The organism is Curtobacterium pusillum (genome assembly GCF_007680845.1).
Lineage (GTDB): Bacteria > Actinomycetota > Actinomycetes > Actinomycetales > Microbacteriaceae > Curtobacterium > Curtobacterium pusillum_B.
This window is the reverse complement of the sequence record NZ_VEIY01000006.1, coordinates 57,076-114,746: the sequence shown is the minus strand read 5'-3', so window position 1 is coordinate 114,746 and position 57,671 is coordinate 57,076. Positions and strand designations below refer to the sequence as shown.

Genomic DNA, 57,671 nt, shown 5'->3' with positions numbered 1-57,671 from the left:
CGCTCGACGGACTGGAGGCGCGGTGCCGGCTGGCACCGCGCCTCCAGTCCGTCAGCGGGTCACCGCTCCTGCCCCAGGGGTGGGATCGGGCGCAGCTCGCCCCAGGCGAACGCGCTCTCCGCGATGAAGTCCTGCAGGTCGTCCGCGATCTTGAACAGCAGCTCCCGTTCCCCCTCGCCGAGCCAGAGCCACGAGTCGCCGTCGTCGCCGGCGATCGACCACCCGAGGACCATCCCCTCGTGGACGACGTCGTCCTCGGGGACCCGTCGGAGCCGTTCGCGCCCGTCGACGTGCACCCAGAACTCGGCGGCACGGAACTCCCGCGGGGTCAGCATCGCCGCGGCCACGGGCCGGAAGGCGGCCAGCAGCTCGGCGACGGTCGTCACGACGGTCATGACGCGTACCAACGGTCGAGGTACCCCGCCGCGGCGAGCATCGCGCGCTCCACCTGCTCGTGCCGCTGCGGCACTGCTCCTTCGTCCGACACGTGACCATCGTGACCGGGCGACGCCCGCCGGACAAGGCCCGCACTGTGGGGGCGTGACTCCCGCGCGGAGGGGTGTCGGCGCCCGCCGATAGGGTGGTCCGCATGACACGCCTGCGCCTCGCATCCGTCAACGTGAACGGCATCCGTGCCGCGTTCCGGAAGGGGATGGGCGACTGGCTCGCCACCCGCGACGTCGACGTGCTCGCCCTGCAGGAAGTCCGTGCGTCGAGCGACGACCTCGCCGACCTGCTGGGCGACGACTGGGACATCGTGCACGACCCGGCGACCGCGAAGGGCCGGGCCGGCGTGGCCATCGCCTCCCGGCACACGGCGCAGATCCACCGCGTCGAGCTCGGCGCGGAAGACTTCGACTCCGCCGGCCGGTGGCTCGAGGCCGACTACGAGATCGGCGGCACCACCGTGACCGTCGTGTCGACGTACGTGCACTCGGGCGAGGTCGACACCCCGAAGCAGGACGAGAAGTGGAAGTTCCTCGACGCGATGACCGAGCGACTCCCGGCGCTCCGCGCGCACAACTCGCTCGCCGTGGTCGTCGGTGACCTCAACGTCGGGCACGACCAGCGGGACATCAAGAACTGGAAGGGCAACGTCAAGCGCGCCGGCTTCCTGCCGCGCGAGCGTGCCTACTTCTCGCGGTTCTTCGGCGCCGACGGCGAGCAGGTCGACGGTGCCGACGGCTCCACGGGCCCCGGTCTCGGCTGGGTCGACGTCGGTCGCGCGCAGGCCGGCGACGTCGACGGCCCGTACACGTGGTGGTCGTGGCGCGGCCAGGCGTTCGACAACGACTCGGGCTGGCGCATCGACTACCAGGTGGCGACGCCCGAGCTCGCGGCCAAGGTGACGACGTACACCGTCGACCGCGCCGCCGCGTACGACCAGCGATGGTCCGACCACGCCCCCGTGGTCGTCGACTACGAACTCTGATCGCTCCACTCCCCTCCAGCAACAGGACAGCACCATGACCGCGACGCGCATCTTCTCGGGTATCCAGCCCTCGGCCGGATCCCTCCACCTCGGCAACTACATCGGCGCGCTCATGCAGTGGCGCGACCTGCTCGACGACCACGACGCGATCTACTGCGTCGTCGACATGCACGCCATCACCTCCCCGCAGGACCCGGCCGAGCTCCGCGCGAACACCCGGGCGACGGCTGCGCAGTACATCGCCTCGGGCATCGACCCGACCCGGTCCACGCTGTTCGTGCAGTCGCACGTGCCCGCGCACGCCGAACTCGCGTGGGTGCTCAACACGCTCACGGGCTTCGGCGAGGCGAGCCGGATGACCCAGTTCAAGGACAAGTCGGCTCGTCAGGGAGCGGACGCCGCGTCGGTCGGGCTCTTCACCTACCCGATCCTGATGGCCGCCGACATCCTGCTGTACGACACCAAGGTCGTCCCGGTCGGCGACGACCAGCGGCAGCACGTCGAGCTCACCCGTGACCTCGCCGGACGCTTCAACTCGCGGTTCGGCGAGACGTTCGTGGTCCCCGAGGCACGCATCCTCACCGACACCGCGCGCATCTACGACCTGCAGGACCCGACGAGCAAGATGAGCAAGTCCGCGGCGTCGGACAACGGTCTCATCCGCCTGCTCGACGACCCGAAGCGCACCGCGAAGAAGATCCGTTCGGCCGTCACCGACACCGAGCGCGAGATCCGGGCGGACCGTCAGGCGAAGCCGGGCGTGACGAACCTGCTGTCGATCCTCTCCGCGTTCACCGGGACGCCGGTCGCCGCGCTCGAGGAGTCCTTCGTCGGCAAGGGCTACGGCGACCTGAAGGGCGAGGTCGCGGACGCCGTGGTCGCGGAACTCGAGCCGGTCCGCGCCCGGACGCTGGAGCTCCTCGACGACCCGGCCGAACTCGACCGGCTCCTGGCGGTCGGTGCCGACCGTGCCGAGTCGATCGCGGCGGAGACCCTGGCCCGGGTCTACGACGCCATCGGCTTCGTGCCCCGCACCCGCCGCTGACGATGCTGCCCGTCGCACTGTCGTCCGCCCGGGTGCACCTCGACGTCCCGAGCCGGGCGGACACGGCGGCGATCACCGCCGCCTGCCAGGACCCGGACATCGTGCGCTGGACGACGATCCCGACGCCGTACACCGAACGCGACGCCGCCACCTTCGTCGACGCACTGGTCGGTCCGGGGTGGGCGTCCGACCGCGAGTACACGTGGGCGATCCGCCGAGCCGGGTCGACGTGGCTCGAAGGGATCATCGGGTACCGCACCGCCCGGCGTGACCTCGGGTTCTGGCTGGCGCCGTCCGCCCGCGGCGCGGGCGTCATGCACGACGCCGTCGGTCTGGTGCTGGACTGGGCGTTCTCCCAGGGCGCTCCCGACGTGTACTGGGAGTGCTACGTCGGCAACCGTGCCTCGGCGGCCGTCGCACGCGCAGCCGGGTTCTCCTACACCGGGACGGGCCCGGCGCTCATCCCCGGGCGCGACGGCGCCCCGACCGCGGCGTGGCAGGGGCTCCGACGCGCGGACGGGACCCCGGCCTCGGACCTCCCCTGGCCCGCGGACTCGTTCGCTGACGGGGGACAGCTCGATGACGCGTCACCCTCGGGTCGCCGGTAGTCTCGATCCGTGACCAGCACCGCCGCGCAGCCCGCCTCCCCGGCTGAGGTCCGCGCGATGCGACGCGGGCTCGAGCTCGCTGCGCTCGGCCCCGCCGTGGGCGACCACGCCCGTGTCGGCGCGGTGATCCTCTCCCCCGACGGCGACGTCCTCGCCGAAGGGTGGCACAAGGGCGCCGGCACCCCCCACGCCGAAGTCGACGCCCTGTCGAAGGTCGACCCGGCCCGACTGCTCGGCGCGACCGCCGTGGTCACCCTCGAACCTTGCAACCACACCGGACGCACCGGGCCCTGCGCGCTCGCCCTGCTCGACGCCGGCATCGGACGCGTCGTCTACGCGATCGACGACCCGGGCGCGCACGCGCACGGCGGTGCCGAACGGCTCCGTGCCGCGGGCGTCGAAGTCGTCGCGGGCGTGCTCGCGGACGAGGCCGAGGCGTTCCTCGAACGGTGGCTCCTCTCCGTCCGGCTCGGCCGCCCGTGGGTCACGGTGAAGTGGGCGTCCAGCCTCGACGGACGCGCCGCCGCCGCGGACGGCACCAGCCAGTGGATCACCGGCGCCGCCGCACGCCAGCACGTCCACGAGCAGCGGGCCGCACACGACGCCATCCTCGTGGGCACCGGCACCGTGCTCGCCGACGACCCGAGCCTGACCGCCCGCGGTGACGCCGGCGAGCTCCTCGCCGACCAGCCGCTGCCGGTGGTGCTCGGCGACCGTCCGGTGCCGGCCGGCGCCGCCGTCCGCCGGCACCCGCGCGGGGTGGTGACGCTGCCCGGGCACGACCTCGCCGCGTCACTCGCCGCGCTCCGCGGGCACGGTGTGCACTCCGTCTTCGTCGAGGGCGGTCCGACCGTCGCCTCGGCGCTCATCGCCGCCGGTCTCGTCGACGAGTACCTCGTGTACCTCGCCCCCGTGCTGCTCGGCGGGCCCCGTGTTGCCCTCGGTGACGTCGGTGTGGGAAGCATCGGCGAGCGTCGGAGGTTGGACGTACTATCGACCACCAGCCTGGGCCCCGACCTGCTGGTCCGGGCACGCCCCCACCGCGCCTCCGTGCCGGCGGACGCCGTGCCCGGGAACGCGGGGTCCCAGAACGACCGGAGCACCACATGACCGATGCACTCACCTCCCCCACCCCCGGGAGCCCGGTCCAGTTCGAGGTGTCCACCAACGTCCCGACGACCCACGGCACGTTCGAGATGCGCGCCTACCGCGACCTCGTCACGAGCGCCGAGCACGTCGCGATCATCGCCACCGGACCCGACGGCGCCAGACCCCGTGACGGTGCGCTCGTCCGCGTGCACTCGGAGTGCCTCACCGGTGAGGCCTTCGGCTCGCTGAAGTGCGAGTGCGGCCCGCAGCTCGACGCCGCACTCGACACGATCGCCGCCGAAGGTGGGGTCGTCGTCTACCTGCGCGGGCACGAGGGCCGTGGCATCGGCCTCATCAACAAGCTCAAGGCGTACCGACTGCAGGAAGACGGTCTCGACACGCTCGACGCGAACCTCGCGCTCGGCCTGCCCGCCGACTCCCGTGCGTACGGCGGCGCGGCCGGCATCCTGGCCGACCTCGGCATCACGAGCGTCCGGCTCCTCTCGAACAACCCGGAGAAGCGCCGCCAGCTCGAAGAGCACGGCATCGCGGTGGAGAGCCTCGTCCCGCTCGTCGTCGGCGTCTCCGCGCAGAACGCCGGGTACCTCGACACGAAGCGCGACCGGATGGGCCACCAGCTCCCCGCCCACCTCGAAGCCGGCACCCCCCGCGCCTGACCGTCCTTCTGGGCGGATTCGCAGGTTCCCGACATCTGTCGTACGATGGTGGCTTCCGTCACAAGCGGTCCACCACCAACCGAACGCACCCGATCGGTGCCCGCGCCACCCTCGCGCGAACCGATCGGTGTCCGCCGTCCGGGACACCGCTGCGCTCCTCCCGTGAGCGTCCCCCTCGAAGGTCTCCTCCTCCCGCATGTCCGCCGCACCGGCACCCGCACCCCGAACGACCGCAGGCAACCCGCGCTCCCGCGTGGTGATCGCCAGCCTCGTCGGCACCTCCATCGAGTTCTACGACTTCTACGTCTACGCGACCGCCGCGGTCCTCGTCTTCCCGACGCTCTTCTTCCCCAACGAGGACCCGACCGCGTCGCAGCTGTCCTCGTTCGTCACCTTCGCGCTCGCGTTCTTCGCGCGGCCCGTCGGGTCGATCATCTTCGGCCACTTCGGTGACCGCATCGGTCGCAAGGCCACCCTCGTCGCCTCGCTGCTCGTGATGGGGACCGCCACGTTCCTCATCGGCTGCCTGCCGACGTTCGACTCGATCGGCATCTGGGCCCCCGTGCTCCTCGCCGTGATGCGCTTCGCCCAGGGCGTCGGCCTCGGCGGCGAGTGGTCCGGCGCGGCACTCCTCGCGACCGAGAACGCCCCGAAGGGCAAGCGCGGCGTGTTCGGCTCGATGCCGCAGCTCGGCGCCCCGATCGGCTTCCTCCTCGCCAACGGCCTGTTCATCGCGATCAACGCCGCGATGCCCGCCGGTGCCGACGGCACCCCGAACCCCGAGTTCCAGGCGTGGGGCTGGCGCCTGCCGTTCCTGCTCTCCGCGGTCCTCGTGATCGTCGGCCTCTACGTGCGCTTCAAGCTCGTCGAGTCCCCCGTGTTCCGTGAGGTCCAGGAGTCCGGCACGGTCGCCAAGGTCCCGCTCGGCCGCGTGTTCCGCACCTCGTGGAAGGCCGTCATCGTCGGCACCTTCGGCATGGTCGCCACGTACGTGCTCTTCTACTTCATGACGACGTTCACGCTCTCCTACGGCACCACCGGCGCCGAGGCGGGCCCGCTCGTCCCGAAGATCGGCCTCGGCTACACGCGCGGCGAGTTCCTCACGCTGCTCATGATCGGCGTCGTCTTCTTCGGCATCTTCACCCCGGTCGCCGGGTTCCTCGCCGACAAGTTCGGTCGGCGTCGCACGCTCATCCCGACGACGATCGGCATCGCGCTGTTCGGCCTCACGTTCCAGTTCTGGTTCGCCGCGTCGACCGGTCCGATCACCGTCGTGACCTTCCTCATCGTCGGACTCTCGCTGATGGGGCTCACGTTCGGCCCGATGGGCGCCCTCCTGCCGGAGCTCTTCCCGACCAACGTCCGCTACACCGGCTCGGCGATCGCGTACAACGTCGCGTCGATCCTCGGCGCCTCGCTCGCGCCGACGATCGCGTTGGCCCTGTGGAAGCCGGACGGGAACATCTTCCTCGTCGGCCTCTACCTGACCGGAGCAGCCGTGGTCACGCTCGTCGCGCTGTTCTTCGTGCGGGAGACGAAGAGCGCCGCGCTCGACGCGGCGGACACCGGTGCGCGTGCGCCGGAACGCGTCTGACGCGACCCCCTTGCGGACGGGAGGCGCGGTGCCGGCTGGCACCGCGCCTCCCGTCCGTCCCTGGTCACCACCACCACACGCACCGCCGCGTGCGCATGTTCCGACGCCGCACCGGTCGATCGACGCGTGCATCGTCGAACCATGCGCGCGCACCGATTGCGGGCGCATGTTCCGACACCGCACCGGTCGTTCGACGCGTGCATCGTCGAAGCCCGCGTGTTCATGTCCGCGCCGCCCCAACACCCTGTCCGTCAACTCAGGTTGACAGCGATCGGCGCGTCAATGTAGGTTGACACCCATGGACCGACCGACCATCACGAGCCTCGCCGCCGGCGCCGCGGGGGACGACCCGTTCTCCGCCCTCGCCAGCGTGCGCGAACTCCGACGTGAGCTCGACCGGACCGAAGAACTCGCTGCCCGCCGTGCCCGGAACGCCGGCGCCTCGTGGCAGGAGATCGCGACGCTCCTCGGCGTCAGCCGCCAGGCAGTGCACAAGAAGTACGGCAGAAACTAGGACCACGATGAGCTCCCCCTTCGCGCGACCCAAGAAGACCGACGGCCCCCGCGCCAGCTTCGGCCGGCTGCTGAGCTACCTGTTCGAGAACAAGCCCGCGATGGTCGTCATCATCGTGCTGAGCATCCTCGGCGCCGGCGCCTCGCTCGCCCAGCCGCTGCTCGTGAACCAGGTCGTCACGGCGGTGCAGCACGGCAACACCCTGAGCATGCTCGTGTGGGCGCTCGTGGCACTCGTGCTCGTGTCCGGCGTCCTCAACGGCGTCCAGCACTTCCTGCTCCAGCGTGCGGGCGAGGGCGTGGTGCTCTCGACCCGCCGCAAGCTCATCGCGCGCATCCTCAACCTGCCGATCTCCGAGTTCGACACCCGCCGCACGGGTGACCTCGTGTCCCGCGTCGGCAGCGACACCACGTTGCTCCGCGCGGTCCTCACGCAGGGCCTCATCGAGTCGATCGGCGGCGCGCTGACGTTCATCGGCGCGGTCATCGCGATGGCGATCATCGACCCGTTGCTCCTCGGCATCACCGTGGTCATCGTCCTCATCGCGATCGTCGTGGTCGGCGGCCTGAGCCGTCGCATCCGCATCGCGTCGAAGAAGGCGCAGGAGAAGGTCGGCGACCTCACCGCCGCGGTCGAGCGCGGCATCGGCGCCGTCCGCACGATCCGCGCCGCCGGGGCCACCGAGCGCGAGGTCGCAGAGGTCGACTCCCACGCGACCGAGGCCTACCAGCGCGGCCTCGACATCGCCAAGATGTCGGCGTTCGTCGTGCCGGTCGCGAGCATCGTCATGCAGGTCGCGTTCATCGCCGTGCTCGGCGTCGGCGGCGCACAGGTCGCGGCGGGGACGATCACGATCGCCACGCTCATCACGTTCATCCTGCTGCTCTTCATGATGATCATGCCGCTCGGCCAGGCGATGGGCGCCGTGGTCGCGGTCGCGCAAGCCCTCGGTGCGCTCGGTCGGATCGAGGAGATCCTGCACCTCCCGACCGAGGCGCAGGACGACGCCGCGGTCCGCACCGCTGCCGCGATCGAGACCGACGACGCCATCACCTTCGAACACGTGTCGTTCCGGTACCGCGGCACGGCCGACGCGTCCGGTCCCGACGGCGCGGCCGCTTCCGTCCCGGCGGACCGGACAGGAGGCGCGGCTGGCGTCGACGAGACCGCCGACCCCGAGCAGACGGTGCTGCACGACGTGACGTTCCGGGTCCCGCGCGGGTCGCGTGTCGCCCTCGTCGGCCCCTCGGGCGCCGGGAAGTCCACCACCCTCGCGCTCATCGAGCGGTTCTACGACCCGACCGACGGCGTGATCCGGCTCGGCGGCGTCGACGTCCGCGGGCTGGACCGCGACGAGCTCCGCGCCCAGATCGGCTACGTCGAACAGGACGCCCCGGTGCTCGCCGGCACCATCCACGCGAACCTGCTGCTCGGGTCGCCGGACGCCACCGAGGACGACTGCGTCCGCGTGCTCGAGGCGGTCAACCTCGGCGAGGTCCTGCACCGCGACCCCCGCGGCCTCGACGCCCAGGTCGGGGAGGACGGCGTCATGCTGTCCGGCGGTGAGCGGCAGCGGCTCGCGATCGCCCGAGCGCTCCTCGCGGCTCCCCCGATCCTGCTGCTCGACGAGTCGACGTCGTCCCTCGACGGGGTCAACGAGCAGAAGATGCGGCTCGCGATCGACGCCGTCGCCGAGGACCGCACCCTGCTCGTGATCGCGCACCGGCTGTCGACCGTGGTCGACTCGGACGTCATCGTCGTGCTCGAGCACGGGCGGGTCGTCGGGGTCGGCACGCACTCGGAGCTCGTCGAGTCGACGCCGCTCTACCGCGACCTCGCGAAGCACCAGCTCCTGGTCTGACCCGCGCGCGCGGGGTTAGAGGATCGCTCCGTCGGGGTTCGCGAGACCCTCGTCCATGTCGCTGTGGTCGATGTGCCCACCGGCGGCCCGGATCTCCTCGAGCGCCTGCGCGCTGCGCTCCTCGTCGACGCCCACGACCAGGTCGTCGTAGACCGCGACGTCGTACCCGGCCGCTCGGGCGTCCAGGGCGGAGGCGAGCACGCAGTGCTCCGTCGCGATGCCCACGATGTCGACCGTCACGACGCGGCGTTCGGCGAGGACCTCCGGCAGGGCGACGCCGTCCTCGGTGTGCGCCTGGAACGCCGAGTAGTCCGGGCGTCCCTGGCCCTTGAGGACGTGCACGTCGATCGGTTCGGTGTCGAGCTTCGGGTGGTACTCCGCGCCGGCGGTCCCCGCGACGCAGTGCACGGGCCAGGTCGTCACGAAGTCCGGGCCGTCCGGGCCAGCGAAGTGGCCGCCGTTGTCGTCGTCGCCGTGGTGCCAGTCGCGGGAGCCGACGATGAGGTCGTACTCCCCCGCGTGGCGGCCGAGGAAGGCGGTGATGCGGCGAGCGAGGGCGTCGCCGCCGGTCACTCCGAGGGCACCACCCTCGGTGAAGTCGTTCTGGACGTCGACGACGAGGAGGGCCCTGGACATGGACCCATCCAACACCCGCCGGCTCAGGAGCCGGTGAGCTTGCTCCCGCACGAGTAGGTGGCCGCGGTGACCGCGTCGAGCGCCGGCAGCGCCGCGGCCCGGGACGACCCGATGGCGTAGAACGCGAAGGTCAACCGCGTGCCGTCGGCGGCGTCGATGTACCCGCCGAGCGTGTTCGCGCTGTCGATCCACCCCGTCTTGGCGTGCACCTTGCCCCGGGCGACCGCGTTCGCCCCGGTGAACCGGCTGGCGAGCGTCCCTGACTGCCCGGACACCGGCAGCGCGTTCGCGAGCGTCCCGAGCCCCTTCGCGCCGGCGGCTACCTGCACCATGAGGTGGGCGACGAAGTTCGGGGAGACGGCGTTCGCCGCGCTCTCCCCCGAGCCGTCCTTGATCACGATGCCGGACGGGTCGACGCCGTAGGACTTCAGGGCGGACTGGTACACCGACGTCAGCGAGGCCGCGGAGCCGTTCGACTCCGACTCCTTCGAGGAGATGCGCGCCAGCATCTCGGCGAGCGTGTTGTCCGAGTTCGGGATCATCTGACCGATGAGCGTCGACACCGGCTGCGAGGACACCGTGGCGATCGTGTCCGTGCTCGTCGTGGCGCGCTTCACCACCTGGGCGTTCGCAGCGCCGACGACCCCGGCGTTGGCCAACGCCGTCCGGAACAGGGCACCGGCACGCCCGACCGGGTCCGTCGACCGGGGCGAGGTCGCCGCGCCGGGGTTCGCCCGGTCGCCGTCGACCATGAGCGCCGTGACGTTCGGCTGGTAGCCGATCGTCCGCTCGCTGACGGGCCAGGTCGGGTCCCAGGCGTCCGCGTCGTTCCAGTAGGTGTCGTCCGTGACGATCGTCGTGACCGGGGTGTCGCCGAGCTTCGCCTTGACCTGCTGGGCGAGCTGGCCCAGGGTGGGCGCGCCCGGGTACACGGTGGCACCGCCGGCGGAGAGCGTGGGGTCGCCGTGGCCGACGAGCGCGATCGCGCCGCCGGACTCCTTCGTCACGGTCGTGGGGATGCGGTGGTCCCCACCGAGGACGGCGAGTGCGGTGGCCGTGGTCAGCGTCTTCATCACGCTGCCGGTCTGGGCGGCCTTGTCACCGTTGCGCGAGAACAGGACCTCGCCGGTCTTCGCGTTCATCACGTACCCCTCGAACGCGCCGAGGCCGCTCGCGGATGCCGCGGTCGTGATCGTGCACGTGCGGAGGGCCGACGGTCCGGCCGGCTTCTCCGGGACGCTGCGGCCCGTCGCGGTCGGCGTCGGCGTGGGCGCGGCCGGGGTGGCGCTGGGCGCGTTCGACGACGACGCCGACGCGGTGGCCACGGCAGCTGACGTCCGGGGCGAGGGCATCGTCGCAGCGGCGACGGCCACAGCGCCCCCGGAGCCGAGGACGAGCACCGTCGCGAGGCCCCCGGCGATCCACGGCACCGGACGGCGGGCGGCGGAGGCACGGGCGGCGGCGAGCGCGTGGCGGAGGCGATCCGGGACGGAGCGCGGTGCGGGCTGCTGGTCGGACATCGCGAACGATCCTACGGAACTGCGGGAGGAGCCTCCAGACCCAGGCCCGATCCCGTGGGCGGATCTCAGCCGCGATCCGCCGCGTACCGGACGCCGACCTGGCGACGGGCTTCGTCCATGAGCGCCATGATCGCGATCGTCTCCTCGGGGTCCATCAGCCCGCCCTCGTGCGTGCCGGAGGTCACCATCGACTCGAAGGCCCGGGCTTCGTGGCCGTACCCGGTGAGTTCCTCGCGTCCGTCGAACTCCTCGACCACGACGCCGTCCCGGTCCCGGAGTCGCCACGTGGTCGGCGTGAACCACGTGGAGTCGAGGTCGATCCGCCCGTCCTCGCCGATCACGGAGGCGGTGTTCGGGCTCCGGAGGTCGAGCCCGAAGTGCAGCATCGACTGCGCGCCGCCCTCGTGCGTCAGGACCAGGCCCATCTGGGTGTCGACCCCTTGCTCGCTCAGGGTGCCGGCGGCCACGACCGACGTCGGGATCCCGAGCACGTCGACCGCGAAGGAGATCGGGTAGATGCCGAGGTCGAGCATCGCGCCGCCGCCGAGCGCGGGGTCGTTCAGCCGGTGTCGCGGGTCGTCCGGCAGCGCCTGGTGGTGCGTCGCCTCGACCAGGCGCACCCGACCGATGCGTCCCTCGGCGACGACCTCGCGCACCATCGCCATCTGGGGCAGGAAGCGGGTCCACATCGCCTCCATCACGGCGACGTCCGCACGACGCGCGGCGTCGACCACGCGACGCGCCTCGTCGGCCGTGATCGTGAAGGCCTTCTCCACCAGCACGTGCTTGCCCGCCGCGATCGCGAGGAGCGCGTCCTCGGCGTGCCGGGAGTGCGGCGTCGCGACGTAGACGGCGTCGACCTCGTCGTCGGCGACGAGGTCCGCGTAGGAGCCGTGCGCGCGTGGGATGCCGAACTCCGCCGCGAAGGACCGGGCGCTCTCGAGCGTGCGGCTGCCGACCGCGACGAACTCGACCCCCGCGGCGGTGCAGTCCCCCACGAAGGAGCGTGCGATGCCGCCCGTGCCGATGACTCCCCAGCGAACCGTCATGGGTCCTGTCTACCAGCGGCGGCGGCCACCACGCCGTTGTCCACCCACAGCGGTTCGGTATGGACTCCACTGCCGATTGCCAGCTAGCGTGCTGCCACGCCCCTCGAACGGGGGCGTCTCCTCCCCCGAGAAGGTCTTCATGCGCCGATCCGTCCTGTCCGTCGTCGCCACCAGCGCGGCGATCGTCCTCACCTCCACCCTCGTCGGCGTCACCCCGGCGAACGCGCACGGGTGGGGGTCACCAGGACACTCACCCGGCCATTCCACCGATGCCGGTCTGACGCCCCGGACGCACTTCACGATGGCGGCCGCCGGCTCCTCCGGCGCGACCCAGGGCGGCGAGGGCATCCCGAACATCGACTCCGTCAAGAAGACCATCGCGACGTACTACGGCGATCCGGGCACCGGGCTGGCGAACCGCACCGACTCCCCGTACATCCGCGAGATGCGCTCCATCGTGGCCCGGCAGAGCGCGGGACTGCAGCGCATCCACGACGCCGCCGTCCGCCGCGGTGAGAAGCCGGCGATCGTGCTCGACGCCGACGACACCACCCTGTGGACCTACGACATGGAGGTCGCGGACATGCACTTCGTGTTCGACCCGACCCGCCAGGACGAGTGGGTCCAGGACGAGCGCTTCCCCGCCACCCCCTCCATGGTCGGGTTCGTCAACCGGGCGTCGGCCATGGGCTTCACCGTCTTCGGGCTGACCGGCCGCAACGACGACCAGAAGGCCGCGACCGTCCAAAACCTGTCGAAAGTCGGCTACACCGCCTTCACCCAGGACCGCTTCTTCACCAAGTGGACCGGCAAGGGCGCATCGCAGCAGCCGTCGTACATCACCTGCGCCACCGCGAGCTGCACTACCGTCGAGTACAAGGCCCTCACGCGCAAGCACATCGAGCAGGACCTCGGCTACGACATCACGCTCAACATCGGCGACCAGTGGAGCGACCTCCAGGGCGGGTACGCCGACCGCTCGGTCAAGCTCCCGAACCCGACCTACTACCTGCCCTCGGCGGACCTGCCCGGCGTGTCCGAGCCGCGCCTGACCCCCCGCACGCAGTTCACCATGGCGGCCGACGGATCCTCGGGCGCGACGCAGAGCGGCGAGGGCATCCCCAACATCGACTCCGTCAAGAAGACGATCGCCACCTACTACGGCGACCCCGGCACCGGGCTGGCGAACCGCACCGACTCGCCGTACATCCGCGAGATGCGCTCCATCGTCGCGCGGCAGGCACCCGTCGTCGCGGCCCAGTGCGCCGTCGGACGCAAGCTGCACCGCAACCCGGCGATCGTGCTCGACGCGGACGACACCACGCTCTGGACGTACGACATGGAGGTCGCGGCGATGCACTTCGTCTTCGACCCCGCCCTGCAGGACGAATGGGTGCGGGACGAACGCTTCCCGGCCACCCCGTCCATGACGTCCCTCGTGTCGATCGCCCAGCGGTCCGGCTGCACGATCATCGGTCTGACCGGTCGCAACGACGACCAGAAGGCGGCGACCATCGAGAACCTCGACCGCGTCGGCTACCCGCAGTTCACCGCCACGAAGAACGGCACGCAGACGTACTACACGAAGTGGACCGGCGTCGGCGCGTCCCAGCAGCCGTCCTACATCCAGTGCGCCACGGCGAAGTGCACCACCATCGAGTACAAGTCGCAGACCCGTGCGCACATCGAGTCGCGAGCCGGTGGCCGGTACGACGTCGTCGCGAACTTCGGTGACCAGTACAGCGACCTCATCGGGGGCTCGGCGGACCGCAGCGTGAAGCTGCCGAACCCGACGTACTACCTTCCCTGAGGCGCAGTCCCAGGAACGCAGAAATCCCCGGTCAGATCCGTCTGACCGGGGATTTCTCGTGGAGCCGCCTGTCGGAATCGAACCGACGACCTATTCATTACGAGTGAATCGCTCTACCGACTGAGCTAAGGCGGCGGACGCTCCGTTCCCGGAGCGGCACGGGTCACGACTATACAGGTTCAGACGAGCGAACGCGAAACGAGGGCCTCGAGGTCGGCGAACGACCGCTCCAGTTCGTCGACCAGGTGCGTCTCGGTGTCGCCGTCGGACCACTCCCACCACGCGTGGCGCAGGGTCGCCAGGGCGACGAGCGACGCCAACCGCGCACGACGTCGCAACGCCCCTTCGTCCAGGTCCGTTCCAGCGTGCTCGAGCCGTGCCACCACGGCGCGTTCGATCTCCGCCTGGAACTCCTTCATCGACGCCATCCGACGGCTGAACAGCTCCGGCGCGCCACGGAGCACCTGCTGCCGCTCCTCGATGAGGCCCCGCTCCTCGATGAGCTCCCGCGTCGAGTGCACCAGCAGGGACCCGAGGTCCGCCAGCAGCTCCCCCGTCGGGCCGCCCGACACGAAGTCCGCCAGGGTCTCACCGTCGGGCAGCGTGGGGTCGTCGCCGAGGAGGGCGCCCTCCTTGTTCGGGAAGTAGTTGAAGAAGGTGCGCGGGGAGATGTCGGCGCGGCGGGAGATCTCGTCGACCGTCACCGCCGGGAGGCCGTCCTCGATCGCGATGCGGAGCGCGGCCTGCTGGATCGCGAGTCGGGTGGCGCGGCGCTTCCGCTCGCGCAGGCCGGGTTCTGCGTCGGACATGCGGTGATTGTCCCACGCGCGTCCGTGGGCGCGGTGCGGCTGCGTCCGTGGGCGCGGTGCGGCTGCGGCCGGGAGGCGCGGTGCGGCAGCGGCCGGGAGGCGCGGTGCGGCAGCGGCCGGGAGGCGCGGTGCGGGCTGGCACCGCGCCTCCCGTCCGGCGGCCGGTCGCCGCCACGGCGTGGGTCGCTGCGGTCGCCCGTCGGCACGTCGCCGGGTCCGTGCGTCCGCGTCTGCGCGCGTCGACGAGTCCGCGCGTCTGCGCCCCAGCGGGCGGCGCGCCTTTGCGCGTCTGCGCGTCAGCGCGCGGCGCGGGCGATCGTGACGAGGAGCGCTTCGAGCGCGAGCAGCGCCGCCACGTTCGCGGCGATCCGCTGCCGAGCCAGGGCGATCGCGTCGAGCACCTCGAGCGCCGCGGCCGGCGACACCGACTGCAACGCGCGGTCGAGGTGTTCGCGCATCGCGAGGTTCACCGGCTCGGCCGGAGCCCCGAGTCCGAGCAGGAGCAGGTCGCGGTAGAGCGACGAGACGTCGACGAGGATGCGGTCCAGCCCGTCGCGGAGACTCCGGGTCGCCCGCCGTTTCTGGTCCTCTTCCAACCCGCGGAGCTGCGACCGCAGTGCCGGCGGGATGGTTCCACCCGGCTCGATGCCGAGCGACCGCAACGCCGCGTCGCGCTCTTCGCCGTCGCGTTGCTCGGTGATCGCCTTGGCGTCTTCGTCGGCGACGGCGAGGAGGTCCGCGGCGGCCATCACCGCGTCCCCCACCGTCCGGACGCCAAGCACCGTCGTGAGGGTCCGTCGGCGGCGCGCCCGGGCGTCCTCGCTCGTCGCGAGGCGCTGCGCCATCCCGATGTGGCTCTGTGCCTGGCGGGCCGCGTCGGTCGCGAGGGCCCGGTCGACCCCGGTGCGCGCGACGATGAGGTCGGCGACGGACTCGATCCCGGGGACCCGGAGCCGGACCGACCGGACGCGGGAGCGGATCGTCGGGAGGAGATCGGCTTCACTCGGGGCGCAGAGGATCCACACCGTGCGCTCGGGGGGTTCCTCGAGCGCTTTGAGCAGGAGGTTCGACGTCCGTTCCGTCATGCGGTCGGCGTCCTCGATGATGACGACGCGGTAGCGGCCCACGGACGGCGAGTAGTACGACGAGGTCACGAGCTGACGGATCTCGTCGATCGTGATGATGACCCGCTGGGTGGTGAGCACCGAGACGTCGGGGTGGGTCTTCGCCGTGATCTGGCGCAGGGCGTGGTCGTCGTCCGGGCCGGTGCCGACGAGCGCCGCGGCGAACGCGGCGGCGACGTTCGACCGCCCGGAGCCGGGCGGTCCGGTGATCAGCCAGGAGTGCGTCATGCCGCCGGTGCCGTCGGGCGACTCGGCCGCGTTCCGCAGGGACGCGACCGCTTCTTCCTGCCCTGTCAGGCCGTCCCACACGCTCACGAGATCATCCTGCCAGCCGCCACCGTCATCCCTCGTCGATCCCGACGAGGGGACCGATCGCCGACCGGATCGCCTGCTGGACGACGTCGGCGGGCTCGGCGGCGTCGACGACGAGGAAGCGCTCGGGATCGGCGGTCGCCATGTCCAGGAACGCACGCCGCACGGTCTCGTGGAACGCCGCGGCCTCCGACTCGAGCCGGTCGAACGTGTCGCCCCGGGCCGCCGCGACCCGCGCCCGGCCGACCGTCACGTCGAGGTCGAGCAGGATCGTGCGGTCGGGCTCGAGGCCGTCCGCCGCCCACTCCGAGACCGACCGGACGTGCTCCGCGCCGAGCCCGCGCGCGACGCCCTGGTACGCGACCGAGGAGTCGATGTAGCGGTCCTGCAGCACGACGTCGCCGCGGGCGATTGCCGGCCGCACGAGCGTCTCGATGTGGTGGGCGCGGTCGGCGGCGTACAGCAGTGCCTCGGCCCGCGGCGCGATGTGCCCGCGCTCGTGCAGGACGATCTCGCGGATGCGGACGCCGAGGTCGGTGCCGCCGGGCTCGCGGGTGCGGACGACCGTGCGGCCGTGCTCCTCGAGCCAGGCGGTGAGGAGCTCGGCCTGCGTCGTCTTGCCCGCGCCGTCGCCGCCCTCGAGCGTGATGAACCGGCCGGTCACTTCTTCTTGGCCGCCGGCTTCCGCGCCGGGGTCTTCTTCTTCACCGGACCCTTGGCACGCTTGTCCGCGATGAGCTGGACGGCGCGGGCGTGGTCGACCGCTTCGACGTCCTCGCCGCGCGGGATCGTCGCGTTGGTCTCACCGTCGGTGACGTAGGGACCGAACCGGCCGTCCTTCATCTTGATCGGCTTGCCGGACACGGGGTCCGCGTCGAACTCCTTGAGCGCGGCGCTCGCGGAGCTGCGTCCGCCGTACTTCGGCTGCGCGAAGAGCTCGAGGGCGCCGGCGAGGTCGATGTCGAAGATCGCGTCCTCGCCGGGGAGGGTCCGGGTGTCCGTGCCCTTCTTGAGGTACGGGCCGTAGCGACCGTTCTGCGCGGTGATCTCGTCACCGGACTCGGGGTCCTTGCCGACGACGCGGGGCAGGTCCAGCAGCTTGAGGGCCGTCTCGAGGTCGACCGTCTGCGGGTCCATCGACTTGAAGAGCGACGCGGTGCGCTCCTTCGGCGCGGCGGCCTTCTTCGTCGTCTTCTTGGCCGGCGCCTTCTTGGCGGCGGTCTTCGTACCGGCCGCCTTCGCGCCGGCCGCGGCGGGTGCGGTCGACTCTTCCTCGGTGGGAGCGGCAGCGGTGTCGAGGACCTCGCCCGTGGCGGGGTCGACGGCGGGCTCCGGTTCGGGGGTGCGCTCGGTCACGTACGGGCCGAACCGGCCGTCCTTCGCGAGGACCTCCTTCCCGGTCTCCGGGTTGATGCCGACGACACGGTCACCGATCACCGGCGCGTCGATGAGCTCACGTGCCTTCTCGGCCGTCAGCTCGTCGGGCGCGAGGTCCTCGGGGACGTTCACCCGCCGCGGCTTCTCGGGGTCGTCGCTCGGCGTCTCGATGTAGGGGCCGTACCGACCGATCCGGAGGGTCAGGCCGGGCGCGAGCTCGACCGAGTTAATCTCACGGGCGTCGATCTCACCGAGGTTGTCGATGACCGTCCGGAGGCCGCGCTGGTCGCCGCCGCCGAAGTAGAACTCCTTGAGCCAGTCGACCCGGTCAGCGTCGCCGTTCGCGATGCGGTCGAGGTCGGCTTCCATGTCGGCGGTGAACTGGTACTGGACCAGGTCGCCGAAGTACTCCTCGAGCAGGCGGACCACGCTGAAGGCGATCCAGTTCGGCACGAGCTGGGTCCCGCGGAGCGAGACGTAGCCACGGTCGATGATCGTCGGGCTGATCGTCGGGAACGTCGAGGGGCGTCCGATGTCGAGGTCCTCGAGGGTCTTGATGAGGCTCGCTTCGGTGTACCGCGGCGGCGGGGTCGTGTCGTGCCCCTTCGCGACGACGTCGTCCACGCCCAGGTGCTCGCCTTCCTTGACGTCCGGCAGCGCCACGTCGGTGCCCGAGCGGTCCGAGCTGTCGTGACGGTCTTCGTCGCGGCCTTCTTCGTAGGCGTTGAGGAAGCCACGGAAGGTGATGACGGTGCCCGACGCGGTGAACTCCGCGTCGGTCCCGTTCGCCGTCGCGGCGATGCCCTCGACCGGCTCCGAGGACGTGATGCCCAGGACGATCGAGGCCGTCGAGCCCTTCGCGTCCGCCATCTGCGACGCGATGGTGCGCTTCCAGATGAGGTCGTAGAGCCGCCACTCGACACCGGTCAGGGTGCCCTGGAGCTGGGCGGGGGTCCGGAACGTGTCGCCGGCGGGCCGGATCGCCTCGTGCGCTTCCTGCGCGTTCTTGCTCTTGCTCGCGTAGAGGCGGGGCTTGTCCGGGACGGTGGCGGCACCGTAGAGGTCCGCCGCCTGCTTCCGGGCGGCGTCGAGCGCCTGCTTCGACAGGTTGACCGAGTCGGTACGGATGTAGGTGATGTACCCGTTCTCGTACAGCGTCTGCGCGGCGCGGGCCGTCTGACGCGGCGAGAGCCGGAGCTTGCGGGCTGCCTCCTGCTGCATCGTCGACGTCGTGAACGGCGCGGCCGGGCGGCGGGTGTACGGCTTCGACTCGACGCTGCGGACCGTGGCGTCGCCGGCGCGTTCGAGGACGGTCGTGAGTGCTGCGGCGGCGGCTTCGTCGAGACGGACCGCGTCGCCCTTCAGCGCCCCGCGGTCGTCGAAGTCGCGGCCCGAGGCCACACGGGTGCCCTGCACGCGAGCGAGTCGAGCGGTGAAGGCGGCGTCGCCTTCCTTCTCGAACCGCGCGCTGAGGTCCCAGTAGTTGGCCGAGACGAAGGCGAGCCGTTCGCGCTCCCGGTCCACGACGAGCCGGGTGGCCGCCGACTGCACGCGGCCCGCGGACAGGCCGGGGCCGACCTTGCGCCAGAGGACCGGCGAGACCTCGTACCCGTAGAGGCGGTCGAGGATGCGGCGGGTCTCCTGCGCGTCGACGAGCGCGGTGTCGAGCTCACGCGTGGCTTCCTGGGCGCGCTGGATCGCCTCCTTCGTGATCTCGTGGAACACCATCCGCTTGACGGGCACCTTCGGCTTCAGGACCTGGAGCAGGTGCCACGCGATGGCTTCGCCTTCGCGGTCTTCATCGGTTGCGAGGTAGAGCTCGTCGGCTTCCTTCAGCGCCCGCTTGAGTTCGGCGACCGTCTTCTTCTTCGCGTCGGAGACGACGTAGTACGGCTCGAACCCGTTGTCGACGTCCACCGAGAACTTCCCGAGGGAGCCCTTCTTGAGCTCGGCGGGCAGGTTCTTGGGCTCGACGAGGTCGCGGATGTGTCCGACGGACGCCTGGACCTCGTATCCGTCGCCGAGGTATTGCGCGATCGTCTTGGCCTTCGCGGGGCTCTCGACGATGACGAGCTTCTTCGTGCCTGGCACGTGTCTCCTTGATCGATGGTGCACGTCGGCCCTGGACGACGAACGCGTCCGGGTCGACCGGGGCACCGATGACCGGGGGCCGACAGGCACACCATACACATAGTGATCGGGCGGGTCGTCCGCCGGACCGGCGACCGCGTCTGCGCCGACGGCGAACGGTCCGCCGTCGACGACGACCCGGACGCGGGCGGTCGCGTCGACGGTCCCGCAGCTGCCGAGCGACGCGCGGTTCGCCGCGGCGACGCGAGCCGCGATGGTGCACGGGTCCCCCGGGACCAGGCCCACGACGGCAGCGGCAGCGGCGAGTGCGGCGGCGTCCGAGGCGGCTCCCGCCCGCAGGGTCGCCACGCGCAGCCCCGCGGCCGCGAGCGCCGACGTGACGAGGAGGAGGGCCACGCCGGCCAGCGCTGCGACGAGGACCGTGGCCGAGCCGCGCTCGGAGACCGACGCGGTGCTCACCATCCACCGTCCACAGCGCACCCGGTCGCCCGCAGCGGCACGGCCGAGAACGGACCGGTGCCGGCGCGCGAGACCTCGACGCAGACGATCGCATCGACACGCCGGACTGCCACGGCCGCGCCGGGAGCGAGCCGCTCGGCAGCGGAGCGACCACCGTCGTCGTCGCCCCGACCGAACGCTCGCGCCGCCGTGGTCGCCGCCAGCTGCAGGCGTCCGAGCCCGTCGACGACGAACACCGCCGCGACGAGGGTCGTCAGCACGAGGGCCACGACGGGGAGCACGACCGCGAACTCGACGCTCACGGTGCCGCGCTCCCCGTCCACTGCGAGCTCCCGTCGATCACAGCGAGAGGGCACCGCGGACGAGTTCCGTCAGGATGCTCTGGACCTCGCCGGAACGCATCACGGCGACGAGGACCCCGGCAAAGGCGACCGCGGCGAGGATCACGACGGCGTACTCGGCCGTGGCGGAACCCCGGTCGTCGTCGAGCCGCCGCAGGCCCCGCCGCCCGGAGCGCGGGACATGAAGGGTGCGGGTGTCGGGGTGGAGGTGGGTGTCGGGGTGGGTGTCGGTCATCTCGGTGGTCCTTCCTGGTGGGGTGGCTCCAGCGTCGCGGCCCGGCTGCTCGTCGGGCGGGCCGTCGGGCCCATCTGTGGAGGACTCACCGGACACCGACCACGGTGGAGGACAGGACCCCGAGGACGACGGGAACGACGCCCACGAGCACGAACGCGGGCAGCACGCAGACGCCGAGCGGCAGGACCAGCCGGACCGCGAGCCGCTCCGCCGCCGCGAGTCCGGCCGCGGCCGCATCGTCGCGGACGTCCTCGGCGGCGGCTCGGAGCAGCGCGGCCGCAGGGACACCGGCGCGCTGGGCGAGTGTGAGGACGTCGCGGAGCTGCTCGTGCTCGGCGGGCGCCTGCTCGAGGTCGTCGAAGGCCGCGCGCACCGCTGCTCCCCCGTCGGCCCACGACCCACCGCCGGACACCGCGACCGCCCAGGCGTCGAGCAGCACCCCCGGGACCCGGCCGTCCGGCGACGCCGCGCGGATGAGACGCGCCGACCACGCCCGTGCCGTGCCCACGAGCACGACCGCCACGACGGAACACGTCCAGCCCACGGGCGACGACACGAGCACCTGGACGGCACCGACGCCCCACGTCGACCCGAGCGCGAGGCCGAGGACCGGGAGCGCCAGCACGACCCGTGCACTGGCCGTCGGCCCGGCGAGCGCCACGCGGACGGCGCGGTCCGACGCCGAGGTCCGTCGCAGTGCGGCGGCGAGCGCCCTGAGCGTCCCGGCGGACGGCGCTCCGGTGCGTTCGGCGACGCGGAGGACCGCGACGACGTCCCGCCATGCGGGTGCGTCGTCCTGCGGGAGACCGCCGACCAGGGCCCACGCCCGCGCGGGCGGCACGCCGGCGGCGACGAGCGTCGCGACCCGGTCGAGCGTCCGCGCCGCCGCCGTCCCGACGACGGGCCGCCGCCCACCCGGCCGCCCCGTCACCGCGGCCGGTCCACCGGGCGCACGTCGAGCCTCCCGTCCGCCGCCACCCGGAACGTCCCCACCGCACTGAGCCGACGTCCCCGCCCCCGCCGCTCGACGTGCAGCACCAGGTCGAACGCGCTGACCGCCTGCCGTGCCAGCGCTTCCGGCGTGAGGCCGGCGAGCGCACCCAGCGCCTCGAGCCGGGCACCCACGTCCGCGATGCCGTTCGCGTGCACGGTGCCGGCGCCGCCGTCGTGCCCGGTGTTGAGCGCGGAGAGGAGTTCGCGGACCTCGGCCCCGCGACACTCTCCGACGACGATCCGGTCCGGGCGCATGCGCAGGGCTTCGCGCACGAGACGGTCGAGGCCCAGCGCCCCCGTCCCCTCGGCGTTCGCCTGCCGCGCCTCGAGCGCGACGACGTGCGGGTGGTCGATCCGGAGCTCGGCGACGTCCTCGACGGTCACGATCCGTTCGTCGTGCCCGGCGGCACCGAGCAGGGCGGCGAGCATCGTCGTCTTCCCGCTCCCGGTCGCACCGGTGACGAGGACGTTGCGTCGCTCGGCGACTGCCCGGTCGACCACGGATCGCGGGACCCGCGAGAACGTGCCGCGCGCTTCGAGCGACGCGAGGGTCGGGACGCCGGGCGACGGCAGTCGGATCGACACCGCGGTGCCGCCGACCGACACCGGCGCGAGCACGACGTGCACGCGGATGCCGTCCCCGTGCCGGACGTCCGCGCACGGAGTTGTCTCGTCCACGTGCCGCCCACCGCGGGCCACGAGTTCGGTCGCGATCTCGCGCACGCGTCGTTCGGGCAGGTCAGGTGCGGCGCGTTCGAGCCCGAGCCCGCGGTCGACCCAGGTCCCGCGGTCCCCCACCACGAGGACGTCGGTGACGGCGGCGTCGGCCACGAGCGCGGCGAGCTCCTCGAACTCGGCGGCGGCGACGTGGCGTGATCGCGGTGGACTCGAAGCCCCGGGGAGGAACGGGGCGTGGGCACGGTGCCGGTGCATGCGTCGAGACAGTACGGAGCACACGGCGTGTCCACGGGGGTGCGGAGCGCTTCTGTGGACCGATCGAGGACGGTGCATCAACGGGACGGTTTGTCCCCCGAACCACAAACCCGTACCCCGCTCGGTGTCCGAGCCATTCCACCGCGAGACCAGCCACGGGAACCGGCGCGCAGGAGTTGGCGAACGCAACACGGCTCGGGGCGACCACCGCGCGCTTCCATGCATGAGCATGGACAGGTCTGTCCACTGTTCGGCGTCGTCATGCGGATCGACGGACCGTGCCGGACGACCGGAGCGCCGCTCGCCGCGGGGACGCGTCCGGAAAACAGAAGAGGCGGCACCGGTTGGGGGGAACAGGTGCCGCCTTGACATCGGTGGATTGGGGGGAATCCGAACCGTTGCCGCCGGAAACGAGTCCAGCGGGAACTACTGTACCCCACGATCGCCCTCCCGGGGCAACACCCGCGCGACTTTCGGCGCGGCGTGCACGACGACGTGGGCGTGCCGACCGCGACGACACAGGACCGCGCCGTGCCCAGCCCGAGGGGTAGTCTCCGACTGCACCCCAGCCGCAACGACGCGAGAGGACATCGATGTCCGTTCCGACCCAGACCGATCCCCGTCACGACGGAGCCCACGACGACGGGACCACGTTCCCGCCACCGCCGGAGTTCGTCGCGGACGCGGTCGCCCGCGAAGACCTCCACGAGGCCGCGTCGGCGGACCGTGAGGCGTTCTGGGCGGAGCAGTCCCGGTCCCTGCTCGACTGGCGGACGCCCTTCACCCGGACGCTCGACTGGTCCGGTGCCCCGTTCGCGAAGTGGTTCGACGACGGCACCCTCAACGTGGCGGAGAACTGCCTCGACCGGCACGTCCGGGCCGGCAACGGCGACCGGGTCGCGATCCACTTCGAAGGCGCGCCCGGCGACACCCGCCGGATCACCTACGCCGAGCTCACCGCCGAGGTGCAGCGTGCCGCGAACATGCTCACCGACCTCGGCGTCGGACCGGGCGACCGCGTGGTCGTGTACCTACCGCTCATCCCGGAAGCGGTCGTCACGATGCTCGCCGTCGCCCGCATCGGCGCGATCCACTCGGTGGTGTTCGGCGGGTTCAGCGCCGAGAGCCTCCGCGCCCGCATCGAGGACGCCGGCGCGAAGCTCGTCGTCACGGCAGACGGGGGCTGGCGACGCGGTGCGGTGTCGGCCCTCAAGCCGGCCGTCGACGAAGCGCTCGAGGGCGAGGGCACCGACACCGTCGAGCACGTCCTCGTCGTCAAGCGCGGCGGCAACGAGATCGCCTGGAACGCCCGCGACCTCTGGTGGCACGACGAGCTCGCCAAGGCTGCACCCGAACACACGGCCGAGGCGTTCCCCGCCGAGACGCCCCTGTTCATCCTCTACACCTCGGGTACGACCGGAAAGCCGAAGGGCATCGTCCACACCTCGGGCGGCTACCTCACACAGGCGGCGTACACGCACAAGAACGTGTTCGACATGCACCCCGAGAAGGACGTCTACTGGTGCACCGCCGACATCGGCTGGATCACCGGGCACTCCTACGTCGTCTACGGCCCGCTCGCCAACGGCGTCACCCAGGTCCTCTACGAGGGCACGCCGGACGAGCCGAAGCCCGGCCGCTGGTGGGACCTCGTCGACGCGTACGGCGTCACCGTCCTCTACACCGCACCGACCGCGGTCCGCGCCGCGATGAAGGCCGGCCGCGAGATCCCGGAGGCGCGGAGCCTCGAGACGCTCCGCCTGCTCGGCAGCGTCGGCGAACCGATCAACCCCGAGGCCTGGCAGTGGTACCGGCAGGTCATCGGCCACGACCGGACGCCGATCGTCGACACGTGGTGGCAGACCGAGACCGGCGCGATCATGATCTCCGCCCTGCCCGGTGTCACGAAACTCAAGCCCGGCGCCGCCCAGATCCCGCTGCCCGGCATCACGGCCGAGATCGTCGACGACGACGGCAACCGCGCCGACCCCGGCGAGAGCGGCTACCTCACCATCACCGAGCCGTGGCCGTCGATGGCACGCGGCATCTGGAACGACCCCGACCGCTTCGTCGAGACGTACTGGTCCCGGTTCCCGGGCCGCTACTTCGCCGGCGACGGTGCGCGCCTCGACGGGCAGGGCGACATCTGGATCCAGGGTCGCGTCGACGACGTCATGAACGTCTCCGGACACCGGCTGTCGACCGCGGAGATCGAGTCCGCGCTCGTCGGGCACGAGGGCGTCGCCGAAGCGGCGGTCGTCGGCGCGGCGGACGAGACGACCGGTCAGGCCGTGGTCGCGTTCGTGATCATGACCGCCGAGGCCGCGGCGGACGTCGACCGCGACACCGCGGCGACGGAGCTCCGGAACTGGGTCGGCAAGCGCATCGGCGCGATCGCCAAGCCCCGACAGGTCGTCATCGTGCCCGAACTGCCGAAGACGCGCTCCGGCAAGATCATGCGGCGCCTGCTCCGCGACGCGGCCGAGGGCCGCCGCATCGGTGACACGACGACACTGGCCGACCCGACGATCATGGCGACCATCTCGGATCTCATGTAGCGGGAACGACGCGAGCCGCGGCTCCAGTCCGGAACTGACTGGAGGCGCGGCTCGCGTGACGTTCGCTGCTGACGGTCCGTCAGTCGCTGAGTTCCACCACCAGCTCGACCTCGACGGGCGCGTCCAGCGGGAGCACCGCGACGCCCACCGCGCTCCGCGCGTGGACGCCGGCGTCCCCGAACACGTCGCCGACCAGCGTCGACGCGCCGTTCGCGACGCCCGGCTGCCCCGTGAACGACGGGTCCGAGGCGACGAAGACCGTGACCTTGACGACCCGCGCGACGCGGTCGAGCGAGCCGGCGACGGACTGCACGGCCGCGAGGGCGTTGAGGGCAGCGGTCCGCGCCTCGGCGGTCGCGGTCTCGGCGTCCACTGCCGCTCCGACCTTGCCCGTCACCGGCAGTGCGCCGTCCACGAACGGCAGCTGCCCCGCGGTGTAGACGTACTTCCCGGTGACGACGGCCGGCACGTAGGCCGCGACCGGCGCGGCGACCGACGGGATCGTCAGTCCGAGCCCGGCGAGCCGGTCCGCGACACTCACGCGTCGGCCTTCGGGCGCTTGAGGTAGGCGACCAGACCGCCCTCGGGGCCGGTGACGACCTGGACCAGCTCCCAGCCCTCGTCCCCGAAGTTGTTGAGGATCGCGGTGGTGTTGTGGATGAGCAGTGGAGCGGTGAAGTATTCCCAGCGAGTCATGGAGATCCTTGCCAGCCTTTCAGTCGGCGGTGTCGTTTAGGCTGCATCCTATGTCTGCCCAGAAGCCGTCTGCCTCGCGGACCAAGCCCGTCTCTGCAGTCGGCGCCTTCGTCGGATTCGTCGGGTTCAGCGTGCTCGCTGGCCTGCTCGTCACGATCGGGGTGACGCCGGCGATCGCGGTGGCCGGTGTCACGACGACGTCGACGATCGGCGTGTTCGAGTCCCTGCCGGAGTACATCGAGATCGGTGACCTCCCGCAGCGCAACGAGCTGTACGCGTACAAGGGCGGCAAGAGCGTGCACTTCGCGACGGTCTACGACCAGAACCGGCAGGAGCTGCAGTTCGACCAGATCAGCGACCAGCTGAAGAACGCGGCCATCGACGGCGAGGACAAGCGCTTCTACGAGCACGGCGGCGTCGACATGACCTCGCTCGTCCGCGCGGGTGTCGGTTCACTCGCCGGCGGGCTCGGCGAGTCCGGCGGTGGGTCGACGCTGACGATGCAGCTCGTCCGCAACATCAAGATGAACCAGGCGCTCGAGCTCCCCACGCAGGAAGAGCGGCTGAAGGCGTACAACGACGCGGTCGAGCAGACCATCCCCCGCAAGCTGGAGGAGATGAAGCTCGCGATCGGCCTCGCGAAGAAGTACACCCACAAGGAGATCCTCACCGGGTACCTCAACATCGCGTACTTCGGTGACCAGACCTACGGCGTCCAGGCCGCCGCGCAGCACTACTACAACAAGAGCGCGACCGACCTGACCCCGGCGGAGGCCGCGTCGATCCTCGCGATCGTGCAGTCGCCGAACACGCGCAACCTGTCGAACCCGAAGTACTACGAGGCGAACGTCGCGCGTCGCAACGTCATCCTCAAGTCGATGTACGCGCAGAAGCACCTCTCGAAGGCCGACTACGACAAGGCCGTCGCGTCGAACCCGAAGGACTACGTCCACCTCACCGAACCCGCGCAGGGCTGCAAGGCCTCGGTCGGCGACGGCTCGCAGTTCTTCTGCGACTACGCCGTGCAGGTCGTCAAGGAGATGTCCCAGCTCGGTGCCACGGCGAAGGAACGCGCCACCGCGTGGCGCAACGGCGGGTACAAGATCCAGACCACGCTCGACATCGACGCCAACGCCCAGCAGAAGCAGGTGCTCAACACCTACGACAACAAGGCCGAGACCAGCTTCAAGCTCGGCGCGGCGCTCGACTCGGTGGAGGTCGGCACCGGTCGCATCCTGACGATGGCGCAGAACAAGGACTACGACCAGTCGCTGCAGTCCCCGCCGACGTCGACCTCGATCAACTACAGCGTCGACAAGAAGTACGGCGGCGGCATCGGCTTCCAGGTCGGTTCGACGTACAAGCTCTTCACCCTGCTCGACTGGCTGAAGGCCGGGCACGGCCTCAACGAGACGGTCAACGGCACGCCGCACAACACCGCGGTGTGGCAGCACTGTGGCGAGCCCACGTACACGAACTGGGCTCCGAAGAACGACTCCGCGGGCGAGAACGGCAACTACACCGTCGCTCGAGCCACGGCATTGTCCGTGAACGCCGCGTTCGCCTCGATGGCCGCGAAGCTCGACCTGTGCGACATCAAGCAGACCGCCGAGGACCTCGGTGTGCACTCGGGTGACGACAAGACGGAGCTGAACTCCTACCCGTCGTCGGTCCTCGGGACGAACAACATCGCGCCGCTGACGATGGCGACCGCGTACGCCGGTGTCGCCAACAACGGCACCTTCTGCGAGCCCATCGCGATCGACAACGTGACCAACGCCGAGGGCAAGAGCCTCGGCGGCCAGCCGAAGACCTGCAAGCAGGTCCTCGAGCCAGCGGTCGCGCAGGCCGCGATCTACGCCATGAAGGGCACGATCTCCGGCGGCACCGCGGTCGGTGCGCAGACCGCGGACGGCACGCAGCTGTTCGGCAAGACGGGCACCACCGACGACGCCGACCAGATCTGGCTCGTCGGTTCGAGCACGCGCGTCGCCACCGCTTACTGGCAGGGCAACACGGACGGCGGCAAGAACAACCTCCGGCACTACAGCAACGGCGTGAACGGCACCTACGCGGGCGCTCGTGCCGGCGTCTGGCGGCAAGCGCAGACCCCGATGAACGCGCTCTACCCGGCCGGTCCGTTCACCGACCCGTCCTCCGCAGCGCTCCGTGGCAACAGCAAGGCGGTCCCGGACGTCACCGGGAAGAGCGCCGCGGACGCCAAGGCCGCCCTCGCCGCGGCCGGCTTCACGTACGTGGACGGCGGCGCGCAGCCCGGGGCCGCGAAGGCCGGCACCGTCTCGTCGACCTCGCCCGCGGCGAACTCGCTGCTGTCGAGCGGTTCGAGCGTCACCGTGTACACCTCGGACGGCTCGCAGATCACGATGCCCGCGATCGCCGGGGCCCCGCTCGACACGGCCCGGTCGAAGCTCAACCAGCTGGGCTTCACGAACGTGACCATCTCGGACTCCTACGTGAAGGGCGGCGGTGACAAGGAGTGCCGCGTCGCCGCGGTCGACCCGGGTGTGCACACGGCTGCGAGCAAGGACTCCGCCGTGACGCTCACGCTGTACGGCGACAAGAACGGCAAGGCACCCAAGGACTGCAAGTGACGCGCAGTCGCGCCGCGCTCGGGGTCGTCGCCGCGAGCGCGGCCGTCGGCGTGGCGACCGCGGCGTGGGGCACGCTCGTCGAGCGTCGGCGCTTCGGGATCCGGTGGGAGACCGTGCCGGTCCTGGCGCCGGGGTCGCGGGACGTCACCGTCCTGCACCTCTCGGACATCCACATGGCCCCGTGGCAGGCGGACAAGCAGCAGTGGCTGCGGGACCTGAGCCTGGTCGAGCCGGACTTCGTCGTGAACACCGGCGACAACCTCGGACACGCCACGGCGAACGCCGCCGTCGAGTACGCCCTCGAACCGTTCCGCGGCGTACCCGGTGCCTTCGCGTACGGGTCGAACGACTTCACCGGCCCATCCCCGCGCAACCCGTTGAAGTACTTCTCGGGGCCGAGCCGGATGCACTCCGACCGGCGCCCCGTCGAACTCGACATCGACCGGCAGACGGCGTTCTTCGAGTCCCTCGGGTGGCTCGACGTGAACGACCACGCGCACGCGATCGAGCTCCGCGGGTCCCGCTTCGAGCTGTTCGGGACGTCCGACGCCCACCGTGGCTGGGACCGTCTCGACCTCCTGCCGACGAACGTCGACGAGATGCGGGGCGAGGTCCCGTGGTCCGAGGACGAGGACGGCCCCTCTCCCGTCGCCATCGGCATCACCCACGCCCCGTACCGTCGCGTGCTCGACGCCTTCGTCACCCAGGGCGCCGACATCGTCTTCGCCGGGCACACGCACGGCGGCCAGGTCCAGGTCCCCGGCGTCGGGGCGCTCGTCACGAACTCCGACCTCCCGCGCCGGTACGCGAGCGGTCTGCACAAGTGGCAGCACCGTGGTCACTGGTCGTGGCTCGAGGTCTCGGCCGGCCTCGGGACGTCGATCTACGCGCCGGTCCGGTTCGCCTGCCGCCCCGAAGCCGTCGTCGTCACGCTGACCGCCCGGACGCCCTGACCGGAGCGGTGCGACGCGCCCGGGAGTTCGCCGGATGGTCACGAGCATCCCGGATCATCGGATAGACTTCTGGGGTTGCTCCGGAACGGAGTGACCACACCGCGGGGTGTGGCGCAGCTTGGTAGCGCGCCTCGTTCGGGACGAGGAGGTCGCAGGTTCAAATCCTGTCACCCCGACACTGTGTTGAGACAGTACGAAGCAGGCCCTGGTTCTCCGGAACCAGGGCCTGTTGCTTTCCCGGGCACGCGGACTGTGTCGCAGGGCACACGTCCACCCGACCGCTCCCGGCTCCCGCGCCGGCCGGATACGCTCGCACCGTCATGGAGAACGCCGACCCCCTCGCCACCGTCCTCGCGCAGATCGGCGTGCGGTTCCCCGAACTCGCCGACGACCCGGTGATGGCCAGGAGCCTGTACGAGAACGTCACGTCGATGATCGCCGAGGCGCACGAGCGGTACGCCGCGGGCGCCGAGTCGAGCGTCGTGAGCGACGCCTACCTCGACCCGGCGCACCTCGCGACCGGCGCGCTGCACGCCGAACACGCACAGCACCCGGCCGGAGCCATGCTCGCCGCCGAGGTCCTGTTCGACGCCTACCTTCCGGTCTTCGCCGACGACGTGGGCGCCACGACCCGGGGCGACCTGCTCCGCGCGACCCGAGCGCTGCACGCCGGCATCTGGAGCCGTTTCCCCGCGGGAGCGATCGCGTACACGGAAGCGCTCCGGCAGCGCGTCACGACGGCGCACATGGACTCCCGGACGCAGATCGCACGGGACCTCCACGACCGCGTGGCGCACGGCATCCTCGCCGGCCTGCAGCGCATCGACCTCACGCTGCTGACCGATCCCCCGGCACCCGCCCGGACGGCACAGCTCGAGGACGCCGCACGACTCCTCCGGGGCGCCCTCGGCGAGGTGCAGGACCTCGCCGTGTCCCTGCACGCGCGGGTCGGCGACGACCACCTCGACGCCGCGCTCGTCCGACACGCGAAGGACCTGTTCCCGGCCGAGAGCACGATCCGGATCACCTCCGCCGGGACGCCCCGAGCGCTCACGAACTGGAAGGCCGAGGAAGCCCTGACGATCGTGCTCGAAGCGCTGACGAACTGGCGGAAGCACGCGTCCGGTTCGTCGGCCGCCGTCCGGTTCGACTGGGGTGACGACGCGGTCACGGTGACCGTCTCCGACGACGGACCGGGCTTCGACACCGGCTCCGCGGTCGACGGGCGGCTCGGTCAGCTCACCATGCGGGAGCGCGCGGGCCTCATCGGCGCGGAGCTCGCCGTCGAGAGCGCTCCGGGTGCGGGGACCACGGTGCGCCTCACCATCCCGGTGGGGGCTCCGTGAGCGGGATCACCCACGTCGCGATCGTCGACGACCACCGGCTCTTCCGCGAGGGGCTCGCGACCATCCTCGCGTCGGTCCCGACCATCCGGGTCATCGCGCACGGCGAACGGCCGTCGGAGGTCCTCGACTCCCCGGAGTCCGCCGCGATCGACGTCCTCCTGCTCGACGTCGAGCTGGACGGGCCGCCGGCACGCACGACCATCGCGACCGTCCGACGCACCCGACCGGGCATCGCCGTCGTCGTGCTGACCATGCACCGGGACGCCGTCCTCCGCCGTGCCCTGCTCGACGCGGGCGCCGTCGACTTCGTCACGAAGGACACGCCGAGCCGCGAGCTCGTCGACCGCATCGTGCGGGCCGCGAGCGCCGACGCGGCACCCGTCACGTTCCCGGTCGACCTCGTCACCGAGGCACAGGCCGGCTCCCCGCTGAGCGACCGCGAGCTCGAGGTCCTGCGGCTCGTCGCTGCCGCCCGGTCGAACGCCGAGATCGCCGCGGACCTCGGCCTCGCGGTCGGCACCGTGAAGCGCCACGTCTACAACGTGTTCCGGAAGCTCGACGTCGGGTCCCGTGTGGGCGCGATCGCCGCGGCGACCCGGCTCGGCCTGCTGGCCTGAACGACGGCCCGGCTCAGACCCCCGCTGCCGCCCCCGCGGCCACGAGCCGCCCCTCGGCGTGCAGTGCCGCGACCACGTCGAGCGCCTGGTGCCGGTACCGTGCCTGCGCGGCACCGGGTGCCACGATCACGCCGTCCGCCCCGGTCGATGCCACGAGCGCGTTGATCTTCGCCGCGACCTCGTCCGCCGTCCCGTACGCCTGCCGCTCGGTGCGCGCCGCGATGAACCGCCGCTCGAGATCGGAGAACTCGTAGGCCCGGGCCTCCTCCATCGACACCGGCTCGGGCTTCGCGCCCTGCCGCATCCGGATGAACGAGATCATGCCCGGAGCGCTCTGCTCGTCCACGATCGCGGGGTCCTCGTCGGTGACGACCTGCACGCCGATGAGCGCGTTCGGCGTCTGCCGGAAGCGCGAGGGGCGGAACGAGTCGCGGTAGAGCGCGAGCGCCGCCTCGGTGTTGTCCGACGCGAAGTGGTGCGCGAAGGCGAACGACACGCCGAGCGCCCCGGCGACCTGCGCGCTGTAGCCGGAGGAACCGAGCAGCCAGAACTCCGGCACGTCCCCGTACCCGGGCACGGCCTGGATGCGCGCCAGCGGGTTCTCCGGGTCCATGCCGGTGAAGAACCCGATGAGGTCGGCGAGCCGGTCCGGGAAGTCGTCCACGTCGAGCCGGTCGGTGCGTCGGAGTGCCATCGCGGTCGCTCCGTCGGTCCCCGGCGCACGCCCGAGGCCGAGGTCGACACGGTCGCCGTAGAGCGCTCGGAGCGTCCCGAACTGCTCCGCGACGACGAGCGGCGCGTGGTTCGGCAGCATCACGCCGCCGGATCCGATCCGGATGGTGGAGGTCGCGGCCCCCACGGCGCTCAGCAGCACCGCCGGCGCGGAGGAGGTGATGCCCGGCATGCCGTGGTGCTCGGCGACCCAGAAGCGCTCGTACCCGAGTTTCTCGGCGTGCACCGCCATGTCGATGGAGCCCTGGAGGGCCTCGGTGTTGGACTGCCCGTACTCGCGGGTCGCCAGGTCGAGGACGGACAGGTGCACGGATGCGTCGCTCATGTGGGGACCAACGCGAGCCGGCCGGCGGACATTCCGCACCACGGGACTGACTGGAGGCGCGGTGCGGGCCCGCACCGCGCCTCCCGACAGTCCCGTGGTCACGTCCCGCGCGCGCCCACCCACCGGCCGCGCACCCACCGGGCAGGACACGCCGCAGGCCGCCCGCCGAGCGGGCAGGACCTGCCGGCCGGAGGCGCCGAGCGTGACGGAAATCGCCCGCTCGGGAGGTTCCCCGCTCGGGAGGCGGGGGCGGGGGCGGGGGCGGGGCCTCGGCGGCGTCAGTCGCCGTCGAGGCGGCCGCCGGACTCCGTCAGGTAGCAGTTCGCGCAGAGCGACTCGTACGTGACGTCGGCACCGTCGATCGCGACCTGCGATCCGTCGAACACGAACCGGCCGTCGACCTTGCGGGCGTTGAAGACCGCCTTCCGACCGCACCGGCAGATGGTCTTGAGCTCTTCGAGCGAGTGCGCCACCTCGAGCAGCCGAGCGCTGCCGGGGAACGCCTCGGTACGGAAGTCGGTGCGGATGCCGTAGGTGATCACCGGGACCTCGTCGAGGACGGCGATGCGCAACAGGTCGTCGACCTGGCGCGGTGTGAGGAACTGCGCCTCGTCGACCAGGACGCAGCTCACCGGGCGGACCATGCCGTCGAGGCGGCCCGACTCGGGGTCGGTCGCACCGGCGGCACGGACCGCGGCACGGACGTCGGCGTCGGGCGCGAACACGATGTCCACGGTCCGGGTGACGCCGAGACGGGACACGATCTCGCGGTCGCCCTTGGTGTCGACCGACGGCTTCGCGAGCAGGACCCGGTGGCCGCGCTCCTCGTAGTTGTAGGCGGCCTGCAGCAGCCCCGTGCTCTTGCCGCTGTTCATCGCGCCGTAGCGGAAGTAGAGCTTCGCCACTACGCGAGGAACCCGTCCTCGGCGGCGCGACGGATGAGGTCCGACTTCTTCGAGGCGGGACGGCCGACCTTGCTGTACTTCTCGCGGACGCGGCGCAGGTAGGTCTTCGCGGTCTCGTACTGCACGTTCATCTGGGCCGCGACCTCGTTCGTCGAGTACCCGGACACGTACAGGCGGAGCGCTTCTTCCTCGCCGTGGCTGAGCTTCGGGCGCTGGTGCGCGTTCGCCCCGGTCGGGAGCGGTCGCCAGTCGCGCTGCGGTGGGGTCTCACGCGAGACGCCCATGATCTCGCGGGCGACGTCCATGACCTCACGCATGGGGAGCGACTTCGACAGGAACGCGGCGGCGCCGGCGGCGAGCGCACGGTCACGCGACTCGCGGCTGTCGACGCTCGAGAGGACGATGACCTTCGCGCCGGCGGCACGGCAGGTGCGGACGCGGGCTTCGATCGAGACGGGTTCCTTGAGCTGGAAGTCGAGGAACACCAGGTCCGTCGGGAAGTTCTCGCTGTGCACCATCTCGAGCCAGGTGTGGGCCGTGAGCGCCAGGTCGAAGTCGAAGGCGTTCACCGCGATCCAGCTCGACAGGCTGTCCAGCAGGACTTCGTGGTCGTCGAGGATCGCCAGCCGCACGCGTCGTGTCCCAGGGTTCGGGAGGGCAGGTGCCCCGTCCGTGATCCGGCTCGGGTCAGTGCTGGTCATACGAGAACCTTAGTGCGAGGGCGGACGGTCGGACGGCGACGTCGAGATCGGGGAACGTCACGCGGAGGACGGCGAAGTACGGATCGAAGGTGCGGTGGATCCCGACGTCGGAGTCGGCGACGACGAGGTCGATCGCGACGGCGACTCGAGGGGCGCCGGCGGCGGGGTTCGCGGCGAAGGTCGCTGCGGGGATCGCTGCGGGGGTCGCTGCGTCTGCGTGCGCTGGTCCGCCGACCGCGGCGCTCGTCGCGGCGTCGTCGCGGCGCCGGATCGTCGCGCGGAACCCGGCGGGGTCGACGGTCGGTGCGCGGAGGGCGGCGCGGACGAACGTCCGGACCACCGTCCGCTGGTCGGCGTCGAGCGTGGCGATGAGCCCGTCCGGGTCGTCGACCACCGCCCCAGGGCCGCCCTCGGACGCGACGGCGTGCTCGAACCACGTGCGGTCGGCGTCCGCGACCATCGAGCGCCGGATGCCGTCCGCGATGGCGCGCGCGCGGGCGCGGTCGGCGTCGGTGATGACCTCCCGGGTGCGGAGCTCCGCGAGGAACGGCGCCACGTCGCGCGCGAGGATCGTCGAGCGGTCCTGCTGCACGCTCGCGGCGATGCCGTCCCGCTCGGCGCGTTCCACGGAGTACGAGCCCGCCCGGATCTGCACGCGTTCGGCGAGTCCGGCGAAGGTCGCCGCGAACACCGCCGACGCAGCGGTCAGCACGAGCGTCGGAGCGGCCGCGAGGAACGTCGCCACACCGAGCGGCACGTGGTGGGGGAACGCCGCGGCGGCCGCACCCCAGGAACCGCCCGCGATGACGGCCAGCACGACGCCGCCCACCGTCAGGTCGGTCCACGGTCGGTAGGGCGCGACCATGACGATCCCGGTGGCGGTGAGCAAGGACATGAAGTCGTTCAGCGCACTGCGGTCGGGGCCCCACTGGGCGGCGACGCTCGTCACCGTGGCCACCGCGAGCAGCGCCACGTGCACCACGAAGGCCCAGCGCGGGAACGGCGCACGGAAGGGACTCGACGCGACGACCACGACGCCGCCGGACGCGGCGACGAGCAGCACCGTGAGCGCGCTGAGGGTCGGCGAACCGACGACGTCCCGGTCGAAGACGGACACGAGCAGGGCCCAGACGACCCCGCTCGCCCCGAGGACGATCGCGAGGGGCCGGGAGCCCATCGCGCCGAGCGGGTCGTACTGCTGGGCCGTGCGCGACGCCCCGACCCGCCGTCGCGCAGTGCCGCGGTCCGTCACCGGTTCGCTCCCGACGTGTCCGTCGCGACGGGGGTCGTCCCGGTGACCGCGCCGTACGGCACGGACATCATCACGCTCGTGCCCGAGCCCGGCGACGACCAGACCTGGACGTCACCGCCGACCCGGCCGATCCGGTCCCGCACGGACCCGCGCAGGCCCATCCGGTCCGGGCTCGTCTCGGTCTCGTCGAACCCGCGGCCGTCGTCGACGACCATCACGGTGCACGAGGTGCCGTCGTCGAAGACGCTGACCTCGGCGGAGTCCGTCCCGGCGTGCTTCTGCACGTTCGCCAGGCACTGACCCACAGCGCGCAGGATCGCCGTCATCGCCGGCTGGTCGAGCCGGGTGAGCGCGCCGGGGTCACCGGTCACGACGACGTCGAGACCGCCGGCACGGTGGTCGGCGACCATGCGTTCGAAGGCGTGCACGGCGGCACCGGGATCGGGACGGGCGGGTTGCTCCGCCGCCGCCAGCCACTGCCTGCCGGTGAGCATCGCGACGTCCGCCTCGACCGTCCGGGCGAGCTGGGGGTCCATCGGACCGTCCGGCGCGAGGGCAATCGCACCGAGGTGGTTCAGCACCGTGTCGTGCAGGATCGCCGCTGCCTCGGCTTCGACCCCGGCGCGGTAGGCGGAGACGTGCTCCTCACGCGCGGACCGGAGCAGCTCGGGCTGCACCCGCTCGGAGCGGGCGGTGTTGCGGCTGGTGAACAGGACCAGGGCGATGACGAACCCGAGCGTCACCCACGCCAGCGCGAGGGGGTGCGAGGGGCCGCCTTCCTGGGCGATGGCGAGCGACGTCGCGGCCCGTCCGACCAGGAACCCGGCGATCGACCACAGCGCCACCCGTCCGGCCACGGCACCGGCACCACCGACGAGGACCAGCGGGATGACCGCCAGGGACAGGAGGTAGGACGCGACCCATCCGGCCGGGACCTCGCGCTGCACGACGACGGCGAACCACCACGAACACACGCCGCCGACCACCAGGAACGCCACGGCCGAGCGCCACGTGCCGAACTGCACGTGCACGGCGATCATGCCGAGCATCGGGACGAGCGCGAGCACGGCGCCGACGACGCGGATGTCCGGCTCGGCGAGCCGGTACAGCAGCAGGGCGACCGCCGCCGCCGCCAAGGAGCCGATCGCGGCCGCGTGGAAGGCCCGCACGGTCGACCACGCGTTCACCCGCGGAGCGAGATGCGTGGGGATGCCGAGCACGAGGGAGAGTCCTTCCGGACGCGAGGGAACGCCGCCCACGATCCAACCACCATCGGCGCGATCGTGTACCCCGATCCTCGGAGCCATCGGCGACTCGCCCGATGATACCGGCAGCGCGACGGAGCCGGTGTCCCCCGAACGCGTCCCGGCAGGTTCTCAGAAGAGTGTCGGCAGACCCGATGCCGGCCGCGCGGTCGGGCGTCGGTCGAACCCGGGGTCCGCGCGCTTCAGCGGCGAGACGACCGGTCGGGACTGCTCGTCGAGGTCGTTCGCGACCAGCGGGCCGGTCGACACCCCCGTCGTCCCGGCCGCCGCGTGCGCACCGGCCACCGCGACCGTGCGGTTCGAGAACCCCATCGACCCCGTCGCGGGATCCACCCGCCCGAGGCCCATCCCGTGGGCCCGGAGGATCGGCCGCACCCGTTCGGCGAGCCATCGCCGGTAGTCGGCGGGGGCGTACGTGTTGTCGAGGTACATCGACCGGTACCGCTGCACGAGCTCGGGTCGCGTGCGCTCGAGCCACGCGAACCACCACGGCTTCACCCCGGGCCGGAGGTGGAGGGCCGAGTACATGACACTCGACGCCCCGGCCTCGGCCGCACGACCGATCGCGTCGTCGAGGTGCGCCCGGGTGTCCGTGATGTACGGCAGCACGGGCATGAGGAACACCGAGCACTCGAGTCCGGCGTCCCGGATGGCCCGCACGGTCGCGAGGCGCGCTGTGGTCGTCGGCGTCCCCGGTTCCACCTGCTGCTGCAGCTCGTCGTCGTACACCGCGATCGACATCGCCAGGTCGACCGGCACGGATCGCGAGGCTTCGACCAGGAGGGGGAGGTCACGCCGCAGCAGCGTGCCCTTCGTGAGGATGCTGAACGGCGTGCGCGACTCGGCCAGGGCCCGGATCACCCCGGGCATCAGGCGGTACCGCCCCTCGGCCCGCTGGTAGGGGTCGGTGTTCGTCCCGAGGGCGACCGGGTGCCCGTCCCACGACGGCTTGGCGAGCTCACGACGCAGGACGTCCGCCACGTTCGTCTTGACGACGATCTGCTGGTCGAAGTCCGCGCCGCCGTCGAACTCCAGGTAGGTGTGGGTCGGACGGGCGAAGCAGTAGACGCAGGCGTGACTGCACCCGCGGTACGGGTTGATCGTCCACCCGTAGGTCCCGCTGCCGTCGGCGGAGGGCACCCGGTTGAGCGCGCTCTTGGCCAGGACCTCGTGGAAGGTCACACCCGCGAACTCCGGCGTCGTCACGCTCCGGACGAACCCGCTGTTCGATTCGAGCCCGGGGAGCGCGTCACTCCGCGTGGCGTCGATCGCCTGCCCACTCCATCGCATGCCGCCATTCGAACACATGTTCGAACGCGCCGCAAGCGACGCCGTCAGTGGTGGAGGCCGAGCACCTTCGCCGTGCGCTCGAGGGTCTCGTCGGCCAGGGCCGCGTCGTTCCCGAGGTCCTGCCCGTAGGTCGGCACCATCACCCGGACGGCCGACTCCCAGCGGTCCCAGCGGTCCGGGAAGCACGTCTTGAGCAGGCCGAACATGATCGGCACCGCAGTGGACGCCCCTGGGCTCGCGCCGAGCAGGCCCGCGATCGAGCCGTCGGCGGCGGTGATCACTTCGGTCCCGAACTGCAGCACGCCACCCTTGGCCTTGTCCGGCTTGATGACCTGCACCCGCTGCCCGGCCGTGATGCGGTGCCAGTTCTCCGGCTCGGCGCTCGGCATGAAGTCCCGCAGCGCGTCGAACTTCGTCTGCTTCGACGCGAGCAGCTGCCCGATCAGGTAGCGGACGAGGTCGAAGTTCGAGAACGCGACGCTCAGCATCGGACGGAGGTTGTGCGGCCGGATCGACTTGAAGAGGTCCAGCAGCGAGCCCTGCTTGAGGAACTTCGGGCTGAACCCGGCGTACGGCCCGAACATGAGCGAGGCGTTGCCGTCGACGATGCGGGTGTCGAGGTGCGGGACGGACATCGGCGGCGCGCCGACACTCGCCTTGCCGTAGACCTTCGCCGCGTGCTTCTGCACGACCTCGGGGTCGTCGGTGCGGAGGAACTCCCCCGACACCGGGAAGCCGCCGTAGCCACGGATCTCCGGGATGCCGGACTTCTGCAGCAGGTGCAGGGCGCCGCCGCCGGCCCCGACGAAGACGAACTTCGCCGCGATGCGCTGCGTCGAGCGACCGATCTCGTTGCGGACGTCGAGCACCCAGCCGTCACTGACCTTCGACCGGCTGAGCTTGGTCACCTGGTGCGACGGTTCGAACTCGACACCGTCGATCTCGAGCTCGTCGAACAGCTGCCGGGTGAGCGAGCCGAAGTCGACGTCGGAACCGGCCGCCGAGTAGGTCGCAGCGATCGGCTGGTCCTTCTTGCGACCGGGGATGAGCGCGGGAGCCCACTGCCGGATCTGCTGCGGGTCGTCGGAGAACTCGAGGCCGGCGAACAGCGGGTGGTCCTTCATCGCCTCGTACCGCTTGCGCATGTACTCGACGTTGTCCGCACCCCACACGAACGAGATGTGCGGGGTCGGGTTGATGAAGTTCGACGGGTCGGGCAGCGCGCCCGTCTCGACGAGGTGCGCCCAGAACTGGCGGGAGACCTGGAACTGCTCGTTGACGGTCACGGCCTTCGCGATGTCGACGCGACCGTCCGGCAGCTCGGGCGTGTAGTTCAGCTCACAGAGCGCGGAGTGTCCGGTCCCGGCGTTGTTCCACGGGTTCGAGGACTCCTGCGCGACGGTGCCGAGACGCTCGTACACACGGATCTTCCACGTGGGTTCGAGCCGGTGGATGATCGCGCCGAGGGTGGCGCTCATGATCCCTCCCCCGACCAGGACGACGTCGATGGGGTCCACCTGCTTCACTGCCACCAGACGATCCTAGCGGCGTCCCCTGACAAGCCGGGCCGGGACGGACTGGAGGCGCGGTGCCAGCTGGCACCGCGCCTCCCGTCCGATGTGTGGTCGCGGTCTAGACCGCGACCGTGCGTCGGGCGAGGATCGCCTCGGCGATCTGCACCGCGTTGAGCGCGGCGCCCTTGCGGAGGTTGTCGTTGCTGACGAACAGCGCCAGGCCGTGCCCCTCGGGAGCCGACTGGTCGGCGCGGATGCGACCCACGAAGGACGGGTCCTTGCCGGCGGCCTGCAGCGGCGTCGGGACCTCGGCGAGCTCGACGCCCGGTGCGTCGGCGAGGATCTCGGTGGCGCGCTCGGGCGACAGTGCCCGGTCGAACTCGGCGTTCACCGAGATCGAGTGCCCGGTGAACACCGGGACCCGGACGCAGGTGCCCGCGACGAGGAGGTCGGGGAGCTCGAGGATCTTGCGGCTCTCGTTCCGGAGCTTCTTCTCTTCGTCGGTCTCACCGAGGCCGTCGTCGACGATGCTGCCGGCGAGGGGGATCACGTCGAACGCGATCGGACGGACGTACTTGACCGGCTCCGGGAACGTCACCGCGGACCCGTCGTGGGTGAGCGCGGCGGTGTCCTGGCCGAGCGCGGCCTTCGCCTGGCCGAGCAGTTCCTCGACGCCGGCGAGGCCCGACCCCGAGACCGCCTGGTAGGTGGTCGCGACGAGGCGACGGAGACCGGCTTCGGTGTCGAGGACCTTGAGCACCGGCATGATCGCCATCGTCGTGCAGTTCGGGTTCGCGATGATGCCCTTCGGGGCGTCGTCGATCGCGTGCGGGTTGACCTCGCTCACGACGAGCGGCACGTCCGGGTCCATGCGCCACGCACTGGAGTTGTCGACGACCAGCGCCCCGGCGGCGGCGAACTTCGGCGCGAGGGCGCGGGACGCGGTGGCCCCGGCCGAGAACAGCGCGATGTCGATGCCGGACGGGTCGGCGAGCTCGGAGTCCTCGACGACGATCTCCTCGCCGCGGAACGGCAGGGTCGTGCCCGCGGACCGGGCGCTCGCGAAGAACCGGACCCGGTCGGCCGGGAACGCCCGCTCTTCGAGGAGGCGACGCATGACCGCGCCGACCTGGCCGGTGGCGCCGACGACGGCGACGGTGAGGGTGCTCATGTGGTGCTCCTGGATCTGTCTCGGACGCGGTGGTCAGCGACCGGTGCCGGCGTAGACGACGGCTTCGGAGTCGGCGTCGAGGCCGAACGCGCTGTGCACGACGCGCATCGCCTCGTTGAGGGTGTCGGCACGGGTGACGACCGAGATGCGGATCTCCGAGGTGGAGATCATCTCGATGTTGATCGACGCCTCGTGCAGGGCACGGAAGAGCGCGGCGGAGACGCCGGCGTTGGTGCGCATGCCGGCACCGACGAGCGCGAGCTTGCCGATCTGGTCGTCGTACTGGATTCCGACGTAGCCGATCTCGGCCTTCGCGACCTCGAGCGCGGTGAGGACACCCTGCCCCTGGTCCTTCGGGAGCGTGAACGAGATGTCGGTGCGACCCGTCACGGCTTCGGACACGTTCTGCACGATCATGTCGATGTTCGCGCCGGCGCGGGCGACGATCGTGAAGATCTCCGCCGCCTTGCCGGGGGTGTCGGGCACGCCGACGACGGTGATCTTGCCCTCGGAGAGGTCTCCGGCGATGCCGGTGATGATCGGTTCTTCCACGGTTTCCCCCTCTGCAGGGTTGTAGACGATGGTTCCCTCGGCGTTGCTGAAGGAGGAGCGGACGTGCAGGGTGACGCCGTGCCGACGGGCGTACTCGACGGCGCGGATGTAGAGCACCTTCGCACCGGAGGCTGCGAGTTCCAACATCTCCTCGCTGGTGATGCGGTCGACCTTCCTGGCCTTCGGCACCACGCGCGGGTCGGCGGTGAAGATGCCGTCGACGTCGGTGTAGATCTCGCAGATGTCGGCGTCGAGTGCGGCGGCGAGGGCGACCGCGGTGGTGTCGGAGCCGCCACGGCCGAGCGTGGTGATCTCCCCGGTGGTGCGGTTGAAGCCCTGGAACCCGGCGACGATCGCGACGTGCCCGGCGTCGAGTGCTTCGCGCACGCGCTTCGGGGTGACGTCGACGATGCGGGCCTTGCCGTGCTGGGCGTCGGTGAGCATGCCGGCCTGGCTGCCCGTGTACGAGGACGCTTCGACCCCGAGGCTCTTGATCGCCATCGCGAGGAGCGCCATCGAGATGCGCTCGCCCGCGGTGAGGAGCATGTCGAGTTCACGGCCGGCGGGGATCGGCGTCACGGAGTGGGCGAGATCGACGAGCTCGTCGGTGGTGTCGCCCATCGCCGAGACCGCCACGACGACGTCGTTCCCGGCCTTCTTCGTCTGGACGATCCGTTTCGCCACGCGCTTGATGCTCTCGGCGTCCGCGACGGACGATCCACCGAACTTCTGCACGATCAGGGCCACTGGCTGGTACTCCCGGGGAGGTCGTTTCCGCGAGGTGACGCGGTTCGACAATGGTAGTCGGTGTTTCTCGGATGTTGCGTCGGAGCGGGTGCAGACGCAAGGATCCTGCGTGCTCAGCCGCCGACGACCCGGCGGCCCTCGAAGGCTCGTCCGAGGGTGACCTCGTCCGCGTACTCCAGGTCGCCGCCGACCGGCAGACCGGATGCGAGACGGGTCGTCCGGATGCCCATCGGCACCAGGAGACGGCTGAGGTACGTCGCCGTGGCCTCACCCTCGAGGTTGGGGTCGGTCGCGATGATGACCTCTTCCACGGTGCCGTCCGCCAGCCGGGTCATGAGCTGCTGGATGCGGAGGTCGTCCGGGCCGATGCCGTCGATCGGGCTGATCGCGCCGCCGAGCACGTGGTAGAGCCCGCGGAACTCCCGCGTCCGTTCGATCGCCGCGACGTCCTTGGCTTCTTCCACGACGCAGATCGTGGCCGGCGACCGACGGGGGTCACGGCAGATGCTGCACTGCACGTTCTCGGTCACGTTGCCGCAGATCTCGCAGAAGCGGACCCGCTCCTTCACGTCGGCGAGGAGCTCAGACAGTCGGGACGGGTCGAACGACTCGGTCTGGAGGATGTGGAACGCGATGCGCTGCGCCGACTTCGGTCCGATGCCGGGAAGACGACCGAACTCGTCGATGAGGTCCTGCACGATGCCGTCGTACATCAGGCGCCTTCCTCGTGGAGGGAGGTCTCCTCGATGAACTGGGCGTTCAGGATCTCACGGACGACGGCCTCGCCGTAGCGGCCGGCGACGGGCGTCCGACGGACCTGCGGGGCGGTCTGCTGCCGCGGGGCCGGGGTCTGATCGGGTGCGGCTGGGCGCTGTGGGGCTGCCGTCGACTGCTGCGGTACCGCCGGCTGCTGCGGTGCCGCCGGCTGTGGGGCTGCCGTCGGCTGCTGGGCCGCCGGGGGCGTGTCCGGGTACGGAGCGCCGTCGTCGTACGGGTCGTCGTCGAGCGGGTAGTCGTCGACCGGGACGTCCGTGCGGGCCGGGCTGGTCGAGGCGCTTGCGGCGTTCGAGCTGGCCGGGCCGGTCGAGCTGGCAGGGCCGGTCGCGCTGCCCGGGCCGGTCGGGCCGGCCGGGCCGTTCGGGTCCTCCGTCGCCGGAGGGGCCGTGCGGGTCGTCGACACTGCCTGCGTGCTGGTCCCGAGGGAGGACGCTGGGCGCAGCTGTGCCGCGAGGGCCGCGTCCGCCGCGGGGTCGGACACCGTCCGGACCGGAGCGACGGGTTCGCCGGTGTCCGTGGTGCCGAACGGCGCGGACCACGAGCGCTCGCCCTGGTCGGAGGCTGCGCCGGCTGTCGGGTCGGTCGCCGGGATCGCGGCGACGGCCCACTGGGTGACGGGTACGGCGGGAGCCGTCGGCGCAGTCGGCGCTGTCGGGGCGGACTCGCTGATCGGTGCCGGCGCATCAGCCGGGGCTGCCGGGGCGGACTCGCCGCCAGCGGCCCGCGCCGCGGCGGGAGTCGCGGGAGCGGAGGGCTGCTCGTCGGAACCGCCCGCCGGCTGCGTCGCCCCCGAGGACCGTTCGGGCGCGCGAGCCGCAGCTGCGGGACCGCTCGGCGACGCACTCCCCCCGTCGGCGCCCGGCTGCGCTCCGCCGGGCTGCTGCGGTGCGCTCGGCTGCGGGGGACGCTGCTGCCCCGGCCCACCCGGACCACGAGCGACGAACTTCACGCGGAGCCCGAGCACGTCGACGATCGCCGCACGCAGCAGCTCGCTGACGCTGGCGTTCGGATCGGACTGCTCCTTGAACGAGGCCACGTCCTGCTGGCTCGGGAAGGTCAGCGTGAGGACGTCCTCACGCAGCGCCGTCACCTGCGCCGTCACGACCACGGACCAGGCGGACCGCTTCTGGTGCTGGACGTGCTCGACGATCTGCGGCCAGGCGTCGCGGAGCTGCTGGAACCCGACGGCACCGATCGGCCGCACAGCCGGTTCGTCACCGGCGACGGTGCCCTGCCCGGTCGAGGACGCGTTCGCCGCACCCGCAGCGGGCGCCGGCGCACCGGACGAGGTCGATCCGGGCGACGGCGCTTCGGGCGCGCTCGGGACGGCGGCGGCCCACGATGCAGCGGCGTCGCGCGCCGTGGCTCCCGGGTCCACCGACGGCGCCGTGGACGCGGAGTCTCCGTCGTCTGCACGGTCGGGCGAGGACTCCGGGCGGGTGCCCGTGGCCGGAGCCGCCGCAGAAGTGGATGGAGCAGGAGCGGACGCGGCAGGAGCAGCAGGCGCGGCGGAAGCAGCAGCAGGCGCGGCGGGAGCAGCCGCCGGCGCGGACGCAGCAGCAGCAGGCGCGGCGGGAGTAGCCGCCGACGGGGCCGCAGCGGGAACGCGCGCCGGAGCAGGTGCGGCCACCGGAGCAGACGCCACCCCCGACCCGGCCGCCGGGAGGGTCTCCGGTCCGGCCTGGTGGCCCCCGGCGTCGCCGACCCCGATGCGTCGTTCGAGTCGTTCCACCCGGGCGAGGGCACCGCGCTGGGTGTCGTCCGCTTCGGGGACGAGCATCCGAGCGGTCATGAGCTCGAGGTGCAGCCGCGGAGACGTCGCCCCGGTCATCTCGGTCAGTGCGCGGTTCGCGATGTCGGCGGCGCGGGACAGCCCGGTGGCACCGAACACCCCGGCCTGGCGGGTCATGGTGTCGAGCTCTTCCGGCGAGACACCCCGGAGGACGGCCGCCGCGCTCTCGTTCGTCGCCGCGACGACGATGAGGTCGCGGAGGCGCTCGAGCAGGTCTTCCACGAAGCGCCGCGGGTCCTGCCCGGTCTGCACCACGCGGTCGATCGCCGCGAAGGCCGACGCCGGGTCGGCCACGGCCAGCGCGTCGACCACGTCGTCGAGCAGTGCCGCGTCGGTGTACCCGAGCAGGGCGACGGCGCGTTCGTAGGCGATCGCACCGTCTTCGCTCCCGGCCATGAGCTGGTCGAGCAGCGAGAGGGTGTCGCGCACGGAACCGCCGCCGGCACGGACGACGAGCGGCAGCACGCCGGGAGCCACCGAGACGGATTCCTGCGCGCAGAGCTGCTCGATGTACTCGAGCATCGACGCCGGCGGGACGAGCCGGAACGGGTAGTGGTGGGTGCGCGACCGGATGGTGCCGATGACCTTCTCGGGTTCGGTCGTCGCGAAGATGAACTTGACGTGCTCCGGCGGCTCTTCGACGAGCTTGAGCAGGGCGTTGAAGCCCTGCGGCGTCACCATGTGAGCTTCGTCGAGGATGAAGATCTTGTACCGGTCGCGCGCGGGGGCGAACACGGCGCGGTCACGGAGGTCTCGTGCGTCGTCGACGCCGTTGTGGCTGGCGGCGTCGATCTCGATCACGTCGAGCGACCCGCTGCCACCGCGGGCGAGTTCGACACAGCTCGGGCAGACGCCGCACGGGGTGTCGGTCGGCCCTTCCGCGCAGTTCAGGCAGCGCGCCAGGATGCGCGCGGAGGTCGTCTTGCCGCAGCCACGCGGGCCGCTGAACAGGTACGCGTGGTTCACCCGGTTCGTGCGGAGGGCGGTCCGGAGCGGATCGGTGACCTGCGACTGGCCGATCAGCTCGGCGAAGTTCTCGGGCCGGTAACGGCGATACAGAGCGGTGACCACGCCCCAAGGGTAACCGGCACGACCGACACCCCGCGGCCGGGACGGACCACCTGTGGGAAGTGCGGTGCGCCGACGGGGCCGCGCCGCGCCTCCAGTCCGGGGACCACGAAAAGACTCCTCACGCACCCGCCAGAGCCCGGTTACCCTTGCTGCGTTTCCGCCCTGGGGGAGTTGGCCTGGATGGCGTCACGTGAGGAGCCGCCGAGAAGTCTACCGGACACGACGGGCAGAATCGGACACATGAAGATCGCCATCGCCGGAGGACACGGCCAGATCGCCCTGCTCCTGGCCCGCCTCGTCACCGACGCCGGCCACGACGCCGTCGCCATCGTCCGCAACCCCGCGCACGTCGCCGACGTCGAGCAGCAGGGTGCCACGGCGATCGTCGCGGACCTCGAACAGTTGGACGACGACGACCTCGCGCTGCGGCTGCGCGGGGTCGACGCGGTCGTCTTCGCAGCCGGGGCCGGCCCGAACAGCGGCGCGGAGCGGAAGCTCACGGTCGACCGGGACGGCGCGATCCTGCTCGCCGACGCGGCCGAACGCGCGGGCATCCGCCGGTACGTGATGATCTCGGCGCTGGCGGCGGACACCTACGACGCCGAGCGTGCGGTCGTGCCCGCGCGGAGCGAAGGCGACGTGTTCCAGGTGTACCTCCGTGCGAAGGCGGAGGCGGACGCGAACCTCCGCGCCCGGAGCCTCCGCTGGACGATCGTTCGACCCGGCGGCTTGCTCGACACGCCGCCGCAGGGCACGGTCGACGTCGGCCGGACGGTGCCACGCGGGTCGATCCCTCGGGCGGACGTGGCGGCGGTGGTGCTGCACGCGCTCGTCGACGACGCGGCGGTGGGCGTGCAGTTCGAGGTCACGAGCGGCGACACTCCGATCCCGGCGGCGCTCGCGGCGCTCAGCTGACGCGGGCGGCCGCGCGCGCGGCTTGCCGGCGCCCCCGCATCGAACCACGGAACCGACGTGGAACCGACCGCCGAACACGGTTCGACGTCGGATACGCAGTTCGACCCAGCGCGGCCCGCCGCGCCTCGCGCGGCCGCCCACGCCGGCGCCGGGGCGCGGCCGCGCCGCGCGGTCGCGCCCCGCGCATCGGCGTCGAACCACGGAAGCGACATGGAACCGACCGCCGAACACGGTTCGACGTCGGATACGTGGTTCGACCCAGCGCGGCCCGCCGCGCGCCGCGCGCAGCGCCGCGCCGCGCCGCGCGCTACAACGCGACCGCCGCCGACTGCCGCGCGATCTCGAGCTCCTCGTTCGTCGGGATCACCAGCACCGCGACACGGGACGCATCCGTGGAGATGAGCCGCGCCTCCTTCGAAGCCAGCTCGTTCCGATCAGGATCGACCTCGATTCCGAGGTGCTCGAGCCCGGCGAGCACACGCCGCCGCAGCAACGCGTTGTTCTCCCCCACTCCGGCGGTGAACACGACCGCGTCGAGCCCGCCGAGCTGCGCAGTGTACGCCCCGACGTACCGCCGGATCCGGTGCCGGTACACGGCGAGCGCCGCCTCGGCCGTCTCGTCCCCGCGCGACGCGGCGTCCTGCACGTCCCGCATGTCGCCGTTGCCCGTCAGCCCGAGCAGCCCGGACTCCTTGTTGAGCATCGTGTCGAGCTCGTCGAAGGACAGCCCGGCTTCACGGTGGAGGTGGATGAGCACGGCGGGGTCGAGGTCACCGGAGCGGGTGCCCATCACGAGCCCTTCGAGCGGCGTCAGGCCCATCGAGGTCTCGATCGAACGGCCGCCGTCGATCGCCGCGGCGGACGCACCGTTGCCGAGGTGCAGGACGATCGTCTTGAGCTCGCGGAGGGGTCGGCCGAGGAACTCCGCGGCCTGCTCGGACACGTACTTGTGACTCGTGCCGTGCATGCCGTACCGGCGGATCCGGTACTCGGCGGCGAGGTCGGCCGGGATCGCGTAGGTGTAGGCGTGCGGGGGCATCGTCTGGTGGAAGGCGGTGTCGAACACGGCGACCTGCGGCACGTCCGTGAACACCTTCTTCGCCGCACGGATGCCGGCGAGGTTGGCGGGGTTGTGCAGCGGCGCGAGACTGTTGAGCTCCTCGATCTGCCGTTCGACCTCGTCGGTGACGATGGTCGCGCTGTCGAACGTCGTCCCGCCGTGCACGACCCGGTGCCCGACGACCGCCGGCGGGTGTTCGTCGAACGACGGTCCGACCTTCCGGAACGCGTCGATCATCGCCTGGAACCCGGCGGCGTGGTCCGGGACCTCGGCCGAGTCGTTCGACGACGACTCCCCCGTCAGGGCGTTCGTGTGCTTCCACGCGCCCGTCGACTCCCCGATCCGCTCGACCAGCCCGGATGCGAGCGTGCGCTCCCCTTCGAGCTCGATGAGCTGGTACTTGAACGAACTCGATCCGGAGTTCACGACGAGGGCTGCGGTCACGAGGATGTCGCTTTCTGTGGGGGCCTGGAGGCGCGGTGCGGGTCGGTCGGTCAGGCCGCGTCGGACGCGGTGCCGGCCTGGATCGCGGTGATCGCGACGGTGTTCACGATGTCGCCGACGAGCGCTCCGCGCGAGAGGTCGTTGATCGGCTTGCGCAGCCCCTGCAGGACCGGACCGATCGCGACCGCGCCGGCCGAGCGCTGCACGGCCTTGTAGGTGTTGTTGCCCGTGTTGAGGTCCGGGAAGATGAACACCGTCGCGCGCCCGGCGACGGGCGAGTCCGGCATCTTCGTGCTCGCGACCGTCGGGTCGGCGGCGGCGTCGTACTGGATCGGCCCTTCGACGAGGAGGTCCGGGCGGCGCTCGCGGACGAACGCGGTACCGGCGCGCACCTTGTCGACGTCCGCCCCGGTTCCGCTGTCGCCCGTGGAGTAGCTCAGCATCGCCACGCGCGGGTCGATGCCGAACTGGGTCGCGGTCTCGGCCGACGAGATCGCGATGTCGGCGAGTTGCTCGCTCGTCGGGTCCGGGATCACCGCGCAGTCGCCGTACACGAGCACCCGGTCGGCCAGCGCCATGAGGAAGACGCTCGAGACGATCGAGGTGTCCGGCCGGGTCTTGATGATCTCGAAGGACGGTCGGATGGTGTGCGCGGTGGTGTGCTTCGCGCCGGACACCATGCCGTCGGCGAGGCCGAGCTGCACCATCATCGTGCCGAAGTACGACACGTCGGTCACGGTGTCCCGGGCGAGCTCGATGCTCATGCCCTTGTGCGCCCGGAGCGCCGTGTACTCGGTCGCGAAGCGCTCGCGGAGTTCGGGGTCGAAGGGGCTGAGGAGTTGCGCGGCGTCGAGGTCGAGTCCGAGCTCGGTGGCGCGGGGGCGGATCGCGGCGGGGTCGCCGAGGATCGTCAGTTCGCACACCTGCCGCTGCAGCAGGGTCGACGCTGCTCGGAGCACCCGGTCGTCGTCCCCTTCGGGCAGGACGATGCGCTTGCCGTACCCGCGCGCCCGGTCGAGCAGCCCGTGCTCGAACATGAGGGGCGTGACGACCCCGGACGGCGTGAGCTGCAACCGGTCCCGCAGGGCGTCGGCGTCGACGTGTTGCTCGAAGAGCGCGAGTGCGAGGTCGGCCTTGCGCGGGGAGTCCGCCGCGAGCCGGCCCCGGGTCTGGGTGATGCGGAGTGCGGTGTCGTAGGTACCGAGGTCGTTCTGCGCGATCGGCAGCGAGCTCGACAGCCCCTCGAGCAGCCGCGAGATCTGCGGTGCGGTCTCGAACCCGCCGTTGAGGATCACGCCGGCGAGGCTCGGGAACGTCTCGGACTGGTTCGCGAGCAGCGTTGCGATGAGCACGTCGCTCCGGTCGCCGGGGACGACGACGATCCCGCCCTCGATGAGGCGCGGCAGGACGTTCTCCATGCTCATGCCGGCGACGACCGTGCCCAGGGCTTCGCGGTCGAGCAGTGCCTCGTCCCCGCGGACGAGCGTCGCCCCGGTCGCCGCGAGCAGGGCCCGCACGGTCGGTGCGACGAGCACGCGGTCTTCGGGGATGGCCCACACCGGGAGGTCCGGGTGGTCGTCGCTGACCGCCCGCTGGACACTCGCCACGACCGCGTCGAGGGCTTCCGGGTCGGCGCGGTTGACGATGATGCCGAAGAGCTGCGCGTGCGCCGCGCGGAGTTCGCTCGTCGTCACGTCGGCGACCTGTGCCATGTCGTCGGGGGTGCGGGCACCGTGCTCCGCGGCGTCGCGGCCGCCGAGCACGAGGAGGACCGGCGCACCGAGGTTGGCGGCGACCTTCGCGTTGAAGGACAGCTCGGTGGGGCTGCCGACGTCGGTGTAGTCGGACCCGAGGACGACGACCGCGTCGCACTGCCGCTCGACCTGGGCGAACCGCGTGATGATCGAGGCGAGAGCCGCATCCGGGTCGGCGTGGACGTCGTCGTAGGTCACGCCCACGGCGTCGTCGTAGGGGATGCCGACCGCGGTGTGCTGGAGCAGGAGTTCGAGCACGTAGTCGGGTTCGTCGACCGAGCGGGCGACCGGGCGGAAGACGCCGACCCGTCCGACGGAGCGCGCGAGTGTCTCGAGGACACCGAGGGCGACGGTGCTCTTGCCCGTGTGTCCTTCTGCTGACGTGATGTAGATGCGGGTCGACACGCGTCCAGGGTAGCCGCGCGCTTGTCGTGACAACTGGGAGCGGACGGGGCTGTGGACGCACGTGGTCATCCACACCCGCGAAGACCTGTACCATTGGTTCGTCGTCGCGAGACGGCACCAGGAGAATTCGCCTAGTGGCCTATGGCGCACGCTTGGAAAGCGTGTTGGGTGCAAGCCCTCGGGGGTTCGAATCCCCCATTCTCCGCCACCTCGAAGCCCCCGGGACCCTTCCGTTCCGGGGGCTTCGGTCGTTCCCGCGGCCCCCGTCCGACGGGCAGTCCCCCACCAGGCGGACCCGTGTGCACCCCGTTCCCCCAGCACTTGCCGCAAAATGACGCCCGGGGGTGGAACGGGCTGTTCCCGATACCCGTCAGTCGCCTAGACTCGCCGGACGACGACCCCGGGACGGGTCGGCACGGTGCACGGAGCGGCAGGGGCGTCGCTCCCCGGGTGGGCGTTCAGTGCTGCCCGGGCATCCGAGGGACGAGGAGTCCACGTGGGGGACCTGATGGCGCAGGCGGCCGCTCGCCCGCGCACCACAGCGTTCGACGTGGTCCTGCGACCACGGCGGTCGCTCGTGCGCTCGACCATCCTCAGCGTGGTGTTCTCCGCTGTCCCGCTCGCCGTCGCCCTCGTCTGGGTCTCGCTCCCCCTGCGCCTCTGGACGTTCGTCGCCACCGTGGTCATCGCGCTCGCGGTCGTCGTCGGCATCGTGTTCGTCCGCCTCGGCACCGCCTTCATCGGCATCGACCCGACCGGTGTGACCGTCCGCGGGGTCCTCACTCCGCACCGACGCGTGGCGCGCGACCGCGTGCACAGCCTGGTGCTCGCGACCACGTACGGCAGCGCGGTCGAACGGACGACACGTGAGCTGGTGGCGTTCGACGCCGCAGGCTCGCACCTGTTCCGCCTGCGCGCCGACACGTGGGGCGACAGCGGCATCGACCGCGTGGTCGAGGCCCTCGGCGTGCAGGTCAGCGACGAGACCCGGCCGATGTCACTCCGCGAGTTCGTGCGGCGCTACCCGGCGAGCCGGTCCTGGTACGAGCAGCGCGCGTCCTACGTCCTGGTCGGGGTGTTCGCGGTCCTCGCGGTCGCCGGCCTGCTGGTCATCGAGACCGCCGGCCTGATCGGCTGACCCCGGCGCCACCCGGCCAGCCTCACCCGACGCCCGGTCACCGCCGTCGACGCAGGGTCGAGAAGATCCCCTGCACGACCTCCTTGGCGATCGTCCGGCCGAGCCCCGAACCGAGCAGGTCCGCCAACGGGTCCTCGGCCTTCCGCGAGGTCGAGGTCCGCGTCGTGGTCCGCGTCGAGCTCCGTCCGGACCGTCGCGCCTCCGCGGCCCGTTCGGCACGCTCGAACTCGCGCTGGGCCCGCTCGTACTCCTTCTGCGCCGCGGCCTGCTCCCGCGCCTCCTGCTTCCCCTTCGCTGCGGCAGCCTTCTCGGCGGCCGCCGAGGCCGCGGCCGAAGCGGCGGAGGCCGCCGCCGAGGCCGCCTCCGCGGCAGCGGACTCCATCCGCCGAGCGAGCATCTCGTAGGCGGAATCGGGGTCGAGCCGCGTGCCGTAGGTGGCGAGGAGCGGGGACGACTGCACCCGCGCCTCCAGGTCCGGGGTCGGCATCGGGTCCATCGATCCTTGCGGGGCGCACAGTCGGGTCCACGCGACCGGGGTCGGCGCACCCTTCTCGTTCATCACCGTGACGATCGCTTCCCCGGTGGCGAGCGAGGTGAGCACCTCGGCCAGGTCGTAGTCGCTCGTCGGGTACGTCGACACCGTCGCCCGGAGTGCCTTCGCGTCGTCGGGCGTGTGGGCGCGGAGCTGGTGCTGCACGCGGGAGCCGAGCTGCGCGAGGACGTCGTTCGGGACGTCCTTCGGCGTCTGCGTGACGAAGAAGATCCCGACGCCCTTCGAGCGGATCAACCGGACCGTGCGGACGATCTGGTCCGTGAAGTCCTTCGAGGCGCCGCTGAACAGCAGGTGCGCCTCGTCGAAGAAGAACACGAGCTTTGGCTTGTCCTGGTCGCCGACCTCGGGCAGCTCGTTGAAGAGGTCCGCGAGGAGCCACATCAGGAACGTCGAGAAGACCTCCGGCTGGTCCTGCACGCCCGGCACCTCGAGCAGGCTGACGATCCCCCGCCCGTCGGCGGCCGTCCGGAGGAAGAGCTGCGTGTCGATCTCGGGTTCGCCGAAGAACCGGTCCGCGCCCTTGTCGGCGAACGTCACGAGCTCGCGGAGGATCACGCCCGCGGTCTGCTTCGACAGTCCGCCGAGCTCCGCCAACTCGGCCTTGCCGGCGTCGCTCACCAGGAACGTGAGGACGCTCCGGAGGTCTGACAGGTCGACCAACGGCAGCCCGGCGCGTTCGGCGTAGTGGAAGACCAGGCCGAGCGAGGACTCCTGGGTGTCGTTCAGCCCGAGGACCTTCGACAGCAGCAGCGGACCGAAGCCCGACACCGCGGCGCGGATCGGCACGCCGGTCCCCTGCCCGCCGAGCGAGTAGAACTCGGTCTGGCTCGCGACGCCCTGCCACGACTGGCCGATCCCGGCGGTGCGCGCGAGCAGCTTGTCGTTCGCCTGACCCGCGACCGCCATGCCGGAGAGGTCGCCCTTGATGTCGGCGGCGAACACGGGAACGCCCTTCGCGGCGATCTGCTCGGCGAGGACCTGGAGCGTCCGCGTCTTGCCGGTCCCGGTCGCCCCCGCGACGAGGCCGTGCCGGTTGAGCATCGCGAGCGGGATCCGGACCTGCACGTCGGGCAGCGCCTCCCCGTTCACCAGGGCGCCGAGTTCGACGGCGCCGCCGTCCACCTGGTAGCCGTCGCGGACGGCCGCGATCGCCGCCTCGCCCAGCGGACCGGCCGCGGGCGCCGCGGGCTCGGCGTCGGGCGCGAGTGGCGCCTCCAGACCGGTGGGTGCCGGGGACCCGACGACCGCCGGTTCCGCGTCGGCCGCGAGGCTCGGGGCCGACGCCGCTTCGAGTGCCGCGGCGAGCTCCTCGGCGCGCGCGGCTGCCTCGTCCGCGAGGCGTCGCGCCTCGTCCGCCGCCGCCCTCGCTGCGGCCGCTGCTGCCCGGGCCTGCTCCACCGCGTCGCTCATGGGCACAGCATATGGACGCGCGACTCTCCTCGTCCGGGCGGTCCCCGACCCGTGACGACAACCCGATGTCGTACGACATCGGGTATGTCGATCCAGAGCGGACGAGCCGCCCCGGCCCCGGCCCCGCGTCAGTGCGTCAGCGCCGGCACCGTCCGCGGCCGCACGACCGCCCACAGCAGCACGATCGCCGTCACCGACGTGCACGCCATCACCGCGGCCATCGGCGTCGCCGTCGTGATCCCGATCAGCCCGACGACCGGCGAGATGATCCCCGCGACACCGAAGTTGAGGGCGCCGAGGAGCGAGGCGGCGGTGCCGGCCTCCTTGCCGTGCGCCGCGAGGCCGATCACCTGCACGAGCGGGAACGAGAACCCGCACGCGGCGATGAAGAACCACAGCGGCACGAGGACCCCGACGAGCCCGGCGCCGAGCTGGTCGAGCACGATGATCGCCACCGACGCCAGGAACAGCGTCGCGGTGGAGCAGGCGAGGATCCACTGCGGTCCGACGCGCTGCGCCAACCGGGCGGAGACCTGCACGCCGATCACGACGCCGACGGAGTTCACCGCGAAGAGCAGGCCGTACTGCTGGGCGTCCAGGCCGTACAACCCCTGGAACAGGAACGGCGACGAACTGAGGTAGGAGAACAACCCGCTGAAGACCATCGCCCCGATGAGCGCGACCCCCACGAAGATGCGGTCCGAGAACAACGCCCGGTACCGCTGCCCGATCGTCGAGTGACCGGCCTCGTGCCGACGCGCCGGCGGGAGCGTCTCGACGATGAGCAGGATCGACGCGATGACGACCGCGGCGCCGTAGCAGGCGAGGAACACGAAGACCCCGCGCCAGCTGACGAACCGGAGCATCTGCGACCCGATGAGCGGGGCGAGGATCGGCGCGAGGCCGTTCACCATCGCCAGCCGGGACAGCATCCGCACGAGCGGCTTCCCGCCGAACAGGTCGCGGACGGTGGCCATCGCGACGACGCCGCCGGCCGAGGCACCCATGCCCTGCAGCACGCGGAAGACGGCGAGGAGCTCGACGTCCGGCGCGAGCGCGGCCCCGATCGACGCGCCCACGTGCACGCTCGTCGCGATGATGAGCGGCAGACGGCGCCCCACCTTGTCGCTCCACGGTCCGACGAGGAGCTGCCCGGCGGCGAACCCGAGGGTCGTGGCGGTGAGGGTGAGCTGCACCGCACCGTCGGTGATGCCGAAGTCAGTCTTGAGCGACGGGAACGCCGGCAGGTAGAGGTCGATCGTGAACGGCCCGAGCGCGGTGAGGGCGCCGAGGACGAAGACGTAGACGAGTCGCTGCCTGCGGGAGAGCGAGTCCCCCGGGTGCAGGACGACCCGGAGCGAACCGGTGGTGGCGGGCGCGGTCACGAGCAGGGATCCTTCGACGGTGAGGGGGTGTGAGGAGGTGATCGCGGCGTCGATCGAATCGATTCGTCCGCGGAACCATCCTACGGGGACGCTGAGCACTCCCGATGTCGTTGCCGTGGATCTCCCGCGTGTTGCCGCGTTCGCCGACCCTCCTGGACGCGGTGCATGCGGTACCGTCGGACTGCTCGGCTCCCGTGACCGCGTTGCCGGGCGGGACCGGATCAGAAGGGGGTGGCGTCATGGTGGATGCCCGGATCCTGCACACGACCGCTGCGCTGCGTGAGGCGATCCTGCGCCTCGCCGCCGTCCGCCCGGTGTCCGAGATCACCGTGGCCGACGTCACCAGGGCCGCCGGCATCAACCGCGCGACGTTCTACTCCCACGCCGTCTCGCCCGGGTCGCTCCTCGCCGACGTGCTCACCCCGGAGCTCGACCGCATCCGCGAGGACGACGCCGACGCCCGACGCGCAGCGGCAGCCGCCGGCGCCGGTGCCGCTGAACTCGCGGCGATCACCCGACGGGGCATCAATGCCGTCGTCGAACACGTCGTCGCACACCGTGACATCTACGGCAAGGCGCTCCCGGACCCGAACGACGGCTCGTTGCACCGCCTGCTCGTCGAGCACTTCACGGTGTCGAGCGCGCAGCACATCCGGTCGCTCGACGCGGAGGACCGCCCCGACCTGTTGGACGACGTCGCCGCGGGCTTCGTCGCGCAGGGGTTCGTCGGCGCGATCGAGGCGTGGCTCGCGGGGCCCCGACGGTCCCGCAAGGCGCTGGTCGACACGATCGTGCTGTCGTTCCCGTCCTGGTGGCGCTGACCGAAAGCGACGACGCGACGCGCGGGCGCGACGCGACCAGCCGACCGACAGGAGGCGCGGTGCCAGCCGGCACCGCGCCTCCCGTCCGTGTCGTGGCCGCCTACCGGCGCGCCACCTGCGTCATCCCGGTGAAGGACACCGCCCCGAGCCCCGTCACGTCGTCGTAGCCGACGGCCGTGGTGAGGGACGTGTCGTGGTCGAGCGTCACGAGGTAGTCCTTGCCGGACGTGGCGCTCGTGTACGCCAGCGCGATCGGCGACCGCGGCGGCTTCACGTCGCTGAACGCCCCGGGCACCGCACGGTACGTCGCGTACAGCGTCGGGTTCGCGAACCCGAGCCGGGTGTGCGTCGACTGCTGCACGAGCGCGGAGAGCGCCGCCGTGATCGGGGACGCCAGCGAGGTGCCGCCGTACGTCTCGTTCTCGAACGGACCCACCGCGAGGGTGCTGTCATCCGTGATCGGTCGGATCCCGATCGAGAACCCGGTGTAGGGGTCCGCGAGCGCCGCGAGGTCGGGCGAAACGCGCTGGCCGCCGGCGAGCGACGCCGGGACGACGCCCTTCTGGTACGCCGGCTGCGCGAAGAGCGTGCTGCGACCGCCACCCGCTCCCCCGGCGACGAGTCCACCGGGCAGCGGCGTCGAGTAGACGTTCCCGCGGTCGCTGCTGACGATTTGGTCGAGCACGTCGCCCCACCCGGTCTCGAACGTCTTGCGACCGTCCTTCCCGATGCCGAGGCTCGTGCCGCCCACCGAGGTCACCCACGGGCTGGACGCCGGGAAGTCCGGCTGCGCGCTGCCGAGCGAGGCCGACTCGTCGCCGTTGTCCCCGCTCGAGAAGTACAGGCCGATGCCCTCGCCGGCGGCCTGGATGTGCAGGTTCTCCTGGCCGCGGATGCTCGACAGCGGGACGTTCTCGCCGACGTCGCCGTAGCTGTTGCTGACGATGGTCGCCAGGCCCTGGTCGAGGATCTTCGACATCGCGACGTCGAGGCCGCCGCCGCAGTTCGTGCCACCGACGTAGAGGATCTTCGCCGACGGGGCGACCGCGTGCACGGACTGGACGTCGAGCGTCTCCTCGCCCTGCCACCCGCTCGGCTGCTGGCAGAGCGCCTGGTCGGTGAACTGCGACGTCGACGGGATCCGCTGCTGGAACGTGGCGCTCGTCAGGGCGGGCTCACCGTTCTGCGCCGAGTAGCTGTCGGTGTCGTGGATGATGGTCGGCGAGGCGTAGGCGTCGATGATCGCCACCGTCTGCCCCTGACCCTGCACGCCCTGGCGGGCGAGCGTGTCCACCCCGTAGGCGGAGCGGATCTGCTTCGGGACGTAGCCGCACGCGAACGTGTCGACGGTCGTCTTCCCGTAGGCCGCGGGGACGGTCGCGGTGTGCTGCCCGTCGTACTGCGAGCACTGGGCGTCGATCCCGGTCGCGCCGGTGGCCTGCTGCTGCAGGCTGTGGGTCGGCGTCGACGAGGCGGGGGTCTCGCCCTGCTGGACGAGCTCGGGGTGCGTCAGGAGCCGACCCTGGTCGACGCTCACGCCGCTGACGAGGCCGGCGATCGAGGCCGGGAGGGTGGGTGCGCTCGACGGGGCGACGAGCGTCCGACCGGCGTGCCGGTAGCGGTGCAGCGAGGTCCCGAGGACCGCGTTCACGACCGAGGCGGGGCCGCGGAACACGACGAACTCGTGGCTCGCGGGCACCGCGGTGATGGTCAGTCCCTGGGCCCGGAGGAACCCGGTCACCTGGTCGGCGTCGGCCTTCGTGGGCGCGAACTCCTTGATCCACGCCGCCGGGGTCAGCGGCTTCCGGTAGCGGGCGTTCCCGGGGGTGGAGACGGCCGTGGCGAGTGCCTCCGCGCCGCGCTGGTCCTGGAGCGGGAGGTACACCTCGCCCTCGACGTCGGTGTCCGCCGCGACCGTGCCGGCGTCGTCCGCGGTGGTGGCCCACGCGGGGGTGGAGTCCGGGAGGACGTGGCGGGTCGCCGCGTCGGCCGGACCCGCGGCGAAGAGCACGGCTCCGATCGTGCACGCGGCGGTGGTCAGGGCGATGGCTGTGGTGCGGGATCGGCGACGGTGCACTTGGGGTCCTCTCGGAGGCTGCGGTGAGCCGACTGTAATGAGCGAGGGGAACGCCCGGACAGTCGGTGGTTCCACCGACGAACCATGTCACCCGTTCGAGGGGCGACCCTGTCGCTCCCCTCAGCCGACCGACCGCGTGGTTGCTGGGGCACCTGTCGTCCGGCTGGACGCCGGCCCTGAACCCGCGCGGGGCTCTTGCGGGTCAGTCGCCGGTGGGCTTCTCGCCGCGCTGCAGCGACTCGACCACAGCGGTGGCGCGCGCGGCCGTCGCGGCGTCCGAGTCCATCCCCTGCACCCGGTAGTCCGCCGAGACGCCGTCGCCGC

General features: G+C 71.7%; 47 protein-coding genes, 3 tRNA genes, 1 other RNA gene and 1 pseudogene (1 of these 52 running past the window's edge). 19 read left to right on the top strand and 33 right to left on the bottom strand.

Annotation, left to right across the window (positions count from 1 at the left end; genetic code table 11):
• Positions 1-59 precede the first annotated feature (59 nt).
• On the bottom strand, positions 60-395 hold the full coding sequence (locus tag FS825_RS13730) for a hypothetical protein (protein ID WP_144713942.1): 336 nt from the start codon (positions 393-395) through the stop codon (positions 60-62).
• Between the two features lie 194 nt (positions 396-589).
• Here FS825_RS13730 and FS825_RS13725 point away from each other — a divergent pair, with 194 nt between their 5' ends.
• The 8 genes and pseudogenes from FS825_RS13725 (at position 590) to FS825_RS13690 (ending at position 8,820) form a co-directional block, all read left to right on the top strand.
• Positions 590-1,432 (top strand): exodeoxyribonuclease III, encoded by an 843-nt coding sequence (locus tag FS825_RS13725; protein WP_144713940.1) that lies wholly within the window; start codon positions 590-592, stop codon positions 1,430-1,432.
• Between the two features lie 34 nt (positions 1,433-1,466).
• A complete protein-coding gene (trpS, locus tag FS825_RS13720; RefSeq protein ID WP_144713938.1) occupies positions 1,467-2,477 on the top strand; it encodes a tryptophan--tRNA ligase in 1,011 nt (336 codons plus the stop codon).
• 2 nt (positions 2,478-2,479) lie between these two features.
• Positions 2,480-3,085 (top strand): GNAT family N-acetyltransferase, encoded by a 606-nt coding sequence (locus tag FS825_RS13715; RefSeq protein ID WP_144713936.1) that lies wholly within the window; start codon positions 2,480-2,482, stop codon positions 3,083-3,085.
• A 57-nt stretch (positions 3,086-3,142) separates the two neighbouring features.
• Positions 3,143-4,195 (top strand): bifunctional diaminohydroxyphosphoribosylaminopyrimidine deaminase/5-amino-6-(5-phosphoribosylamino)uracil reductase RibD, encoded by a 1,053-nt coding sequence (gene ribD, locus FS825_RS13710; RefSeq protein WP_260981204.1) that lies wholly within the window; start codon positions 3,143-3,145, stop codon positions 4,193-4,195.
• A gap of 29 nt (positions 4,196-4,224) precedes the next feature.
• Positions 4,225-4,851, top strand: a pseudogene (gene ribA, locus FS825_RS13705) (GTP cyclohydrolase II); the annotation flags it as partial.
• 196 nt (positions 4,852-5,047) lie between these two features.
• Positions 5,048-6,445, top strand: coding sequence for an MFS transporter (locus tag FS825_RS13700; RefSeq protein ID WP_144713932.1), 1,398 nt, complete (start codon positions 5,048-5,050; stop codon positions 6,443-6,445).
• A gap of 298 nt (positions 6,446-6,743) precedes the next feature.
• Positions 6,744-6,959, top strand: a complete 216-nt coding sequence (locus FS825_RS13695) for a hypothetical protein (RefSeq protein ID WP_022907338.1) — start codon at positions 6,744-6,746, stop codon at positions 6,957-6,959.
• Between the two features lie 7 nt (positions 6,960-6,966).
• Entirely contained in the window at positions 6,967-8,820 is a 1,854-nt protein-coding gene (locus tag FS825_RS13690) for an ABC transporter ATP-binding protein (protein ID WP_144713930.1), read from the top strand.
• 15 nt (positions 8,821-8,835) lie between these two features.
• Here FS825_RS13690 and FS825_RS13685 read toward each other — a convergent pair whose 3' ends face one another.
• From FS825_RS13685 to FS825_RS13675, 3 genes are all read right to left on the bottom strand, one after another.
• Positions 8,836-9,456 (bottom strand): isochorismatase family protein, encoded by a 621-nt coding sequence (locus FS825_RS13685; protein ID WP_144713928.1) that lies wholly within the window; start codon positions 9,454-9,456, stop codon positions 8,836-8,838.
• 23 nt (positions 9,457-9,479) lie between these two features.
• Positions 9,480-10,976 (bottom strand): D-alanyl-D-alanine carboxypeptidase/D-alanyl-D-alanine endopeptidase, encoded by a 1,497-nt coding sequence (gene dacB / locus FS825_RS13680; RefSeq protein ID WP_144713926.1) that lies wholly within the window; start codon positions 10,974-10,976, stop codon positions 9,480-9,482.
• Between the two features lie 65 nt (positions 10,977-11,041).
• On the bottom strand, positions 11,042-12,025 hold the full coding sequence (locus FS825_RS13675) for a Gfo/Idh/MocA family protein (RefSeq protein ID WP_144713924.1): 984 nt from the start codon (positions 12,023-12,025) through the stop codon (positions 11,042-11,044).
• Between the two features lie 139 nt (positions 12,026-12,164).
• On the opposite strand from FS825_RS13675, the gene FS825_RS13670 reads away from it, so the two are divergent.
• Positions 12,165-13,835, top strand: a complete 1,671-nt coding sequence (locus tag FS825_RS13670; RefSeq protein WP_144713922.1) for an HAD family acid phosphatase — start codon at positions 12,165-12,167, stop codon at positions 13,833-13,835.
• A gap of 59 nt (positions 13,836-13,894) precedes the next feature.
• Here the strand turns inward: FS825_RS13670 and FS825_RS13665 are convergent.
• The 9 genes from FS825_RS13665 to FS825_RS13625 all read right to left on the bottom strand — a co-directional run bounded on the left by FS825_RS13665 (position 13,895) and on the right by FS825_RS13625 (position 22,509).
• Positions 13,895-13,970: transfer RNA gene (locus FS825_RS13665), tRNA-Thr, on the bottom strand.
• Positions 13,971-14,014: 44 nt separating this feature from the next.
• Entirely contained in the window at positions 14,015-14,644 is a 630-nt protein-coding gene (locus FS825_RS19000) for a TetR/AcrR family transcriptional regulator (RefSeq protein ID WP_260981187.1), read from the bottom strand.
• 296 nt (positions 14,645-14,940) lie between these two features.
• Positions 14,941-16,083 carry a DNA polymerase III subunit delta' gene (locus FS825_RS13655; protein WP_144713920.1) on the bottom strand — a complete coding sequence of 381 codons (1,143 nt, stop codon included), beginning with the start codon at positions 16,081-16,083 and terminating at the stop codon, positions 14,941-14,943.
• Between the two features lie 25 nt (positions 16,084-16,108).
• Positions 16,109-16,744: a dTMP kinase gene (gene tmk / locus FS825_RS13650; RefSeq protein ID WP_144713918.1), complete on the bottom strand. Its 636-nt coding sequence runs from the start codon at positions 16,742-16,744 to the stop codon at positions 16,109-16,111.
• The gene (gene topA / locus FS825_RS13645; RefSeq protein WP_144714211.1) at positions 16,741-19,548 is read right to left on the bottom strand and encodes a type I DNA topoisomerase; all 2,808 of its coding nucleotides are present in this window, start codon (positions 19,546-19,548) and stop codon (positions 16,741-16,743) included. The genes tmk and topA overlap by 4 nt, the downstream gene beginning before the upstream one ends.
• 455 nt (positions 19,549-20,003) lie before the next feature.
• Positions 20,004-20,330: a TadE family type IV pilus minor pilin gene (locus FS825_RS13640; RefSeq protein WP_186377245.1), complete on the bottom strand. Its 327-nt coding sequence runs from the start codon at positions 20,328-20,330 to the stop codon at positions 20,004-20,006.
• Positions 20,331-20,346: 16 nt separating this feature from the next.
• Positions 20,347-20,583, bottom strand: a complete 237-nt coding sequence (locus tag FS825_RS13635; protein WP_260981186.1) for a DUF4244 domain-containing protein — start codon at positions 20,581-20,583, stop codon at positions 20,347-20,349.
• A gap of 85 nt (positions 20,584-20,668) precedes the next feature.
• A complete protein-coding gene (locus FS825_RS13630; protein ID WP_144713915.1) occupies positions 20,669-21,514 on the bottom strand; it encodes a type II secretion system F family protein in 846 nt (281 codons plus the stop codon).
• Positions 21,511-22,509: a CpaF family protein gene (locus FS825_RS13625; protein ID WP_144713913.1), complete on the bottom strand. Its 999-nt coding sequence runs from the start codon at positions 22,507-22,509 to the stop codon at positions 21,511-21,513. The genes FS825_RS13630 and FS825_RS13625 overlap by 4 nt, the downstream gene beginning before the upstream one ends.
• A gap of 593 nt (positions 22,510-23,102) precedes the next feature.
• Between FS825_RS13625 and acs the strand changes: the two genes are divergently transcribed.
• Positions 23,103-25,067, top strand: a complete 1,965-nt coding sequence (gene acs / locus FS825_RS13620) for an acetate--CoA ligase (RefSeq protein WP_144713911.1) — start codon at positions 23,103-23,105, stop codon at positions 25,065-25,067.
• A gap of 79 nt (positions 25,068-25,146) precedes the next feature.
• Here acs and FS825_RS13615 read toward each other — a convergent pair whose 3' ends face one another.
• Both FS825_RS13615 and FS825_RS18690 read right to left on the bottom strand, forming a co-directional pair.
• A complete protein-coding gene (locus FS825_RS13615; protein ID WP_144713909.1) occupies positions 25,147-25,608 on the bottom strand; it encodes a RidA family protein in 462 nt (153 codons plus the stop codon).
• The gene (locus FS825_RS18690; protein WP_167590892.1) at positions 25,605-25,763 is read right to left on the bottom strand and encodes a DUF4177 domain-containing protein; all 159 of its coding nucleotides are present in this window, start codon (positions 25,761-25,763) and stop codon (positions 25,605-25,607) included. The genes FS825_RS13615 and FS825_RS18690 overlap by 4 nt, the downstream gene beginning before the upstream one ends.
• A 50-nt stretch (positions 25,764-25,813) precedes the next feature.
• On the opposite strand from FS825_RS18690, the gene FS825_RS13610 reads away from it, so the two are divergent.
• From FS825_RS13610 to FS825_RS13590, 5 genes are all read left to right on the top strand, one after another.
• The gene (locus FS825_RS13610; RefSeq protein ID WP_144713907.1) at positions 25,814-28,375 is read left to right on the top strand and encodes a transglycosylase domain-containing protein; all 2,562 of its coding nucleotides are present in this window, start codon (positions 25,814-25,816) and stop codon (positions 28,373-28,375) included.
• The gene (locus FS825_RS13605; RefSeq protein WP_144713905.1) at positions 28,372-29,328 is read left to right on the top strand and encodes a metallophosphoesterase; all 957 of its coding nucleotides are present in this window, start codon (positions 28,372-28,374) and stop codon (positions 29,326-29,328) included. The genes FS825_RS13610 and FS825_RS13605 overlap by 4 nt, the downstream gene beginning before the upstream one ends.
• Before the next feature lie 102 nt (positions 29,329-29,430).
• Positions 29,431-29,504 (top strand) — tRNA-Pro (locus FS825_RS13600).
• Between the two features lie 144 nt (positions 29,505-29,648).
• Positions 29,649-30,674 (top strand): sensor histidine kinase, encoded by a 1,026-nt coding sequence (locus tag FS825_RS13595; RefSeq protein ID WP_144713904.1) that lies wholly within the window; start codon positions 29,649-29,651, stop codon positions 30,672-30,674.
• Positions 30,671-31,291, top strand: coding sequence for a response regulator transcription factor (locus FS825_RS13590; protein ID WP_144713902.1), 621 nt, complete (start codon positions 30,671-30,673; stop codon positions 31,289-31,291). The genes FS825_RS13595 and FS825_RS13590 overlap by 4 nt, the downstream gene beginning before the upstream one ends.
• Positions 31,292-31,304: 13 nt before the next feature.
• On the opposite strand, the gene FS825_RS13585 is transcribed toward FS825_RS13590, so the two are convergent.
• From FS825_RS13585 to ffs, 12 genes are all read right to left on the bottom strand, one after another.
• The gene (locus FS825_RS13585; RefSeq protein ID WP_144713900.1) at positions 31,305-32,348 is read right to left on the bottom strand and encodes an LLM class flavin-dependent oxidoreductase; all 1,044 of its coding nucleotides are present in this window, start codon (positions 32,346-32,348) and stop codon (positions 31,305-31,307) included.
• A 278-nt stretch (positions 32,349-32,626) separates the two neighbouring features.
• Positions 32,627-33,253, bottom strand: coding sequence for a thymidine kinase (locus tag FS825_RS13580; protein WP_144713898.1), 627 nt, complete (start codon positions 33,251-33,253; stop codon positions 32,627-32,629).
• Positions 33,253-33,954, bottom strand: a complete 702-nt coding sequence (locus FS825_RS13575; protein ID WP_260981184.1) for a response regulator transcription factor — start codon at positions 33,952-33,954, stop codon at positions 33,253-33,255. Before FS825_RS13575 ends, FS825_RS13580 begins: the two co-directional genes overlap by 1 nt.
• Positions 33,941-35,206: a hypothetical protein gene (locus tag FS825_RS13570; RefSeq protein WP_144713896.1), complete on the bottom strand. Its 1,266-nt coding sequence runs from the start codon at positions 35,204-35,206 to the stop codon at positions 33,941-33,943. Before FS825_RS13570 ends, FS825_RS13575 begins: the two co-directional genes overlap by 14 nt.
• A complete protein-coding gene (locus tag FS825_RS13565) occupies positions 35,203-36,426 on the bottom strand; it encodes a sensor histidine kinase (protein ID WP_144713894.1) in 1,224 nt (407 codons plus the stop codon). Before FS825_RS13565 ends, FS825_RS13570 begins: the two co-directional genes overlap by 4 nt.
• Before the next feature lie 156 nt (positions 36,427-36,582).
• Positions 36,583-37,761: an Rv2578c family radical SAM protein gene (locus FS825_RS13560; RefSeq protein WP_144713892.1), complete on the bottom strand. Its 1,179-nt coding sequence runs from the start codon at positions 37,759-37,761 to the stop codon at positions 36,583-36,585.
• A 44-nt stretch (positions 37,762-37,805) separates the two neighbouring features.
• Entirely contained in the window at positions 37,806-39,293 is a 1,488-nt protein-coding gene (locus FS825_RS13555) for a malate:quinone oxidoreductase (protein WP_144713890.1), read from the bottom strand.
• 100 nt (positions 39,294-39,393) lie between these two features.
• Complete coding sequence (locus FS825_RS13550) at positions 39,394-40,446, bottom strand: aspartate-semialdehyde dehydrogenase (RefSeq protein WP_144713889.1); 1,053 nt, start codon at positions 40,444-40,446, stop codon at positions 39,394-39,396.
• A gap of 33 nt (positions 40,447-40,479) precedes the next feature.
• Positions 40,480-41,745 carry an aspartate kinase gene (locus tag FS825_RS13545; protein ID WP_144713887.1) on the bottom strand — a complete coding sequence of 422 codons (1,266 nt, stop codon included), beginning with the start codon at positions 41,743-41,745 and terminating at the stop codon, positions 40,480-40,482.
• 113 nt (positions 41,746-41,858) lie between these two features.
• A complete protein-coding gene (gene recR, locus FS825_RS13540; protein ID WP_111084231.1) occupies positions 41,859-42,458 on the bottom strand; it encodes a recombination mediator RecR in 600 nt (199 codons plus the stop codon).
• Positions 42,458-45,385: a DNA polymerase III subunit gamma and tau gene (locus tag FS825_RS13535; RefSeq protein ID WP_144713885.1), complete on the bottom strand. Its 2,928-nt coding sequence runs from the start codon at positions 45,383-45,385 to the stop codon at positions 42,458-42,460. The genes recR and FS825_RS13535 overlap by 1 nt, the downstream gene beginning before the upstream one ends.
• A gap of 106 nt (positions 45,386-45,491) precedes the next feature.
• Positions 45,492-45,588: signal recognition particle sRNA small type (ffs, locus tag FS825_RS13530), an RNA gene on the bottom strand.
• 37 nt (positions 45,589-45,625) lie between these two features.
• Here ffs and FS825_RS13525 point away from each other — a divergent pair.
• Positions 45,626-46,300 (top strand): SDR family oxidoreductase, encoded by a 675-nt coding sequence (locus tag FS825_RS13525; protein ID WP_144713883.1) that lies wholly within the window; start codon positions 45,626-45,628, stop codon positions 46,298-46,300.
• Positions 46,301-46,607: 307 nt separating this feature from the next.
• Here the strand turns inward: FS825_RS13525 and FS825_RS13520 are convergent, their stop codons facing one another.
• The gene (locus tag FS825_RS13520; protein WP_144713881.1) at positions 46,608-47,804 is read right to left on the bottom strand and encodes an acetate/propionate family kinase; all 1,197 of its coding nucleotides are present in this window, start codon (positions 47,802-47,804) and stop codon (positions 46,608-46,610) included.
• A 50-nt stretch (positions 47,805-47,854) separates the two neighbouring features.
• On the bottom strand, positions 47,855-49,963 hold the full coding sequence (gene pta, locus FS825_RS13515; protein ID WP_144713879.1) for a phosphate acetyltransferase: 2,109 nt from the start codon (positions 49,961-49,963) through the stop codon (positions 47,855-47,857).
• 120 nt (positions 49,964-50,083) lie between these two features.
• On the opposite strand from pta, the gene FS825_RS13510 reads away from it, so the two are divergent.
• Positions 50,084-50,171: transfer RNA gene (locus FS825_RS13510), tRNA-Ser, on the top strand.
• A gap of 288 nt (positions 50,172-50,459) precedes the next feature.
• Positions 50,460-51,101, top strand: a complete 642-nt coding sequence (locus FS825_RS13505; protein ID WP_144713877.1) for a hypothetical protein — start codon at positions 50,460-50,462, stop codon at positions 51,099-51,101.
• Between the two features lie 37 nt (positions 51,102-51,138).
• Here the strand turns inward: FS825_RS13505 and FS825_RS13500 are convergent, their stop codons facing one another.
• Together FS825_RS13500 and FS825_RS13495 are read right to left on the bottom strand one after the other, a co-directional pair.
• On the bottom strand, positions 51,139-53,064 hold the full coding sequence (locus tag FS825_RS13500) for a helicase HerA-like domain-containing protein (protein WP_144713875.1): 1,926 nt from the start codon (positions 53,062-53,064) through the stop codon (positions 51,139-51,141).
• 128 nt (positions 53,065-53,192) lie between these two features.
• Positions 53,193-54,449, bottom strand: a complete 1,257-nt coding sequence (locus tag FS825_RS13495) for a multidrug effflux MFS transporter (protein ID WP_144713873.1) — start codon at positions 54,447-54,449, stop codon at positions 53,193-53,195.
• Between the two features lie 239 nt (positions 54,450-54,688).
• Here FS825_RS13495 and FS825_RS13490 point away from each other — a divergent pair, with 239 nt between their 5' ends.
• Positions 54,689-55,270: a TetR/AcrR family transcriptional regulator gene (locus FS825_RS13490; protein WP_186377244.1), complete on the top strand. Its 582-nt coding sequence runs from the start codon at positions 54,689-54,691 to the stop codon at positions 55,268-55,270.
• Between the two features lie 100 nt (positions 55,271-55,370).
• On the opposite strand, the gene FS825_RS13485 is transcribed toward FS825_RS13490, so the two are convergent.
• The gene (locus tag FS825_RS13485) at positions 55,371-57,347 is read right to left on the bottom strand and encodes a S53 family peptidase (RefSeq protein ID WP_260981183.1); all 1,977 of its coding nucleotides are present in this window, start codon (positions 57,345-57,347) and stop codon (positions 55,371-55,373) included.
• A gap of 202 nt (positions 57,348-57,549) precedes the next feature.
• Positions 57,550-57,671 carry the final stretch of a type 1 periplasmic-binding domain-containing protein gene (locus tag FS825_RS13480; RefSeq protein WP_144713869.1) on the bottom strand. 451 nt of this gene lie beyond the right edge of the window, so 122 of the gene's 573 nt are visible here — the last part of the coding sequence; the start codon falls outside the window, past its right edge; its stop codon occupies positions 57,550-57,552.

Excerpts from the sequence above, each read along its gene's own strand:
- ribD (WP_260981204.1), top strand. The coding sequence starts at position 3,143 with ATGCGACGCGGGCTCGAGCTCGCTGCGCTCGGCCCCGCCGTGGGCGAC.
- FS825_RS13690 (WP_144713930.1), top strand. The coding sequence starts at position 6,967 with ATGAGCTCCCCCTTCGCGCGACCCAAGAAGACCGACGGCCCCCGCGCC.
- FS825_RS13490 (WP_186377244.1), top strand. The coding sequence starts at position 54,689 with ATGGTGGATGCCCGGATCCTGCACACGACCGCTGCGCTGCGTGAGGCG.
- FS825_RS13685 (WP_144713928.1), bottom strand. The coding sequence starts at position 9,456 with ATGTCCAGGGCCCTCCTCGTCGTCGACGTCCAGAACGACTTCACCGAG.
- FS825_RS13695 (WP_022907338.1), top strand. The coding sequence starts at position 6,744 with ATGGACCGACCGACCATCACGAGCCTCGCCGCCGGCGCCGCGGGGGAC.
- dacB (WP_144713926.1), bottom strand. The coding sequence starts at position 10,976 with ATGTCCGACCAGCAGCCCGCACCGCGCTCCGTCCCGGATCGCCTCCGC.
- FS825_RS13560 (WP_144713892.1), bottom strand. The coding sequence starts at position 37,761 with ATGCGATGGAGTGGGCAGGCGATCGACGCCACGCGGAGTGACGCGCTC.
- recR (WP_111084231.1), bottom strand. The coding sequence starts at position 42,458 with ATGTACGACGGCATCGTGCAGGACCTCATCGACGAGTTCGGTCGTCTT.
- FS825_RS13610 (WP_144713907.1), top strand. The coding sequence starts at position 25,814 with ATGTCTGCCCAGAAGCCGTCTGCCTCGCGGACCAAGCCCGTCTCTGCA.
- FS825_RS19000 (WP_260981187.1), bottom strand. The coding sequence starts at position 14,644 with ATGTCCGACGCAGAACCCGGCCTGCGCGAGCGGAAGCGCCGCGCCACC.
- FS825_RS13730 (WP_144713942.1), bottom strand. The coding sequence starts at position 395 with ATGACCGTCGTGACGACCGTCGCCGAGCTGCTGGCCGCCTTCCGGCCC.
- FS825_RS13625 (WP_144713913.1), bottom strand. The coding sequence starts at position 22,509 with ATGCACCGGCACCGTGCCCACGCCCCGTTCCTCCCCGGGGCTTCGAGT.
- FS825_RS18690 (WP_167590892.1), bottom strand. The coding sequence starts at position 25,763 with ATGACTCGCTGGGAATACTTCACCGCTCCACTGCTCATCCACAACACC.
- FS825_RS13550 (WP_144713889.1), bottom strand. The coding sequence starts at position 40,446 with ATGAGCACCCTCACCGTCGCCGTCGTCGGCGCCACCGGCCAGGTCGGC.
- FS825_RS13500 (WP_144713875.1), bottom strand. The coding sequence starts at position 53,064 with ATGAGCGACGCGGTGGAGCAGGCCCGGGCAGCAGCGGCCGCAGCGAGG.
- FS825_RS13675 (WP_144713924.1), bottom strand. The coding sequence starts at position 12,025 with ATGACGGTTCGCTGGGGAGTCATCGGCACGGGCGGCATCGCACGCTCC.
- FS825_RS13700 (WP_144713932.1), top strand. The coding sequence starts at position 5,048 with ATGTCCGCCGCACCGGCACCCGCACCCCGAACGACCGCAGGCAACCCG.
- acs (WP_144713911.1), top strand. The coding sequence starts at position 23,103 with ATGTCCGTTCCGACCCAGACCGATCCCCGTCACGACGGAGCCCACGAC.
- trpS (WP_144713938.1), top strand. The coding sequence starts at position 1,467 with ATGACCGCGACGCGCATCTTCTCGGGTATCCAGCCCTCGGCCGGATCC.
- FS825_RS13585 (WP_144713900.1), bottom strand. The coding sequence starts at position 32,348 with ATGAGCGACGCATCCGTGCACCTGTCCGTCCTCGACCTGGCGACCCGC.
- FS825_RS13715 (WP_144713936.1), top strand. The coding sequence starts at position 2,480 with ATGCTGCCCGTCGCACTGTCGTCCGCCCGGGTGCACCTCGACGTCCCG.
- FS825_RS13725 (WP_144713940.1), top strand. The coding sequence starts at position 590 with ATGACACGCCTGCGCCTCGCATCCGTCAACGTGAACGGCATCCGTGCC.
- FS825_RS13525 (WP_144713883.1), top strand. The coding sequence starts at position 45,626 with ATGAAGATCGCCATCGCCGGAGGACACGGCCAGATCGCCCTGCTCCTG.
- FS825_RS13595 (WP_144713904.1), top strand. The coding sequence starts at position 29,649 with ATGGAGAACGCCGACCCCCTCGCCACCGTCCTCGCGCAGATCGGCGTG.
- FS825_RS13575 (WP_260981184.1), bottom strand. The coding sequence starts at position 33,954 with ATGACCAGCACTGACCCGAGCCGGATCACGGACGGGGCACCTGCCCTC.
- FS825_RS13635 (WP_260981186.1), bottom strand. The coding sequence starts at position 20,583 with ATGACCGACACCCACCCCGACACCCACCTCCACCCCGACACCCGCACC.
- FS825_RS13670 (WP_144713922.1), top strand. The coding sequence starts at position 12,165 with ATGCGCCGATCCGTCCTGTCCGTCGTCGCCACCAGCGCGGCGATCGTC.